At 57.0% G+C, this 44,006-nt stretch carries 35 protein-coding genes and 2 pseudogenes; 18 read left to right on the top strand and 19 right to left on the bottom strand.

All coding sequences use genetic code 11. The annotated features are described in order from the left end of the window. Window positions 1-155: 155 nt before the first annotated feature. The 6 genes from E1H13_RS18050 to E1H13_RS18025 form a co-directional block, all read right to left on the bottom strand. Window positions 156-392: an acetyltransferase gene (locus E1H13_RS18050; RefSeq protein WP_169615221.1), complete on the bottom strand. Its 237-nt coding sequence runs from the start codon at window positions 390-392 to the stop codon at window positions 156-158. A gap of 36 nt (window positions 393-428) precedes the next feature. Then, window positions 429-584 carry a hypothetical protein gene (locus E1H13_RS18045; protein ID WP_169615219.1) on the bottom strand — a complete coding sequence of 52 codons (156 nt, stop codon included), beginning with the start codon at window positions 582-584 and terminating at the stop codon, window positions 429-431. 184 nt (window positions 585-768) lie between these two features. After that, window positions 769-2,112 carry a spore maturation protein gene (locus E1H13_RS18040; RefSeq protein WP_169615217.1) on the bottom strand — a complete coding sequence of 448 codons (1,344 nt, stop codon included), beginning with the start codon at window positions 2,110-2,112 and terminating at the stop codon, window positions 769-771. A gap of 23 nt (window positions 2,113-2,135) precedes the next feature. Beyond that, window positions 2,136-3,203, bottom strand: a complete 1,068-nt coding sequence (locus E1H13_RS18035; protein WP_169615215.1) for a potassium channel protein — start codon at window positions 3,201-3,203, stop codon at window positions 2,136-2,138. 326 nt (window positions 3,204-3,529) lie between these two features. Next, a complete protein-coding gene (locus E1H13_RS18030) occupies window positions 3,530-4,174 on the bottom strand; it encodes a nucleotidyl transferase AbiEii/AbiGii toxin family protein (protein WP_347404184.1) in 645 nt (214 codons plus the stop codon). A gap of 18 nt (window positions 4,175-4,192) precedes the next feature. Beyond that, window positions 4,193-7,531 (bottom strand): alpha-mannosidase, encoded by a 3,339-nt coding sequence (locus E1H13_RS18025; RefSeq protein WP_169615213.1) that lies wholly within the window; start codon window positions 7,529-7,531, stop codon window positions 4,193-4,195. A 44-nt stretch (window positions 7,532-7,575) separates the two neighbouring features. Here E1H13_RS18025 and E1H13_RS18020 point away from each other — a divergent pair, with 44 nt between their 5' ends. Next, window positions 7,576-8,715 (top strand): hypothetical protein, encoded by a 1,140-nt coding sequence (locus E1H13_RS18020; RefSeq protein ID WP_169615211.1) that lies wholly within the window; start codon window positions 7,576-7,578, stop codon window positions 8,713-8,715. A gap of 233 nt (window positions 8,716-8,948) precedes the next feature. Next, a complete protein-coding gene (locus tag E1H13_RS18015) occupies window positions 8,949-10,727 on the top strand; it encodes a mechanosensitive ion channel family protein (RefSeq protein ID WP_206070668.1) in 1,779 nt (592 codons plus the stop codon). A 138-nt stretch (window positions 10,728-10,865) separates the two neighbouring features. Here E1H13_RS18015 and E1H13_RS18010 read toward each other — a convergent pair whose 3' ends face one another. Next, the gene (locus E1H13_RS18010; protein ID WP_206070666.1) at window positions 10,866-11,756 is read right to left on the bottom strand and encodes a hypothetical protein; all 891 of its coding nucleotides are present in this window, start codon (window positions 11,754-11,756) and stop codon (window positions 10,866-10,868) included. A gap of 623 nt (window positions 11,757-12,379) precedes the next feature. Between E1H13_RS18010 and E1H13_RS18005 the strand changes: the two genes are divergently transcribed. The 4 genes from E1H13_RS18005 to E1H13_RS17990 all read left to right on the top strand — a co-directional run bounded on the left by E1H13_RS18005 (window position 12,380) and on the right by E1H13_RS17990 (window position 18,130). Further along, complete coding sequence (locus E1H13_RS18005; RefSeq protein ID WP_169615207.1) at window positions 12,380-13,780, top strand: glutamate decarboxylase; 1,401 nt, start codon at window positions 12,380-12,382, stop codon at window positions 13,778-13,780. 297 nt (window positions 13,781-14,077) lie between these two features. Next, window positions 14,078-15,598 (top strand): amino acid permease, encoded by a 1,521-nt coding sequence (locus tag E1H13_RS18000; RefSeq protein ID WP_169615205.1) that lies wholly within the window; start codon window positions 14,078-14,080, stop codon window positions 15,596-15,598. A gap of 105 nt (window positions 15,599-15,703) precedes the next feature. Next, on the top strand, window positions 15,704-16,321 hold the full coding sequence (locus E1H13_RS17995) for a trimeric intracellular cation channel family protein (protein ID WP_169615203.1): 618 nt from the start codon (window positions 15,704-15,706) through the stop codon (window positions 16,319-16,321). A gap of 105 nt (window positions 16,322-16,426) precedes the next feature. Further along, window positions 16,427-18,130: an alpha/beta hydrolase gene (locus tag E1H13_RS17990; protein ID WP_169615201.1), complete on the top strand. Its 1,704-nt coding sequence runs from the start codon at window positions 16,427-16,429 to the stop codon at window positions 18,128-18,130. 322 nt (window positions 18,131-18,452) lie between these two features. On the opposite strand, the gene E1H13_RS17985 is transcribed toward E1H13_RS17990, so the two are convergent. Next, a complete protein-coding gene (locus E1H13_RS17985) occupies window positions 18,453-19,319 on the bottom strand; it encodes an alpha/beta hydrolase (protein WP_206070664.1) in 867 nt (288 codons plus the stop codon). Window positions 19,320-19,328: 9 nt separating this feature from the next. Further along, window positions 19,329-19,484, bottom strand: a pseudogene (locus E1H13_RS28055) (linear amide C-N hydrolase); the annotation flags it as partial. A 338-nt stretch (window positions 19,485-19,822) separates the two neighbouring features. Here E1H13_RS28055 and E1H13_RS17975 point away from each other — a divergent pair. Further along, window positions 19,823-20,974: a transporter substrate-binding domain-containing protein gene (locus E1H13_RS17975; RefSeq protein WP_169615197.1), complete on the top strand. Its 1,152-nt coding sequence runs from the start codon at window positions 19,823-19,825 to the stop codon at window positions 20,972-20,974. Window positions 20,975-21,051: 77 nt separating this feature from the next. Here E1H13_RS17975 and E1H13_RS17970 read toward each other — a convergent pair whose 3' ends face one another. Genes E1H13_RS17970 through E1H13_RS17955 form a run of 4 tightly spaced genes read right to left on the bottom strand, consistent with a single transcriptional unit; the run spans window position 21,052 to window position 26,171 of the window. Beyond that, complete coding sequence (locus E1H13_RS17970) at window positions 21,052-22,206, bottom strand: linear amide C-N hydrolase (RefSeq protein ID WP_169615196.1); 1,155 nt, start codon at window positions 22,204-22,206, stop codon at window positions 21,052-21,054. Between the two features lie 10 nt (window positions 22,207-22,216). Beyond that, window positions 22,217-24,481: an FUSC family protein gene (locus tag E1H13_RS17965; RefSeq protein ID WP_169615163.1), complete on the bottom strand. Its 2,265-nt coding sequence runs from the start codon at window positions 24,479-24,481 to the stop codon at window positions 22,217-22,219. A 5-nt stretch (window positions 24,482-24,486) separates the two neighbouring features. Beyond that, on the bottom strand, window positions 24,487-24,663 hold the full coding sequence (locus E1H13_RS17960; protein ID WP_169615194.1) for a hypothetical protein: 177 nt from the start codon (window positions 24,661-24,663) through the stop codon (window positions 24,487-24,489). A gap of 2 nt (window positions 24,664-24,665) precedes the next feature. After that, window positions 24,666-26,171 carry an NHLP bacteriocin system secretion protein gene (locus E1H13_RS17955; protein WP_169615192.1) on the bottom strand — a complete coding sequence of 502 codons (1,506 nt, stop codon included), beginning with the start codon at window positions 26,169-26,171 and terminating at the stop codon, window positions 24,666-24,668. Between the two features lie 470 nt (window positions 26,172-26,641). Here E1H13_RS17955 and E1H13_RS17950 point away from each other — a divergent pair, with 470 nt between their 5' ends. After that, window positions 26,642-28,165 (top strand): TolC family protein, encoded by a 1,524-nt coding sequence (locus E1H13_RS17950; RefSeq protein ID WP_169615190.1) that lies wholly within the window; start codon window positions 26,642-26,644, stop codon window positions 28,163-28,165. Between the two features lie 431 nt (window positions 28,166-28,596). On the opposite strand, the gene E1H13_RS17945 is transcribed toward E1H13_RS17950, so the two are convergent. From E1H13_RS17945 to E1H13_RS17935, 3 genes are all read right to left on the bottom strand, one after another. Then, window positions 28,597-28,941, bottom strand: a complete 345-nt coding sequence (locus tag E1H13_RS17945; RefSeq protein ID WP_169615189.1) for a type II toxin-antitoxin system PemK/MazF family toxin — start codon at window positions 28,939-28,941, stop codon at window positions 28,597-28,599. Continuing rightward, complete coding sequence (locus tag E1H13_RS17940) at window positions 28,941-29,162, bottom strand: DUF2281 domain-containing protein (protein WP_169615187.1); 222 nt, start codon at window positions 29,160-29,162, stop codon at window positions 28,941-28,943. Before E1H13_RS17940 ends, E1H13_RS17945 begins: the two co-directional genes overlap by 1 nt. A gap of 142 nt (window positions 29,163-29,304) precedes the next feature. Beyond that, window positions 29,305-30,342, bottom strand: a complete 1,038-nt coding sequence (locus E1H13_RS17935; protein ID WP_169615185.1) for a TOBE-like domain-containing protein — start codon at window positions 30,340-30,342, stop codon at window positions 29,305-29,307. 309 nt (window positions 30,343-30,651) lie between these two features. Between E1H13_RS17935 and E1H13_RS17930 the strand changes: the two genes are divergently transcribed. The 6 genes from E1H13_RS17930 (at window position 30,652) to E1H13_RS17905 (ending at window position 37,817) form a co-directional block, all read left to right on the top strand. Then, entirely contained in the window at window positions 30,652-31,719 is a 1,068-nt protein-coding gene (locus E1H13_RS17930; protein ID WP_169615223.1) for a sulfate ABC transporter substrate-binding protein, read from the top strand. A 123-nt stretch (window positions 31,720-31,842) separates the two neighbouring features. Continuing rightward, a complete protein-coding gene (cysT, locus tag E1H13_RS17925; RefSeq protein WP_169615183.1) occupies window positions 31,843-32,694 on the top strand; it encodes a sulfate ABC transporter permease subunit CysT in 852 nt (283 codons plus the stop codon). Beyond that, the gene (gene cysW, locus E1H13_RS17920) at window positions 32,684-33,556 is read left to right on the top strand and encodes a sulfate ABC transporter permease subunit CysW (protein ID WP_169615181.1); all 873 of its coding nucleotides are present in this window, start codon (window positions 32,684-32,686) and stop codon (window positions 33,554-33,556) included. Before cysT ends, cysW begins: the two co-directional genes overlap by 11 nt. Before the next feature lie 26 nt (window positions 33,557-33,582). Then, window positions 33,583-33,894 (top strand): NIL domain-containing protein, encoded by a 312-nt coding sequence (locus E1H13_RS17915; RefSeq protein ID WP_169615179.1) that lies wholly within the window; start codon window positions 33,583-33,585, stop codon window positions 33,892-33,894. Window positions 33,895-34,317: 423 nt separating this feature from the next. After that, complete coding sequence (locus E1H13_RS17910; protein WP_169615177.1) at window positions 34,318-34,989, top strand: YIP1 family protein; 672 nt, start codon at window positions 34,318-34,320, stop codon at window positions 34,987-34,989. Beyond that, the gene (locus E1H13_RS17905; RefSeq protein ID WP_169615175.1) at window positions 34,986-37,817 is read left to right on the top strand and encodes a CAAX protease; all 2,832 of its coding nucleotides are present in this window, start codon (window positions 34,986-34,988) and stop codon (window positions 37,815-37,817) included. Before E1H13_RS17910 ends, E1H13_RS17905 begins: the two co-directional genes overlap by 4 nt. A gap of 432 nt (window positions 37,818-38,249) precedes the next feature. Here the strand turns inward: E1H13_RS17905 and E1H13_RS28325 are convergent. Further along, window positions 38,250-38,345, bottom strand: a pseudogene (locus E1H13_RS28325) (MarC family protein); the annotation flags it as partial. 226 nt (window positions 38,346-38,571) lie between these two features. Between E1H13_RS28325 and E1H13_RS17895 the strand changes: the two are divergent. The 4 genes from E1H13_RS17895 (at window position 38,572) to E1H13_RS17880 (ending at window position 42,358) form a co-directional block, all read left to right on the top strand. Then, entirely contained in the window at window positions 38,572-38,688 is a 117-nt protein-coding gene (locus E1H13_RS17895) for a photosystem II reaction center protein I (protein ID WP_169615173.1), read from the top strand. 85 nt (window positions 38,689-38,773) lie between these two features. Continuing rightward, complete coding sequence (locus E1H13_RS17890; protein WP_169615171.1) at window positions 38,774-40,927, top strand: DUF3769 domain-containing protein; 2,154 nt, start codon at window positions 38,774-38,776, stop codon at window positions 40,925-40,927. A gap of 147 nt (window positions 40,928-41,074) precedes the next feature. Beyond that, window positions 41,075-41,758: a hypothetical protein gene (locus tag E1H13_RS17885; protein ID WP_169615169.1), complete on the top strand. Its 684-nt coding sequence runs from the start codon at window positions 41,075-41,077 to the stop codon at window positions 41,756-41,758. A 123-nt stretch (window positions 41,759-41,881) separates the two neighbouring features. After that, window positions 41,882-42,358 carry a hypothetical protein gene (locus tag E1H13_RS17880; protein ID WP_169615167.1) on the top strand — a complete coding sequence of 159 codons (477 nt, stop codon included), beginning with the start codon at window positions 41,882-41,884 and terminating at the stop codon, window positions 42,356-42,358. 31 nt (window positions 42,359-42,389) lie between these two features. Here the strand turns inward: E1H13_RS17880 and E1H13_RS17875 are convergent, their stop codons facing one another. After that, window positions 42,390-43,706 (bottom strand): glutamate-5-semialdehyde dehydrogenase, encoded by a 1,317-nt coding sequence (locus E1H13_RS17875; protein WP_169615165.1) that lies wholly within the window; start codon window positions 43,704-43,706, stop codon window positions 42,390-42,392. A gap of 105 nt (window positions 43,707-43,811) precedes the next feature. Further along, the coding region (locus tag E1H13_RS17870) for an IS1 family transposase (RefSeq protein WP_240966398.1) at window positions 43,812-44,006 on the bottom strand (195 nt) is incomplete at its 5' end.

The following is a 44,006-nucleotide window of genomic DNA, read 5'->3' as shown; positions in this document are numbered from 1 at the left end:
TCGGTTGTGAAACGCAGCTGCGGCGAAGATAGTGAGGGGGTTGCCCCTTGTTAAAATAGCGCGATGCCAGGGCTCTACTCAAAAGCCGTCACTGCTTAATTGTAGTGGCGGCCTTTTACTGCTTTCCGCCGCTTAAGCGTTGATTCAGGGAAGTTCTAAACTAGGCTAGGTAGCTTTTGCTGTGAGGATAGCTGGTAGGTTGGTTCCCACCAGCATCGGGGCAGGGTTTCTCCCGATGGAAAACCTAATTCGGCCTTGGAAAACATTTCGGCTTCTTGCAGTTCTTCCCCCGCATGGAAGCGCCCCAAAACTTCTGAATGGCAGGGATCCCAAATCTCTGGGACGTCCAAAATTTCCACTAGGTTGCCACTAGACATATGCTTTAAAAACATTGTCTTCCTCCTGAATTTCAATGATTGAACGGCTGTCTAAAAGACGCCAACTAAAACAACAAGGGTAAACAGGCAAAACAATCCTAGGATAATAGCCCCAATGGTGATGTAAGGGGCATGATTGATTTTTTCGAAGTAGGCGTTGTTCTTTTGATCCTTCTCGGGCTCTGGTTTCCAGGTCATGCTTTTCATGAAAATTACCTCCAATTCTGAGGACTACTTAAGATAGATCCTAAAACTTCAATAATGAATTGGGTCCAGAAGGATCCTATTCTTAACTTGGTAAATGAAGCTGTGACAGTTTAATTCATAGTTCGAAAAATGGTTTTTGAGAGAATAAGAGCCGGTAGAGTGAGGCTGAAGATAACTCAGTTGCTTAAAAGGTAAGGGAGCAGATAATGAGAGCGGCTACCATACCAGTAACATCAGCGGCTAGGGCAGCGGGCAAGGTATAACGAGTTCGGATAATGTTGACGCTACCAAAGTAAACGGCCATGACGTAGAAGGTGGTTTCGGTAGACCCTTGCATGGTAGACACGAGGTAAGCTAGAAAGCTGTCGGGGTCGTTGTCAACAATTTCAGACATCACCCCAAAGGCTCCACTGCCGGAGAGGGGACGAATCAGCGCCATCGGTAAAGCCTCGGCTGGAAAGCCGACCAAGCCCGTGATCGGGGCGATCGCGGTGGTCAGCAAATCTAGTGCTCCACTGGCCCGAAACATAGCGATCGCCACAAAGATAGCCACCAGAAAGGGGATAATCCGCACCGCAATCTGAAACCCCTCCTTGGCCCCCTCGGTTAGGGCTTCGTAGACTCTGACCCCCCGAAAATAGCCAAACAGCAACAGGGTACAAATCAGCAGCGGAATCAGCCAGTCGGAGATGGCGGCCATTACTTCGGTGCCAGCCAGGTCTGGGGTTCCTTGCACCGTTAGCCGATAGGTGACCACCCCTAAAAAAGCCAGAATCAGACCGCCAAACAATAGCTTGCCCCAGCGCCCAGGGGGGTTGAGCTCTGCTAGGGCTTCATTGATCGGCAACGAATCCGGGGCATCTTCCAGGGAAAATAGTGGCTCTGTATTATCCCCAGACAGCAAGGTAGACTCAGGGCTTTCCGGCTCCGGCTCCCGACGAGCCAGCAACTTCGCCACCAGGATGGCCACTGCCGTAGAGCAGAGAGTAGCGATAATCGACGGCAGAATAATCGCCCCCGGATTTGTGGCCCCGGCACTGGCCCGCACGGTGATGGCGCTGATCGGCAGCAGCGTCAGGGACGAGGTGTTGATGGCCAAGAACAGGCACATGGCGTTGGTGGCTGTACCGGGGGTGGGGTTGACTTTGTCCAACTCAGCCATGGCTTTCAGGCCCATGGGTGTGGCGGCATTGCCCAGTCCCAGGGCATTGGCCGCCATGTTGAGGATCATCGCTGACATGGCCGGGTGTTCGGCGGGAATTTCGGGGAACAGGCGCACCATCACTGGGCGAATGGCCCGGGCAATTAGCTGCATCAGCCCTGCAACTTCCACCACTTTAATCAGCCCTAGCCACAGGGCCAAGGCCCCAATCAAGCCAATGGCTAGGGTAATGGCACTTTCTGCGGCTTCAAAGGTGGCGGCGGTTAGTTCTGCCATCAAGCCGTTATAGGCCGCCACCAGGGTGGCAAACACAATCATGAATAACCAAATGCCATTCAGGGGAGAGGCGACGTTTTTGGAGGCCATAGGACAGTTCAGGACGTTCGGAGCTATCGCGGAATGGGGCTAAGAATTTGGCTGAGCCGCCGCAGTTGATCCATGGTGCCCATGCTAATCACCAGGTCGCCAGGGTACAGTCGGGTATCAGCGGTAGGGCCGACGATCAGGGTCTCATCTTCGCGACGAATGGCCAGCAACAGCGCCCCCGATTGCTTACCCAGTTGGGCTTCTCGCAGGGTTTGCCCAACCACCGGGCAGACCTTAGGGTCTAACAAGAACTCTTCCACATAGACGGTGCGATTGGCCCCAGTTAGCATACCATCCAGAAAGTCTACGACCTGGGGCCGCAGGGCCGCCGCCGCCATGCGTTTGCCACCCGTAATGTAGGGTGATACCACCACATCTGCTCCACCTCGCTTCAGCTTTTGAATCGCCTCTTCGGTGCTGGCCCGGGCTATGGTGCGGATGGTGGGAGCGAGACTTTTAGCGGATAGGACTGTGTAGAGATTTTCGGCATCGGAAGGCAGGGCGGCCACCAGACAGCGAGCCCGTTCAATGCCGACCTGCAACAGAACCTGGTCGTGGGTGGCATCCCCCTGGATGGTGGTATAACCCACCTGCTGGGCCGCCTGGATGGAGCCATCGTCCAGGTCCACCACCACAAAGGACACGGCTTCGGCGGCAAATTCGGCGGCAATCTGGCTGCCAGTGCGGCCATAGCCACAAATAATGTAATGTCCGGTTAAGGAGTCCATGAATCTACGTCGCTTTAACAGTCGAAAACCAGCCTGGAAATGACCCTGGACAATGGCTTCTGTGAAATTATTCAGGATATAGGCAATGACGCCGACGCCAGTCAAAATTAGCAGAATGGTAAACAGGCGACCCCGAGGACTCAGGGGGTTGATTTCCCCAAAGCCAACGGTGGACAGGGTAATGACTGACATGTAAGTGGCATCCAACCAGCTCCAGCCTTCAACAAACCGATACCACAGTACCCCCGAGAAGATGACGAAGCCTAGGGCGACTGCCCCCCGAACCAGGTGTCGTCGGGTGCGCCGGTAATTTTCTTCAACGATCGTTTCACGGTAGCGGGGACGGTTAGAGCGCGAGGGCATGACACCTCAACGGTTGACTAGAAAGCGTTAGGAACGCCAGCAAGAGACTGGTGGTCCCAAAATTGTCTTTGGTGATTTCCGAGAAAATGCAGATCCCCAGGTTCAATCAGCGATCGCGGCTTTTAGAGGGTGGACATTGCCCACCAGTCGATAGCCAGTTGTCTAACCGTTATCTTAATGGCGCGATCGCCTTAAATTGTAAGGGCTATAGCCAAAGGCAGAGGGCCAAAATCAGAAGGATGAATGGGGATACCTGCTGTAAATGCCCCAAAAATTATGGCCAATACCCCGATAACCCTGGAATCTTGACATACCGTACCGATACTCTAGAAATCTTCTTCTTCATCCAGAGGCTGAATATCTTGCTGCACCAGATCCTGCCAAACCGCCATCACTGGGGCTGAGGCCCTAAGCGCTTGCAAGGCCGTGGTGACTGGGCCAGAGTCGGCCTTTAACTCTGGAAAAGCCAGTAACAACATGGCAATATCGCGCCAGTCTGTCCCGGCTTTGGGTTTGCCCTGGCGCTGATGTAGGGCTACCACCTTATAGGCGATCAAGGCAGCTGGGGCGATCACAAGTAGATCTTCTATCGATTCAGCTGGGGGCAGGGTATCGACCTGTCGAATATCGACCAGATGACGATTGCCAGTTTTGCGCAGCTGGTAGACCCGATACCCCAACCCAGTTTTTACCGCTCTAATCCGCACTGCAATTTGGAACTGAGTCGCTAGGAGTTGGCGTACCGCTTCGGCCAACTCTGCTGCTTGCAGCGAAAGGAGATCAATGTCTTGGGTCATCCGGGGCTCGCTGACCCAGGCATTAACCGCCTGAGCCCCAAAAATTACCACATCGGGGCGATCGCGCAGAAACTCTAGCACGGCGGCTTGAATCACAGCCAGGGGTAACTCTTCGGCCATGGCAAATTCTTGCAGTGTCAGAACGCCAGCGTTCAGGGTGGAATCAGTGACCACAGTGTATGACCTCAATGATCACAATGTCTCAAGCTTAGCTTGCCAGGTGGCCGCCAGACTTACCACTTGCCAAGGCGCTATGGCACCTGTGGCCGTTTCAGGCTGGGTGTGCTGGGGCTGTTCTAGCAGGTTAACCGGCTGCCAGGTTTCTAGGGGGAAGGGACTGTGGAGAGCCAGTTCTGGCTGGTTACCCAGGCTTTCGTAACAGCGTAGAATCAGCTGCTGGTCGTTGTCCTCCGCCAGCTTCAGGGTGGCTAACACCAGGCTGTTATCCCCCAGGTCAAGGAAACTGGCGGTGGGCGGCGCCGGGGTTGCGGACGCGCCGACTAGGGGCGGGAACCAGGGCTGCAGCGGCTGGTTAAAGGCCCGAGCTTGGCGGACGGTGTGGGCCTGCTGCCAACTGTGGGGATGGGGGTAGATGGCATAGCGAAAGCTCTGCCAGCCGCGATCGCATCCAGGATCGGGCCAAACTGGAGCCTTCAATAGCGTCAGCCGCAGTTGGCTGGGGCTGGCATCAAACCCGTGCTTGTAGTCGGTCAGGATGCTAACGCCGCGATCGCCCTGGCTGAGGTCGGCCCAGCGTAGGGCTGGCACTTCCCACTTGGCCTGGTCTTGGGGGGTGGCCGGGGCTGTGGGGCGCTGGATGGCCCCAAAGGGAATCTCGTAGGTGGCCTGGTCTGCCGCCACCGTCAGCGGAAAAGCGGCTTTAACCAGCACCTGGGTTTCTTGCCAATCAACGCTGGTGTGGATGGTTAGGATAGGGGACTGGTAATCCAGATTGTAGTCTTGGATAAAGGTGGACTGGCGAAAGTGACGCACCACCCGAATCGTCTGACGAACGGGACCAGAGTCGATCCACTCAATCTGTTTTAGTTCAAACCGGTCTAGGCCATGATCCGAGTAGTCGGGGGCGATGTTCCAGGCGTCCCAGTATTGTCCCTGGTCTCGAAAGGCCTGCAGCTGATTTCCAGGAGCGGAGAAGGTTTCGGTGCCAGTGGGCTTGTGAATCAGGCTAGCGATGGAACCCGTGGTCGGGTCGACAGTAGCTTTTAAGACTGAATTTTCTAGAATCCAGTCCTGGGGGGCTGGGGCCTGTAGCGGGGAGTTAGTCGTGGGCACCAGCCAGATCAGTCGGTAGCCAATGCTAGGGATATCGGCCACATCCACCAGTACCGTTACTCCACTCTGCTGTGTCAGGGGTGTAGGGTGGGCATTGCCCACCACTGATGTCGATGGTGTAGATGGCAAACCGGGGGCTTGAGCCCGTTGGCTGGAAAGAGGATTGCCCCAGTGGTCCTGAGCTTGCCAGCCTGTGACATTGGCCTGCAGGTCAGGCACTGGTATCGTGATCACCTGGCGCCGCTCCCAGTTGAGGGGGTTGAACAGCAGTACCGGGATCGCACCGGAGCTGGGAGCCGCTGGCAGCGGCAGGGACTGAGCGATCGCCTCCAGAGCCTCTTGTAATAGCCGATTTCCTGTGTCCAACGCCGCCTGCCAGGTTTGGTTAGCGTCCTCAAACACCTCCGGGATAGAAGAACCGGGCAAAATGTCGTGGAACTGGTTAAATAGCACCTGCTTCCAGGCAGTTTCTAGCTCGGTCCTGGGGTAGGGGCGTAGTCCCTGGATGGTCGCCAGGGTGGCCCATAGCTCCGCTTGAAATAACGTATCTTCGCAGCGGCGGTTGTACCACTTTTGGTCCCCGTGGGTGGTGTAGCAGCCCCGGTGGAGTTCCAGGTAGAGTTCGTCGGGCCAGGTAGAGAGTGGATGGGTGGATGGGTGGATGGGTGGGTGGGTGGATGGGGAGGGGCGAACCTGGGTATCTGCCCTGGTGGGGAGTGGTGGGGTGGTGGGGTGGATGGGTGGGTGGGTAGGGGCGGACCTATGTGTCCGCCCTGGTGGGGAATGGGAGAGGATGTGATCCAGCAGTGGCACGGCGTGGCTAAACACTAGGCTGGGGAAAAAGGGAGAACTGGCCCAGCGGCGGGCTTTGAGCAGCATGTCGCGGGTGGGGCCGCCGCCATGGTCGCCGACGCCGGGCAGCCACAGGGCATCCATGCAGCCGGTGTTGGTTTCCCAGTCTGCGGCGTATTGGGCCATCTCCACAGGTTCAATGTCGGTGCCGATGGGGGGCAGGGTGACGCTAGGGATGGTGGTGCCGTCTAGCCCCTGCCAGCGGAATAGGTGATGGGGAAAGGGATTGGTGTCGTTCCAGCGCAGTTTTTGGGTGGCGAAGTAGCGAATTCCCCCCTGGGTGAGTAACTGGGGCAGTTGCCAGGAAAACCCGAAGCTGTCGGGCAGCCAGGCGATCGCGCTAATCTGACCAAATTTTGCCGCACAGTAGCGCTGGCCATAGAGAATCTGACGGGCGATCGCTTCTCCCCCGGGCAGGTTTAGATCGGGCTCTACCCAGAGACCGGCATCGATTGCCCAGCGGCCCGCCTGCACCTGCTGCTGGATGGCCTGAAACAACTGGGGGCGATGCTGTTCCAGCCAGTCAAACAGGGCCGGGGAGGAGTGGCTGAAGGTGAGTTCAGGGAAGTCTGCTTGCAAGGCCAGCACCGATGCAAAGGTGCGCTCGGCGGCCTCCCAGGTGTCGGCAATGGGCCAGAGCCAGGCCAGATCCAGATGGGCGTGGCCCAGGCAGTGGATGGTGCGCTGTTTCAGCCAGGGGGATAGATCCTGCAGGGAGGCGCGCAGGTGGGCCAGGGATTGGTCAAAGGCGACGCGATCGCTGACCTGTTCCCAGGCGATCGCCCCAACCGCCTGCTCTAGTCGGGGTAGGTGCTGGGGAGCGAATTGCCGCAAATAGGTAGCCAGGACCGTCAGTTCATCCGCCACGAAACTGGGTTCCGGGGTCTCCCAGTCGGGGGATTCAAACACCAGTTGAGCGGTGACCAGGGCGCCCTCGTCATGGCCTGGGCTCACCAACTTGAGGGAAACATCCACCCAGGCGCCTGGCACCACCTGTGCCGTCAACCCTAGACGAGTCCAGCAGTCGAAAATGTCCCCCGTATGCACCAGGTTGCCATTCACATAAACCTCGGCCTGGTCGGCCCACCAGCGCAGGGCTAAACGGGCACAGAGCCCCTGGAGGGGATAGCCGTGCAGATCGGTGGGCCAGGTAAACCGCTGGTGGAGCCACAGGGGAACCTGCCCCCGCGCCCAGGCCATGTGATCCCGATGATTCAGCTGGGCCAGGGGCCAGCCCTGCCAGGGGGAGTCGGTAGGGGGGCTGGCTGTGCTTGCAGGGGCCTGGTGCCAGGTGGCCTGGACGGGGCACTGACTGAGATGGCGCAAGCGGTTAAGGGTTTGGTGCAGAGCGGGATTGACAGCCTGGGCCTGATCTGAAAAGGGCATGGTTCCGGTATGATCGAAGCAGTTTCCCCAGTGTACGCAGAGTTATGGCCGCTTCACCCCGTCGGTTTCAGAGTCAGACCCTATCTCGCCTGGTGGCAGGGTATCGACAGTGGCGCCATGGCACTGGCCAACTGCTGCGCCGTGGCCGCACCGCCCTTGTGTGGGGGGTGCAGATGGTGGTTTACCCCGTCTATGCCGCGATGCAGGCGGTCAGAATGGCTCACCGGCAACTCGCAGCCTCCTCTGCCTGGCAACGGTGGACAGCGCGCTTACGGGGGACGGCATCGCCGCGATCGCTCACCAGCGATAGCCCGATTCGGGCCTTGCTCTCAGCTATTCAACCGCAACAGCCCAATCATCAACCGTCAGGGCGATCAGTCAAAGCTGATCGAGCCTTACTGCGTCAATCCAGGGCGGCTGGGCTGGGGCTGGCCCAGGTGAAGCGCACTTTGGCCAAGTTAGGTCAACCAATCCAAGGCATTGCTTCTGATCTGCAGACCCAGCAATTGGTTCTGGTGGCTCAGGATAACCAGATTTTGAGTGTTTTAACGACAGCCCAGCAAGATCGGCTACAACAGGCGATCGCCTTACTGCTGGATACCTACGGTCGCCTCAGTGCCGCTCAACCTCTGGGGCCAGCGGCTACATCATTGGGGTTACCGCTGCCGGAAGTCAAGCCATCCCAGTGGTGGCCAGTGCAGTGGGTTTACCAGTTCATCGCCTGGATGCAAACCAGTATCCTGGCGGTGGTCACAGACCTGTTTGGCGAATCCCAGGCCATGAAGCGGATGTGGCTGGCTTCAGGGGAGCAGGGATTTGTGCGGTTGCCTGGGGTAGCCCCTGTGACTTCGCATTCACTGCCCCTGGTGGGTAAGGCTGGTGCCGGGGAGGATCGCCTGATTGATCCCAGGCGGCAGACGCAGCTAGTCAACGACGGCGCTGAAGCCGATAGCCCGAACCGGGCGCTATCGACCCAGGGGGCATGGCAGCTTACTGCCCAGATGCAGAACCAACCCACACTGAACCTAGGGCAGGGGCAGGCAGCCGTGATCGAGGCCCAGGTGACTGGGGTCAACTATGTGGACCACCCCCTGGTCTGGGTGTTGCGCTGGCTCGATCGCGGTCTGTGCTGGCTGGAAACCCGACTACGACAGGTTTGGCAGTGGCTGCAGGATCGGTGCTAAGGATACAGTAGTATCCAGAAACTCAATCTTTACCGGGCGCTGAGCATCACTGAAGTGAGGGTGTCAGGCTTTAGGTGTCAGGTATCAGAGATGGCTGACCGACTGATGCTATAGCGTATTCGTGGAGGGTAATGAAGAAGGGATTTTTAAGGTTTTCAAAATTTGTTCTGGTGGGTCTGGGCGCACTACTGCTCATCCTTCTTAATCCTCCCCTAACCCTTGGCCAGGAACCGTTGCCGGTATTGGAAGACCTAAAAGATACGTTGGCGGACTCTGTCAGTCTGCTGCAACCGGGCGTTAGCGAGGTGGTGTACCATCCTGTGCGTCTGGATGGGGTCAGGCTGTTTAAAATCGCATCGGTGGCCGCCAGCCAGTCGGCCAATGGCAATGACGATCATCACTTGCCCCTGCAAGATCGAGCCAGACATATTGAAACTCAGTTGCAAAACCTGGTGAGAAGCGATTTTGAAGCCAATTCCTTACAGATTAGGGTCAGCAGGCTCAATAATCAGACCGTAATTGTAGCTTCTGATGATGCCGCTTTAGACGAAAAGGTGCTAGTGACGGTCACTGAGTTAGATAGTGTCCTGCATGGGGTCAACCCAGAGAACCTGGCTGGTCAGTGGGCCGGCATTATCGACCTTCGCCTGCAGCAGGCCCAGCAGGAGCGCCAGCCAGAGTATCTGCGGCGGCAGGGATGGCTGGCCGCAGGACTGACGTTGGTAGTTGTTGGCCTGAGCATAGCGACCTGGCACCTTCAACGGCGTTACCATCGACAGTGGCAGGCTCTAGAGCAACCTTTGGTACACACCGCTCATTCAGGGGTAACCGATGATCAGGGTACCGTTGCAGAGGACGAACACAACCAACCATCTCTGTCTACCCCAGTCAACGAAAGTCGTGAACTGGCTCAGGAACAGGATGTCTCTAATGGCACGGCGGCGGCGATCGCTCAGGAATCGACTGAGTCAGAGACTGCTGTCCTAACTGATACTGATCGGACCCAACAGGAGGCTCGACAGCATCGAATTGGGTTTCAAATTTTGCTGCTGCAATGGCTGCAAGTTGGCCTTTGGGTTGGGGGGCTTTCCACCGGTCTGATTTTGTTCCCCTTCACTAGAGCAGTGGGCTACTGGCTGCTGTTTAAGCCGCTATCCATTTTGCTGATTTGGCTGCTGGTGACGGTGGCCAACCGGCTGAGTGTCATTGCTATCGACTGGTATATCCAAATCTGGTCCAGGCGGCACTGGCTCCGAGCCTCGTCCCATCGTCTCAAATCTCTACGAATTCCAACCCTGGCCCGGGCACTGACGGGGTTAGTCACCTGCTTGTGGATCGCCCTGGGAATTGTGCTCACTATGGATGACCTCGGTATTCCCCTGGGACCCCTGCTGGCAGGGGCCAGTATTTTGGGGTTTGCGATCACCTGGAGTTTCCAAAACTTGATGCAAGATGTCAGCATGGGGGTCTTAATTCTTTTAGAAGACCAGTTTGCTGTCGGTGATGTCGTTGGCATTAACGACATCCTCGGTACCGTTGAAACGATGAACCTGCGCAGCACTCAACTACGCCATGAAAGCGGCGAGTTAATCACCATTTCTAACAGTATGATTACCTCGGTGCGGAATCTCTCGAAGGATTGGGCTCAGGTCATCCTGTCGGTGCCTATTGCTTACGACAGCGATCTGCCGAAAGCCATGCAGCTGATGCATCAGACGGCCACGGCCATGGGCAACGACCCGGCCTGGCGTGACCTGATTTTAGCTGCCCCCCTGTTACTGGGGGTAGATGGGTTCGACGCCAGCGGAGCATCGGTGCGTATGGTGATCAAAACCCAGCCCCTGAAGCAGGGTCCTGTGGAGCGAGAGTTACGCTGCCGTCTCAAGCTGGCCTTCGATCGGCAGGGCATTTCGATCGGGGTGCCCCACCAGAAAATCTGGGTACGGGAAGCCACCTTGCCCATGCTGACACCATTAGAGGTCGACCATCAGAGCGATCGCTTCCATACCTGAAGCACTGTGAGTGGCCATGCAAGCCTCGACTGACCCTGCCCCACCTCGGCCTATGCTGAGAAGAGCAGCCCAGGCCTGCCAATGAGCGGATTTTGAGACGGCTTGGCCCAAGGTTTTCCTGCCCCCGAACTAGGTGACCTACGGCTGGTTGGCTGACCTGGCGGCCTCTGGCAGCATCAGCAGTGAGCCCATGAAAAAGAAAACTGCGCCCAGCAGCGTAAACGTGGTGGCCAGGGTGACGGCATCGGCCACCAGTGGCCGGGGCAGCACCAGCGCATACACTGCCGCAATCATGAACCCGATACAGCCCAGCAAGTTTGCAAAGGTGATCCACCAGGATAGGCTAGAGGGCTTCCAGGCCCAGTAGGCATGACAGGTTTCGATAAATCCTAGATAGCCAGAGGCCAGAAACAGCACTGAACCAACAAAGTCTGGTGCCCAGATGATCAAATCTTGCTGCACCCAGGTTAGCCCCGGCACCATGGCATCCCAGGTGTTGAGGTTAAACAATAGCGTGCCAGGAAATTGCAATGCACAGCTCAGCCAGCCAATGTTGTGGGGAAACCAACCAAACCACACAGGCGATCGCCGTCGCCGCGATCGCGGTGCCGCATTGGCCGCTTGGAACAGTTGCAAATAGGCCGCTGTGGTAAACGGAATCGAGCCAGCAAAGTAAATGACATTGATGCTGTTGGACGATATCGCCCAGCGCTGGGCTAGATGGGGAGAGAGGCTGAGTACGCTGCCCAGGGCAAAGAGGAACGCTCCCAGAGCGAAGATTAGGCCAATCCACCAGTTCAGGGTTTGAGGTAGCCAAAGACCGCGCCGTAGCAGGGTAACGACACTGGCGATCCGGTCAGCGCGATCGGTGGCGAGGTGTTTGCGATCGTCGCGCGATCGCCACACCACGAGGGACTGGTCAATCTGCTGATAGACCCGCTGGGTGGTGAAGGGCCACGGCCCGGCGGTTCTAATTAGCTGATCCTTGAGGTGATGGTGGTGCCTGTTGGCAGGATGATCTTGATCCATGGTAAAGCCGGACTCTGACCCAACGACACAGTACCGTCTGAAATCTAGCAGGATATCTGGAGAAAATCCCTAAACATTATTTGAGGAATTGGAAACAAATTTAAGAGATCTCCAGGAAAGATTTTCCCTTTACGTAGGATGGGCAAAGGGTCTTGCCCGTGCCCATCCTACGGTGGTATTTTGTTATCCAAAAATTGCCTTAAGTGGGTAGGCCAATTCAACTGTAGGATGGGTTAGCGGTAGCGTAGCCCATGCGGGCGTTGGGTTTCGTGCCTCAACCCAACCTACATTAACTTATATTTAATTGCACCTACCGACTTAGGACAAGTCTACAGTTCTTTATTAGTTCTTTATTAGTTCCTTATTCTTTGCATGTAAGGTAAATCGCATGGTGAACCTAGTACGGGAAAAGCTGCCGTGAATCCATCTCATAGAAGAATATCTATGAGAGGCTGAAGTCTGTAACAGGTTGATTTTAGCTAAGTTGCCGATCATAATAGGCCTCAGATCAGCCCATTGCCCAGCTGGTTCAGTCTGTACAGTGCCCAGCTGTCTGTGCAGGTGGTCGGTGTAGCCTAGGGCACTCCCGCTGCCCCTGACTTGTTGTGCATTTCAGATTTAGTATGCCCCTACATATCCAACAAAATAATCCCGATAGCGAGCTCGACGAAGTCTTCGGCAGCTCCTATGGTTCGATGATTGCTCCCACTGCAGAGTTCCCTGATGGCGAAGCGCGCCATGATGCTATCTATCAGCTCGTGCATGATGAGTTGTTCCTAGATGGCAACGCCCGCCAAAATTTGGCCACCTTCTGTCAAACCTGGGAAAACGAAGACCTGCATAAGCTGATGGCCCTGTCGATCAACAAAAACATGGTCGACAAAGATGAGTATCCCCAGACGGCGGAAATCGAAAGCCGCTGCGTCAAGATGCTGGCCGACCTGTGGAACAGCCAACCCCACGAAAACCCCATCGGCACCTCCACTATTGGTTCTAGCGAAGCCTGCATGCTGGGGGGGATGGCGGCCCTACACCGCTGGCGGGCGCGACGGAAAGCCGAGGGCCAGCCCACTGATCAGCCTAACCTGGTGTGTGGTCCGGTGCAGGTCTGCTGGCATAAGTTTTGTCGCTATTGGGATGTGGAAATTCGCGAAGTGCCGATGGATCGGGGGCGGTATTTCATGGATGCCACCGAAATGCTGAAGCGAGTGGACGAAAACACCATCTGTGTGGTGCCCACCTTTGGCGTTACCCACTCTGGTAACTACGAGTTTGTGGAACCCCTGGCTGATGCTCTGGATGACCTCCAAGCCCGCACCGGACTGGATGTGGATATCCACGTGGACGGGGCCAGCGGCGCGTTTCTGGCTCCCTTCTGCGCCCCTGACATTAAGTTTGACTTTCGGGTGCCCCGGGTGAAGTCGATTAGTACCTCCGGCCACAAGTTTGGGCTGGCTCCCCTGGGTACCGGCTGGATTATCTGGCGCGATACCTCGGCCCTACCCGAAGAACTGATCTTCAAGGTGAACTACCTGGGCGGCGAAATGCCCACCTTTGCCATCAATTTCTCCCGACCGGCGGGGCAGATCATTTGCCAGTATTTCCTGTTTCTGCGTCTGGGTAAGGAGGGCTATCGTAAAATTCACCAGACCTGTTACGACACGGCCCAGTGGATTGGTCAAGAGGTGGTGAAGGCTGGCCCCTTTGAACTGATTTGCAACGGCGACCCTCGACAGAGCATTCCAGCGGTGACCTGGAAGATTAAGGATGGCGTAGAGCTGCCCTACACGCTGTTTGACCTGGGCGATCGCATGCGGCAGCGAGGCTGGCAGGTTCCGGCCTACACCCTACCCGCCAATGTCTCTGACGTGGCGGTGCAGCGGGTGCTGGTGAGGCAGGGCTTCTCGCGAGATATGGCCGCGCTGATGATCCAGGACTTCCGCCAGGCGATCGCCCACTTCGACAAACACCCCGTCAGCGTGCCGTTGACAGAGCAAGAAGCAGGGGGCTACAAGCACGCCTAATACTAGATCCGCTTTGGCTAGCCCCGGTTGGGCTGGAAAAACACCGTTTGCCCCTACGCAAGCCGCCTGCTTGGAATCGGGGTTATACGATTCGGATTTGGTATGAGCCAGGTTTCCCAGCTTGCTGCCTGCCTGAGACAGGCCCGAAATCCTAAAAATAGGTTGTCCGAGGTAACTAGCTAAGCCCATAACCTGGTGCTGACAGATTGCCTTCGAGAGATCTTCGAATACTGCCTCCCATGAGCGATATGCCAGGGAGGCAGCTTAGATGAACTTTTCACTTTGGGTTTTTATGTCATGACTGCAAAAACCGAAAAATCTATTGGTTGGCTGACCCTATCATTCATGATGGTGGCAGCGGTCGCCAGCATCCGCTCTTTACCGGCTATGGCTGTCTATGGCCTGGGCTCGGTATTCCTGTATCTTTTGCCCGCTGCAGTGTTCTTCGTTCCAGTTGCCCTAGTGGCCTCTGAACTGGCCACTGGATGGAATGGCGGCCTCTATGGCTGGGTAAAGCAAGCCTTTGGTAACAAATGGGGATTCTTCTCCATCTGGTACCTATGGATGAACGTAATGACCTGGTATCCGACTGTGCTGGCTTTCGCTGCTAGTACCGTAGCCTACTTATTTAATCCAGGGCTTGCCAACAATGGTTTTTTTATCGCTACGGTCATCATCGTTCTGTACTGGATCAGTACGTTAGTTGCCCTGGGCGGGCTCAGTGCCTTATCAAAACTATCCTCCTGGTTCATGATTTTAGGGACGCTATTCCCCGCCGCAGTGCTGATTGTCTTGGGCGCTACCTGGCTGCTGACAGGACGCCCCTCGGCAGCTCCGCTAACCCTAGGAGCCTTGGTCCCCGATATTTTCAGTTCGACGTCCACTGTGGTGGCTGGTCATCATCGCAATGCCGCAGAGTACTGGAAAGAGTTCTCGGGGATGCTGGGTGGTTTAGTTTTGGTTGTAGGTAATTTTCTGGCCTATGCCGGAATTGAGATGAACGCTATTCATGCCCGCTCGCTTGCGAATCCTCAAAAGCAGATGCCGCGGGCCATTAGCATTGCAGCCATTTTAATTGTTCTAATTTTTATTCCCCCCACCCTGGCCATCTCCTTTGTCGTTCCCTCCGATTCAACAAGTTTGACCGCTGGGGTAATGCAGGCCTACACGGAATTTTTCACTCGGTTCAATATTCTTTGGGCTGACAAAATCATGGCTGTGCTGCTCATTTTTGGGGCTCTGGGTGGCGTGTTGACTTGGACCGCTGGTCCATCCTCAGGTCTGCTGATGGTGGCCCGTTCTGGTGCGATGCCCCGCTGGTGGCAAGCAACCAATGCTAAGGGGGTGCAGCAGAACATTTTGATCGTTCAGGCTGTAATCGTAACCCTGTTGGCTTTGATATATGTAGTGGTGCCCGATGTGTCAACAGCCTTTTGGATACTGAGTGCGATCGCGGCCCAAATCTACCTAACCGTCTACATCTTCATGTTCCTAGCGGCTCTCAGACTCCGACAGACCCAGCCAAACATTCAGCGTGGATTCGTCTGCCCGGCCATCAAATTCTGGGCTATTCTAGGGTTGATTGCATCCGTCCTTGCCCTGTTGCTGGGGTTTGTGCCACCAAATCAGTTTAGGGCTATGTCTCCGATTCTGTATGAAAGCATTTTGTTTGGCGGCTTGATTCTGTTCGGGATTCCTCCTTTTATCTTCTATGCCAATCGTAAGCGTGAGTGGCAGGTGGTTTCATCTGATGAAATCGAGAAAAGCACGGCTTCGCTTAAGTATCTTGACAATGTGGATATTGCCGCCAATAGCTAATCTGAGGGCTACCAATAGCTAATTCATAGGATAAGCCAAGTCATTCCATTACCCCTGCAGCAGATATCAGACGGCCTTGGCCTATCCTATGAAACCCATGGAAATATGGAATATTTTCTGACTCAGCTTGGTATTGGCGTATTTGCCATTTCTGGAGTGCTGTCGGCGGCGCGCACTCGCCTTGACCTTATCAGTATTGTCTTCGTGGGTTTACTGACGGCCCTGGGAGGCGGTACCCTGCGGGACATGATCCTGGACTTGCCGGTGTTCTGGCTGTTTGATCTGACCTACTTCTGGGTTGCGGTGGGGGCTTCCTGCCTAGCGTTTGTGGGTATTCGGTTAATCCTGAGGCTACCTCCTCGTCTGATTTCCTACCTGGATGCCGCAGGAATTGCCTTGATTTCGGTACAGGTGATTGAGAAGACATTGGCATTTGGATATGTGCCGACAGTTGCCGTGGTGATGGGCATCGTGACCGGCATTTCGGGTGGCCTTTTTCGAGATATAGTCACTCAGCGCCCGACCCTACTGCTCTCGCGGGAACTGTACGCCACGCCTATTTTAGTGGGTTGTGTAGGTTATCTGGCGCTGATGTCGCTCATGCCCCAAGCCCAGGCACGGCTGCTGGCGATAGCGATCATTTTTGGGCTGCGCAGCGCCATCATTCGTTGGCAAATATCCATACCGTTGCGGTTAACCCTGGAAATCAAAGACAGACCTTAGTCAAGACAGGCCTTAGTGTATAGAAGAGCAGAAGTAAGACGGCAGTAGAGACCCCCCATTGGGCTAATCCTCCTATACTGTTTACAACAATAATTAAGCCATGTCATGGTCAGTCGCTTTTTCGCTCAATCCTTGGGCCGACCCCAGTTTGCTTGGCTGCGTCACTCAATCGCTCCGTTCAGCGCCCTGCTAACCACACTGACTACCCTAGCGCTGGCTGCCCCAGGGCTGGCTGTGGAAACCATCGTGATTGAGTATGGCCCCTTCAGTCGGTCAATTTCTACGGCTTCGCTAGAGCGTTTTGCCACCACCGGAGTAGCCGATGGCCACCTGGGGGGATTGCTCCAAAAGATCAATGCCGAGCAGCAGCAGGGCGTGCGAGCAGCGCTTCAGGCTAGCCGCAGCATTGATGTGGTGCCGCTGACCCAGTGGCTCTATAGCCCCATGGGCGAGGACATGCTTCGCTTCGCCGGTACTTTAATCAAAACTGAGGCCTCGCAGAATGGCCAACTGGCTCTACGGTCTGCTTTAATTACCACCGCCGCCGCTGGCGATATTTCCCTGCTGGCGGTGATTCGCAACTTTCCGACCGGGGGAATGCGGATTGATTTATCTCGCATCGTAGCCGCTGCCCAGGAGGTGATTGCTGAAGCTGACAACACTGCTATCCTCAGAGAGGCCGTCGCCCAGCAGTCTGCGGCTGATGCCGCTCTGCCGCCTCCCTTTGACCTAGCGGCCCTACCTGACATCACTCAGCCTGGCCCCTACTCCACTCGGCAGATTTCCTTAACGATTAACGATACAGAGCGGAACCGCGCTTACCCGGTGGAAGTCATTGTCCCCGACAATCTAGAGCAGCTGCCAGGGACACTGCCAATCGCGGTCATTTCCCATGGGTTAGGCGACACTCGCACCAACTTCCTCGATCTTGGTGTCCATTTGGCCTCCTATGGGGTTGTAGCGGCTTTGCCCGAGCACATTGGCAGCAACCTCGCCCAAAAGCAAGCGCTGTTTAGCGGCCTGTCAAATGAAGCCTTTAGGGCTCGAGAATTTATTGATCGCCCCCTCGATATTACCCGCCTGCTCGATGAACTGGCCCGCACCAACCAGGCCGACTACTGGGGCAAGCTTAACTTGGACCAGGTCGCCGTTATGGGTCACTCCTTTGGCGGCTATACTGCTTTGGCGCTGGCCGGGGCTACGGTCGATTTTGATCTGCTGCGGCAGCAGTGTATCCCTGTAACTAATGTGGTGCTGAATGTGGCTGAACTGCTGGAATGTCGTGCCCTAGAATTAGATGACGATCCCGCTGTGATCGAAACCCTGGGGCAAACGGGCCTGCGCGATCGCCGTGTTAAAGCTGTACTGGCCCATTCGCCGGTTACTCGCCTGTTTGGTCAATCAGGCATCAGCCGAATTCAGATTCCGACCATCCTGAAGGCAGGAGAATTTGACATCGCCACTCCGGCAGTGCCTGAGCAACTCAGCACTTTTCGTTGGTTAACCATCGAGGACAAATACTTTTACCTGGGGGAAAGGTCTTCTCATACCCCAGAGTTAACCCGTCTCATCAATCGTTTTTTGCATCTCGATCGCGATCTGACCCAGGGGATAGACGAGGCTATCGAGCTCAACCGTGGCATTATCAGTGCGGTGAGCCTGGCCTTTGTCAAGGTCTACCTGACAGGTGATCTGACCTACGAGCCGTTTTTGCGGTCGGCCTATGTGGAAGCCGTGAGCCAGGCTCCGTTTAATCGCTATCTAGTGCGCGAGTTGCTCGATAGCCTGCTAGACCTGCTAGACGAGTAAGGTGTTGTCTAAAAACGTCTGGCTCATGGGCAGGCTTACCCTACATTTTAGAAACATCCGACAGAGCTGTGACTACCGCATCCTATTTGAATACACCCGCTTTGTAGGGGCATACCCTGACAGCGCGTGACACATGCTACGCCCCTACGGGATTTCTGATGATGAATCGGGGTTTACCAAGGCGGATTCAGTATCTGTTATGCAATGCCTAGAGCATCGGTACAGTATGTCAAGATCCCAGGGTTCTTGGGCTGGTTAGCCAGGAATTTTGGGGTATCCCAGGGTTCTGCCCTGGGATCTGTACCGGCGTTCTAGAGAATCCCTACCCATTGGGAACCGGCGTGTCCTTGGCCGGGACAGCGCAACGCTGCCTGAAGTCTGCCAGGGCGTGATTGATCCGTTCAGGGTATTCTGCCATGATCAAATGCCCCGCCTCGGGCAGGTGCAGGTGTTGGCCGGGGGCAAAGTGCTGGGTCAGGGCGTCGCCCATGGCGCGGGTAAACGTGGGATCGCGCCCGCCGCTGATCACCAGGGCTGGAATATCGAGCTGCCAGGTTTGACGTTGGGCAAAGAAGTGGTAGCCCCAAAAGATTTGCAGCGACTTGTAGGGGGCCGCATCGACGGGGATGGGGCTTTCGGCCATAAATTGCTGGATGGTAGGGTGATCGAGGCGACTAATGGACTGGGTCACCAGCCGCTGTAGCGGTTCCCAGCGAAACAGGTGTCGTCCACCCCAGGCGAGGCTCTGTATGAGGGGAACTTCCCACCAGGGAGCGAGGTCGTGGGTGCCGCCCGCCACCAACACCAGCCCCACCACCGGATGACGCTGACACCACTCCAAGGCCAGGGGCACCCCATAGCTGTGGGCAAACAGGATGGGACGAGCAATCTGAAACCGATCCAGTAGGCGGGTTAGATCGCGGCAGTGACGACCCAGGGAGTAGCGGGGATAGGGGCTGGACTGGCCGTGGCCCGCCAGGTCGTAGGCGATCGCTTCCCAGCCCTGGGCCAGGGCAAACTCGTACTGTGCCCTGAGGTTAAAGCGATTGCCCAATCCCCCGTGGAGGTAAACTACCGCCGGAGCACTGCCGCCCCGGTGGCAGACCTGGAGCTGTACCCCCGGGCGCAAGGCTAGGAGTTCTCCCTGCATGGGGTCAGGGGAGTCACTGGAGTAGGGTGGCGGTGGCATCGGGAGCTAGGCCATCGAGGTGGCAATGCTGAAGTCGGGCTGGCTAACTTTCAGGGAACCAAAGGTGTTGGTGAGCTGATCGACATTGCTGAGGCAAGTATAGTGGCTCAGGTTGGTCAGATGCCAGTCAAAGCGGGGGCCGTTGGTTACGCTCCCGACCGGGTTGATTGACTTCTTTCCTGGCGGTGGGGGCCGGGCTGTTTGGCCTCTACGAACTGAGGCAGCGCCGCCAGGGTAGAGGGGCCAAACAGGATCCCGATGCCCCGAGTTGATCAACGCATTGAATTTACACGTTTTAGAGCATCAGTCAGTTGAGGTACACTCTGGTTGAATTGGGGGTAGGGCTACAAATCGTTGAACCCTTCGTAGCTATGCATTCTCGCTGGTTTTTGTGCCTGATTCATCTGTTCTTGTGAAATATCCGGGCCTACAGCGCCCCATAGCACTATTTACGTATGACCTTCTATCTAAGAACCAGACAGTACGTTTTATGTTTGATTAGTTTGGCAGTCTGGATCGGGGGGAATGGCGCTCTTTCCGGCAGGGCAGACACTATTCCAAGCCAGTCAGCCGCGATACTCTACGCTCAACGTTTGCCCAATGAGGGACGGCAGGTCAGGGTTGGGGTGGCTGGAGAACCGCCCAGCGTGATTGTCACCGCAGGTGAGCCCAGTGGCATCATCGTGGAATACTGGCAGGAACTCGCCCAGGAGATGATGCTCAGTTACGAACTGGTGGCTTACTCTACGGTAGAAACCAGCTTAGCGGCTCTGGATAAAGGGGAGGTTGATCTGGCCATAGGTAGCATCAGTATTACCAGCGATCGCATTGCCAAGTACGACTTTACTCAACCCATCAGCCAGGGCGACCTGACCGTCCTCCGACCCAGCGAGCCTCCCACCCTATGGAGGACTTTCCAACCCTTCCTCGGATGGACGTTTTTGTCCTCCGTAGGGGGAATTTTTCTGTCGTTTTTTGTAGTGGGAAATCTGCTCTGGTGGACAGAACACAAGGACAACGAGCAGTTCCCCAAGACCTACAGGGAAGGGATCCGCGAGGGCATATGGTGCGCGACCACAACCTTCACCACTGTCGGCTATGGCGATCGGGTGCCGATTACTCCCCTGGGACGCACCATTGCTGCCGTCTGGATGATTCTTTCTCTGGTGATCGTCACATCGCTAACAGCGGGGATCGCAACAACCCTGGCAGTGGCGTTTTCAAACCAACCTTCCCAGCGGCTCAGCCAGCCCCATGAACTGGCGGGTGTCCGCATTGCGGTCGTTGACGGGGGGGCGGCAGCCGAGCGATGGGCGCAGTTTTACCAGGCTAGGGTTAGTGTGACTGAGAGTCTCGAAGCTGCGATCGACCTGCTGGCTTTCCAGCAGGTCGATGGCGTGGTGTCCACTCGCCTATCCCTGGAGTACTACCTGCACCAGCATCCCAAGGTACCGTACCAAGTGGCCAGCTTCAGTCTAGGTTCCCAGCCCTACGGCATTGCCTTACCCCTCAATAGCCCCCTGACGCGGGAACTGAACCATTACATTTTGCAATTGCCTTCCCAAATAAGCATGCAAAGGATTCGCCAGACCTGGTTCCAGTCCCTGGAGGAAGCTTCGGACAACAGTTCCGAGGACCATAACGGCAGTCAGTGAGACATGAATGGCCGACAGCAAGGCCCAATTCAGCTCCTGCTAAAGATTTTCCAACACCGTGGTGGCAGTATTCCCAGTCACTGGAGGAGAGTCGCCGTGCCATCGGGGGCCAGCCCCTCTAGCTGGGCCAGGGGCATGACTTTTATGGCCTTGGTTTGGGCCATCTGCTTGAGGTCGAACAGGGTATAGTTTAGCCCGTTGTAGGTGCGCAAAAACACCCGCGCCCGGTTCAGATCCGCCAAGATGGTCCAGGGCGTATATTCGGTATCCCCCTCGGCGAGCACGCCCCCTTCGCCGCCGCCGTCAGTGCGGGGGTCGATGCTAACGCCCTTGGGCCGATCAAAATTATTCATGATGTGGGACAGGGCCAGCACTGCCGTATCGGGGTCGGTAGCTTTTTCGGTGTACTGGGTGTAGTAGACCGCTCGAATAAACCGCCCCACGGAGGTGCTGGAGCTGGGTAGGCCCACGGTGGCGATGCCGGAGTCGGGCTGGTGGACCTGCAGGGAGCCGAATGTGTTGGTGGATTGATCGATATTACTGAGATAGGTGTAGTTGTTCAGGTTGGTCAGGTGCCAGTCGAAGCGGGGGCCATTGGTCATGACCCCGACCGGGTTGTCGTAGACGGTCATGGTGCCCTCATGGAACTCGACCACAATGCTGGCCCCGGTGCGATCGCTCAACAGGTAGTGAAAGGGTGCGGCAGCCCCCTTGAGGATATCCAGCGGTGTTAGGGCCACCGGCTGCTCGGCCAGGGCCGCCTTCACCGCCGCAACGGTCTTAAAGTTGCCCAGCGCCCAGGAACCGAGATCAACCACCGAGAGCACCGCCTGGGTCAGGTCGAGCTGTTGCTGTGCTCCGCCCACGGAAGGATAGGCATTCAGGTTAAACGACAGGCCCGCTTCGTTAATCCCTTCTAGCACCTTCAGATCGGCAGGGGTGATGGGAGACTCCGCCGTGGGAATCCGATCTGGCATGGTCACCACAAACATGGCGTATTCGGTGGTGTAGGTCAGGGCCGGGGCATCGCCTGCCACAGACTTTAAGGTTTGCCCAGCCGGAAAGTAGGCGAGTTGGTAAGGAAAGTCTTGCCCCAACTCCATTGTCCGCCCGTGGTAGGCGTTGCCGTTGGCATCGAGGTAGGTCAGTGATGTGCAACCAAATCCTGGTCCGTTACTGAATCGCTCTAGGGCAGCAATATCGGCGGGGTTAAAGGGGATGGTAAACGTCATGGTGAGTAGCTTAGGGTTGGTCAAATAGGGATTGATCGAGGGCTTGAGCGATCGCCTTCAGGGTGGCAAAGGTAGCACTAAAGGCCACCATCGGCTCGATGGGATACCCCCGACTTTCAAGCCGCAACCCCAAAAGCTGTGTTTCCAGGGTTTCGAGCTGGGGCAGCAGGGGCGTCTGGGATGGCAGTCTCCCCCCTTCGACCTGGTCAGCAACTTGATAGAAGCGATCGGTCGTTTGTTGAGTAATCGTCTGCAGATTTGCCAAAAAACGCTGAGTAATCCAATCAGGAGGCGGCGTGCGAGTATATTCTCGCAGATTATTTAGCTGCGTCAAGAGCGGTTCTTCCTGGCCAATCCAGGTTTTCCACCGTCGCTTCTCCTGGTTGGCGGCGGCGCTAAAGCCGAGTTCCAGACCTGCCACCAGGCTCAGGAGAGAATGCTGCTCTAGGGACTTTGCCAGCTTGTTGGTCTGAATCGCCAGGGCCGGTTCGGTGGGCTGATCACGCCAATAGTCGGACAGGAGCGCTTGATAGATCTGCCCCATCTGGCGGTAAGTGTCTGCGAGGGTTTGGGTGAACTGGCCCACTTCTGACCCTTTGATAAAAAACAGGCTGATGATGAAGGCGGCACTGGTCGCCATTAACGTAGCCAGGGAGGCGGCATGGAGCGCCTGGTGAAAAAACGGCCCTACTCCCTCGGCATACAGCAGGGCCGCGATGATCGCCCCAATGCGTGACAGTTCAATGGAGTGGGGCGGCGTGCCAGGCAGAAAGCCAAAGGGGCCAGCGATCATTTCCGTTGCCTGAGCCAGAGGGGTAACAGTGGGTAGGGCAAAGCTCATGAACAAAATAAAGTACAGCAGAAAGCTGCCCACCGGGTTAAACCCAAACGAGTTGGCTACCAGGTAAATCCAAAATAGCAACAGGTGGATCACCCCGATGCCCCCCAATACCCCAGCGATTGCCCGCAGCAGGGTGGGCTGTACCAAAAACAACACCCCTGCCACGACCACCAGACTGGCGACCCGGGTGTAGAGCAAAGCAGGAAAGGGGTAGTCGACATGATAAATAACCGCCAGGAGCAGACCAATTGCCGTCCCCATGCCGACAATCTCAATGATCCGGTGGCGGGGCAGGGGCGTCCAGCGGGGCAGGCTAACGAGGGGTAGGCGGCGACGCTGGGCCATGATCTGCGCCCGTTTGTAGAGGCCGTCGCTCAGGGCTTCCAGGCTGTGTACCAGCTGGCGACAGAGTTCTAGCTGGTAAAATCCTTGCAAGACTTTTGGGGCGCTGTGTTGATCTAAGGCTCCAGATTCCCGCATCTGGTCCAGGGTGGCGGCGATCGCGGTGACATCCTGGTGCAGCCGCATCAGATCCTCAGGTGGTTCTAGATACCCCTGATCCAGGGACGCTTGTAGTTGATCACAGGTGGCGGTGCTGTGGATCAAAAACTGATCGAGCTGGTGCACAAAGCGGCTGGACAAATTAAGGGCATCCTGGGCAACCAGGTCATCCAGGGTATCTAGTTGCCGGATAATCTGCGCCTGGGCCGCCAGAATCGCCTCCCAGTTTTCTTGATAAATGCCCTCGCCCTGGAACTCATTTTCGGCATTTTCCAGGGCGACCTGGTTGGCTTCCACTAGGGTTTCAAGCTGGTGCTGCAGGTTGGCGGCATTTAGGTGAGCCAGGGCTGGATGAGGAGCCCAACGTTGCACAATCGCCCCCAGCTTCAGCGGCACCTGCTGCAAAAATTGCCGGGTTCCTGAGATTAACGCTGGACGACTGCCCCGGGGCCAAAATAACAGCACCACCCCAAAGCCCATGATGATGCCAATCCAGTTGTCAACCAGTCGCGCCTGAACATAGAGCCAGATGTTTTCTTGATCAGCGGTGCCCAAGGCCCGCATGGCGATGTAGGTCCCGATCAGCGTTGCCTGGGAATAGGCCGCCTCCCAGCGATAGGTTTCGCACAACAGGGCCGCCAGCATGAAGGTGAGGGCGGGTACCCCATAGAAGGCTGGGGTTTCTACCCCATAGGCTGAGATCAGGGTCGCTGCAATCACCCCGCCCAGTGCACTGCCGCCCAAGCGCCCTAGCCCCGCATTAATAGCTCCCCCCTGGCTGGGTTGATAGACCACCGACACAAAGCCAAAAATAGGATAGACAAAGTCATCGAGCAGATCGCCACGGTCTTTGAATAGGGCGGTCAGGATGGCCGCCCCCAGGGCAAAGCCCAGACCCTGCTTAATCAGTTGGGAAACCTCGCTATTGGCCACAGTCTTTAACCGTTGATAGCGCGTTCAGTGGAGTACAAAACCAGGGCCAGAAACATGACTAGCCAAAACCACAGCTGCGGCGGCTCGCTGAAGATCAGCACCAAAAACACCAGAACCGCCGCAATAATCCACCACTTTAACCACCAGGTCCACCAGGGCGATTTAGGTTTAGGCTCTCGCATAGTTAACCTCGATAAATGCCAGTGATGGCACGAAAGGCAGAGACGAGGTACTCAATCAACGCTCGTTCTTCCACCACCACATGGGCTTCGGCTGTGGTGCCATCGGTAACGGGTTGGGCGGGGCCGTCGCTGGCAGTCCACCGATAGCCGCTGGGGGTGTCGGGGTCAGGGTCAAGCCTGAGCTCCACCAGGATGTTAACAGCTGTAATCGCCTGGGGCATCTCAGGATCGCGTTCATCCTCACCCAGGAATAGCTTTAAGGCCAGCTCTCGGCTGCCTACTAAATTAGCTAACTCCGAGATGGTGACAGGCCGTTCCCCGACCGAGACCACCTCAGCCACCATGCTCCCATAGCGTTCGCGGGGGAAAGAGTCTGGCACCACGTCAATGGTCATACCGGCAGCCAGTTGTTTGGCCTCGCCCACCTCAAACAGGGCCACCACATTGGATTCAGCCTCTGGAGCCGTGCGGATGATTTGGCCAATTGAGCCCCCCGGCAGCACAATTTCCCCGGTGTTGATGGTAACTGTTTCTACTCGGCCATCGGTGGGGCTAACCACCTCGCTATTGGTCTGAATCAGGACTTCCATCTCGGCGATCGCTCGTCGCTGATCAGCAATCAAATTAGACCGGGTCGTGTTACTTAGGGTATCGACTAACTCGACATCACTACTTTCGGTGAGCAGGGCGCTGCTGGCGGCTTCCAGAGTACCCATCTGGGCCACAATGCTTTCGTCGATGCTGTCTAGCTCCTCCAGAGCGACCTGGACTTCATTGATCGCGTTGTTGACTGTTAGTTGGTTGGCATCTAAAAAGTAGGCCTGGAAGTTGATCGGGGGAACCACGCCTTCTGCCACCAATTCTCGAAAGGTGTCAATGCGCTGGTCAGTTTCTGCCTGAAAACTGCGCAAATAGCGGAGGTGATCTAAAAAAGCCACCCGCTGACTCTGGTTGGTAGACAGCTGATCTTGCAGGGCTTCAATTTGTTGTTGATTCGCCTGTCGCTGCTGGGTAACGGTGGCTGTGCCAAGGCGATTACGGTTGGATTCGGCAGCCGCAATTTGGCGATCCTGGGCCTCTAGATCTGCCAGGCGATCGCGCATATTTTGTAGTTCTTGAGTTTGCTCTGGCGACTCCATCAACGCCACTAATTGCCCGTTACTCACCTCATCACCCGGCTGGATATTGAGCTCCACCACCCGCCCACCTAGGCGAGGCTGAATCGCCACCGTCGATCGGGGTACTAAAATCACGGCTCGCCCACTGGCTCGCACCGGAAAGCGCCCGACAAAGGCCCAAACCACAAAAGCCACCAGCAGCAAACCGATGGGCACAAATCGAGGCCAGCGGTCTATAAATCCATCCGTTGAGGATTCCAACGTCATGTTAAAGCGATCGGCTCGCTCCGCCAGAGCTGGGCGCGAAGCATCTGAATCCATTGAATTAGAAATCAACGGCTCGCCATCTGAGGCGTTAGGCTGATCGTTGGGCGGGATAGGGGATGGCATGGCCCACACTAAACCATCAAAATACTATCAAAGCTGACCCGAAGTTAACACGTTCAACACTGAGACGTTGTCACAAATTCTGTCTATCAGAGCCTTAGCAGAGTCTCAGTCTTACCTGCCATAGGGGAGTAAGCTGCTAAACACGAATTAGGTGGCTAAACAATTGGCTCAAGGGACGACCAGAACTCGCCACTCATGGTAAGCTGATGCCTGCTCAGATGCAACATTAGCAGCACCGTTACGAATCTAGGATAGCCAGAGGTCAGCTAACGCTAGTTTGATTAGCGAGCTCGCTTGGGATCATGACCGTATTCCGCTGCCATTTCACCATGAATTCATCTTGCCAGCTTGCGACAGGTGTCGCTCTTGTTACAGTCCTTTCAGGCCTCCCCAGCTATGCCCAGTCACCTCTGCCCCTTTCGCAGCTGACGTCTGAACGGCTGACACCTGAGCGGCTGACGTCTGAGCAGTTGACCTCTGATGTTCTGCCCCTGAGTCCAGAGGCCCCGAGTCCAGAAGAACGTGATCTCCCAATTTCTCCTGAGGCCGCTGAACATGAAGCTGTTGAGGACCGATCGACTCAGTCCCTCACCCTAGACCAGGCTGTGGAGCTGGCGGAACAAAACAGTCGTCTGCTCCAGATTGCCCGCCTCCAGGTGGAGGTGCTCAAAACCATTCAACAGGAGGCCGAATCGACCCTCTTGCCCCGGGTGGTGCTGGGGGCCAACCTTACCTATGAACGGCAAGCCGTGGGCGAGTTTCTTGAGCGCCAGCTCGGCAATGCCCTGGGAGACCTTAGGAACACCATTGACCAGCGGGTAGAAGACCTGGTGCCGCCCCAGTTTCGTCCCCTGGCAGAGCGGGAAATTAACCTGCTCAACAGTTTTGCCGATCGCGCCCTAGCAGACATTATTAATAGGGCGGGGCTGAGCAGCATTGGTCGCTCCGCCAACCTGCCTTTTTCGGCGACGGCGGCGGTAGTCTACGACCCAGATATTTGGGGAGCAAGGGCGGCAGTTGTGCAGGCCGCAGAGCTAGAAGTGCAGACGGGCAAGCTGGAGCTGGAACGCCAGCGGGAGGATCTGCGCCTGTTGATCGCCACTGAATACTACAACCTGCAGGAGGCCGATGCCCTGGTGCGCATTACCGAGGCGGCCCTAGATAATGCTCTGTCGGTGTTGGCCGATGCCCAAGCTCTTCAGTCAGCTGGGGTCGGTACCCAACTGGATGTGCGGCGGACTCAGGTGTTAGTGGCTAATATTCGGCAGGGGCTAGAGGTCGCCCTGACGCTCCAAACTAACTCGCGGCGGCGACTGGTGCAGCGGCTAGGCTTACCGATCACGGCGGATGTGACCGCTGCAGATCCGGTGGCGGTCGCCGGTACCTGGGATCTCTCCCTGGACGAAAGCATCGAAGCCGCCCTGCAAAATCGCCGAGAACTGGATGAACTCCAGCTCCAGCAGGCAGTGAACCGCCGCCAGGAACATCTGGCGCGAGCCGGCAACCGCCCACAGCTCAGCCTATTTGCCAGCTATTCGGTGCTGAATGTGCTCAACGCCCCCTTTAATCCCGGCTTTGCCGATGGCTATGCCGTGGGAGGTACCCTACTGTGGGAATTGTATGACGGCGGGGCAACCCGCTCCAGAGTCGCCCGCACCCAGCTGAATCAAGAGATTTTGGCCAACCGACTCGCAGACGTTGAAAGCGAGATCTGGCTCCAGGTGGAAGAGATTTACAACGACTTACAGGCCACCGCCACCAACATTGAAACCGCAGCCGTTACCGTTTCCGAGGCCGAAGAGGTGTTACGGCAGTCGCGCCTGGGCTTTAATGCTGGGGTCGTCACCCAGCTTGAAGTGACCACCGCCCAAACTAACCTTACAGACGCCGAAACTAGGCTGGTCCGCAGCATTCTTGACTACAACCGTGCCTTGGCGGCTCTACAGCGATCGGTGAACCTGCCTGGGGAACAAGTTGGCAGAGCAGTTCGATAATACACGTCGAAATTCATTCAGCATTAACAGTAGCGATAACGATGGCGCAAGCCATCACAATCCCAGTGAGTTCCCCCAGGGAACCATTCGGCTGCCCTCAGCGGCTGTTTAGGTCAGGGATTGAGCAAAAGTCTTAGCGCTAGCATAATAGCAGTGGTGACATAGATGCGGCGCAGCCAGTGGTTGGGCAGGCGCAGCCCCACCCGCCTACCCAGAAATGCACTGGAGAACATGGCCACCCCCTGCAATAGGCCGAGGCCAAACAGGCACTGTGATTAGCGAGGTGCTGCCGGTCACCATGCTGACGACACTGGTGATTGCGCTGGCAACGCCTGCTAAACAGATCGGACGAGGGGCAGGCTGGTTTTTAGTGGCATCCTATCCAGTCTTTCTCCTGGCTATGGTTTGGCTGTAGCCAGGAGATATGCTATCTATGCCAATATCCAGGTTGCCAACTTCTGTTTGATTCGCGAGAATCGATTTCCTGAGACTTCTCCAGTAGAACCGAGAAAAATAGATCGATTGACCACAGCTAACCGAGTCACCCGAATGACGCTGGCTTGCCTCAATCCGCTAGCATTGAAGTCAGAGTCACTCTCTGCAATGATTTCATTTAGATTTGCAATACACTGCGCCAGGCGGGACGAGATCATGCAAATTAGCCAATCGTCATATTGGCTGGGGCACTGGCGCAACACGAGGGCAGGGCGTAGTTTCCCACGGGTTTGGTCAGTATTGGGAAATGGAAAAAGAACAATTTGCCCTTCTTGAACCATCAAAATGTTTCCTTTAAGTCTGCCGCTGTATATTCAATAGGATCATCTTCAATCCCTTGCATAGCCGACTCCAAGGAAAATGTTGACCAGCTTTCGTCTTCTGATCGCTGGCTCTGTTTACAATGGCGACTTTCCAGAAACTCAACGAAATCCAGCACCTCGCGCTGCTCTTTTGCAGAGAGTGCCGCTAGGTGTTGGAAAATTTGTTCGGCAATGGTCATAGGATTTGGCTGAAGGACTCTATTCCAAAAGTTTAGCCCGTGGAGAGTATTCGCGGCACCGCCATCCTTCGCCCATTCAGGATGGATCCCCTTGGCCACAATGCACTATCCCATCCATTGGCTATTCCACTGTGCCGAATCCTTACGCAGGGGTGGGTAGGGCTCTGGCGCTGTTGTCGAAGCTGCGGATCAGCTTGGCGCGCAGGCAAATGATCTGGCCCTGGTGAATGTCGAGGGCTTTGTACTGCTCGCGGTTGATGTGGGCGGTGATCTCCTGGCCATTATTCTCCAGGGTTAGCTCCAGGCGAATGGTCCAGCCCAGGTGAATGATGTAGTCGATTTTGGCGGGCAGGGTGCCGTCGGCAGGGGTGGCCAAGATGTCAATGTCGTGGGGTCGTAGGAAAACCTGACTGGCGTGGTGGGGCACGTCGCGGTGGTGGGCTTTCCAGGTGTCATCGGGGGAGAGCACGTTGACCGCCCCGATAAAGCTCATCACAAAGGGGGTGGCGGGGTTTTCGTAGATTTCCTCGGGAGTGCCCACCTGCTCAATCTTGCCGTTACTCATCACCACAATTTCGTCAGCAATTTCCATCGCTTCCTCCTGGTCGTGGGTGACGAACACCGTAGTGACATGGACATCATCGTGGAGACGACGCAGCCAGTCGCGCAGATCTTTACGCACCTTGGCGTCGAGGGCACCGAAGGGTTCATCCAGCAGCAACACCTGGGGCTCGATGGCCAGGGAGCGGGCTAGGGCCACCCGCTGGCGCTGGCCACCGGAGAGTTGGGAGGGATAGCGATCGCCCAAATGGCTCAACTGCACCAGCTCCAGCAGGGTATCCACCCGGTTTTTGATCCGTTCTTTGGGCCACTTTTGCAGATCTAGGGCAAAGGCAATGTTTTTGCGCACGGTCAGGTGCTTGAACAAAGCGTAGTGCTGGAACACAAAGCCAATTTGGCGATCTTGCACCGACTTGTAAGTCGCGTCCTGGGCGGAGATGTAGATCCGGCCCGTGTCGGCGTTCTCTAGCCCGGCGATCACCCGCAGCAGGGTGGACTTGCCCGACCCCGACGGCCCCAGCAGCGCCACCAGGGAGCCACTCTTCACCTCCAGGTTGATGGGCTCCAGGGCCTGAAATTCTCCATACCGCTTAGTTACGTTTTCGACTCGAATTCCCACGGGCGTTCTCCCAATACAACTGACACAGCCAGATCCATGCGTGAGACAAACCTACACCAGGCGCATGTGAAGCGCAAGCTTATCTAAATCAAGATTCAAAGTAAACTCCAAAATTGTGCAATTGAATTCAAATTCAATCTCAATTCAACCTGAGAATTTCGTGATACAGTCTGGATGCAAACCTCGAAAACCCTACCGGGATACCGGAGATTAAGGAGCGATACCGTTATGACGTCACCTCGTAAACCCCAGGGCCAGGGTGGCCAAAGCCAGGCCAGTATCCTGTCTCAGCTGCACCGTGGTCTGGGGATGAACGCTGTTTCGCGCCGGTCGGCGCTGCTGTTTGTGGCGGGCCTGGGCCTGGCGGGGGCGATCGCTGCCTGCGGTGGCAATGGCAATCAGGCCACCACGGGCGAAGACGGTCAGGCCGCCCGCTCCGATACCATCGATCTCACCCTGGTCAGCTACGCCGTCACCGAGGCGGCCTACAGCAACATCATTCCGCTGTTCGTGGAGCAGTGGGAAGCAGAAACCGGCCAGACGGTGCGCTTTGACCAGAGCTATGGCGGCTCCGGCAGCCAAACCCGGGCCGTAATCGATGGCCTGGAGGCCGACATCGTCGCCCTGGCGATCCCCGCCGACACCTACCAAATCCAAGATGCGGGCCTGATCGAACCCGGCTGGGAAGCTGAAACCCCCAACGGCGACGGCATTGTCACCTCCTCCGTCGGCGTCATTGTCACCCGGGAGGGCAACCCCAAAAATATTCAAGATTGGGATGACCTGACCCGCGACGACGTTACCTTCGTGACGGCTAACCCAAAGACCTCTGGCGGTGCCCGCTGGAACTACTTAGCCCTGTGGGGCCACATTTCTGAAACCGGCGGCACCGAGGAAGAGGCCAAGGCCTTTGTCACCGACGCCTTTACCAACGTACCAATTCTGCCCAGGGATGCCCGGGAGGCCACCGATGTGTTCTTCACCCAAAACCAGGGGGATGCCCTGATCAACTACGAAAACGAGGTGCTGTTGGCGGCCCAGCAGGGGGACGAGTTGCCCTACGTGATTCCTCAGAACAACATCTACATCGCCAACCCGATCGCGGTAGTAGACACCTACGTCGATCAGCGGGGTACCCGGGAAGCGGCGGAGGCCTTTGTCGCCTTTCTGTTTACCCCCGAAGCCCAGCGGGAGTTTGCCAAGGTGGGCTTCCGCCCGGTAATCCCTGAGGTGCAGCAGGAATTTGCCGATGCGTTTCCAGAGGTGGAGAACCTGTTCACCGCTGAGGACTTTGGCGGTTGGTCTCAAATTAATGCAGACTTCTTCGCCGATGGGGCCATTTTTGACCAGATCCAGGCCGAGGTTGCCCGTCGTTAATTCAGGCTACATCCCCTCCTGGGAGGGGCAGGGGTGGGTCAGCCCCAACTCTGCCAACCCACCTCGCCCTCCGGGCACGCCTCCCAGGAGGGGATCACCCTTGTTCTTACTTTCCCTCGAACCATGACCCTTGCCACCACAGAACTTCCAAGGCCAAACCGGCCCCAAAATGTAATGCAAAAGATCTCTATCCCCTGGATAGTGGTCTTTGCCCATATGTTCATCATTTTGCTGCTGCCGCTGGCGGCGCTCATGCTGCGGGCGATCGTGCTTAACCCGGCAGAGTTTTGGGCCCTGGCCACCACCCCCATCGCCCTCTCCACCTACAACATCACCTTTGGTACGGCTGCCATAGCAGGGCTTGTCAATATGCTGGCGGGCACCCTCACCGCCTGGGTATTGGTGCGCTACCAGTTTCCCGGTAAACGGTTTCTAGACGGCATTGTTGACCTGCCCTTCGCCCTGCCCACGGCGGTAGCGGGGGTCACCCTGGCCACCGTCTACAGCCAAAGCGGTTGGCTGGGGCAGTTTTTCACCCCCTTCGGCATTCAGATTGCCTTTAGCCGGGTTGGGGTGGCGATCGCCATGATTTTTGTCTCCCTGCCCTTTGTGGTCCGCACCGTACAGCCGGTGCTGCAAGAGGTGGAGCCCACCGTCGAAGAGGCGGCCTGGGCCCTGGGAGCCTCCCGGTTCCAGACCTTCTGGAAGGTGATTCTGCCGCCGATCATTCCGGCGATCTTGACCGGCACCGCTCAGGCCTTTGCCCGGGCCGTGGGTGAATTCGGCTCAGTGGTGCTGGTGGCCGCCAACGTTCCCTTCCAGGATTTGATTGCCCCGGTCCTGGTCTTTCAACGACTAGAGCAAGCCGATATTCCAGGGGCCACAGTAACGGGTCTGGTGCTACTGCTGATTTCGCTAATGTTGCTGTTGATCATTAACCTGCTGCAAGCCTGGGGTCGCCGCTATGACGCTTAACTTAGATACCCACGTTCCAGCCGTAGAGCCAGAAATCCGCCCCCAAGCACCCCAGGACTGGGTCAAAATTGGGTTGATTGTCCTGGTGTTTGCTTTCTTTGCCGTAATCTTGATTGTCCCTGTCATCTATGTATTTGTCGGGGCCTTTAGTAACGGCCTGCCGGGCTTTCTGCGCACCCTGTCCAGCCGTGAGTTTCTGAATGCTTTGAAGCTAACCCTGCTGGCGGTGGTGGTGGCGGTGCCATTGAACGTGATTTTTGGCCTCTGTGCCGCCCTGGTGATTGCCCGCAAAAGCTTTCGGGGCCGCACCTTTTTGCTCAGCATCATCGACCTGCCCTTTTCCATCTCCCCCGTCGTTGCCGGTCTGATGTTAGTTTCTCTCTACGGTCGCCAGGGGCTGCTCCACCCGGTGTTACAGACCCTGGATCTACGGATTATTTTCGCCTTTCCCGGCATCGTCCTAGCCACTATTCTGGGCGGCATGCCCTTTGTGGCTCGGGAAGTGATTCCAGTGCTAGAGGAAATTGGCGATGAGGAAGAGGAGGCTGCCCGCACCCTGGGGGCCAACGGTTGGCAGACCTTTTGGCGGGTCACCCTACCCTCCATTCGTTGGGCACTGACCTACGGCATTATTCTCACCACCGCCCGGGCCATGGGCGAGTTTGGCTCCATCGCCATCGTCTCCAGTAACCTGATTGGCCGCACCCAGACCCTCACCCTGTTTGTCGATAGCTCCTACCGCAACTACGACTCCCAGGGAGCCTTTGCTACGGCAGTGGTGCTGGCTGGCCTGGCCGCCCTCACCCTGGTGATCAAGCAGGTGCTGGAGCATTTCTACAGCCAGCGCTACAAGGCGAAATAGTCCTGTCAATTTGGAGATTTATCCCCATGGCGTCTGTATCCCCTGACTATGGCCTGGAGGCCCTGCACCGCGAAGACCCGGCCAGCCTGGTGCAAACCCAGGTCAAAATCCGCATTCCCAAGGCGAGGCACCCCGACCCGGTGATCTCTAACCTGATCAACCGCTACGGCCTCAAGGTGAACATTCTCGGTGCTCTGCTGGGGGCCAACGGCCAGGAGGACGGCTGGTTTGACCTGGCGATCGAGGGCCGCGCCGCCACTATTTACGAGGCGCTGCTGGACCTGGTGGAACTGGACGCCGACCTGTGGTTCAACATCGACGCCACAGACGGTTACTGAAGCACTCAAGTATGTTTTTAGCGGCAAGGAATACAAAATCCAGGGGTCAGAAGTCAGCAGTTGGCAGTTAGATTAAAAGCATTGGTCTAAGTTTTGCGATCGCGTATGTCTACCGTGGGTTGACCCCTGCCCCCGATTTCCAACAGGCAAAACCGTAGGGGCGAATTGCATTTGCCCAGGGGACTTGGGGGTAGCCAAGCAGGAGTTGGTATCAGGAGATCCCATGGACAGGGCAATCAGTGGCGTTGCGTTTGAATTTTCGTAATCGACAAATTGGTTGAATAGGCTTATCGTAAACTCTGACTTTATTGCCTGGGCCAGTTGACACTCGCCCTAAGCCTTACTCTATCGCCGCCAAAGCCTGGAAAATAAAGCCTGGAAAATCCAGCTATTGGTGTCCATTCCACGACGGAGATCGCTCCTATGCCTGAGCTCATGACAGCGGGGCTGGATCAGTTTTGGCCCCTGGTGCGGGGGGCCACTGCCCTCAACCCCGACGCCTTTCGGACGATTGAAGACCATGGCGGCGGCACCCTGTTAGCGATCACAGTGATGTTGCTGGCCGGGTTTTCCCAGAGCCTGGGCCAGGGAATTGTGCTGTTTTTGAACCAGGTGAAGCCGATTCGGTTTGTGCTCAGCCTGGGCATTGCGGCCATTTTGTTTGTGGTGAGCGCCGCCTTTTGGGTGTTGAGCGTGTGGGCAGTGAGTCGCCTGCTGTATGGGGCTGATGTTTCCTTTTTGAAGGTGCTCCGAGTGCTGGGGCTGGCCTATGCCCCCCTGCTGTGGAGCTTTTTGGTGGCCATTCCCTACCTGGGGGTGCCGATCCAGGTGGTGCTGTCGATCTGGAGTCTGCTGGCCTTTGTGCAGGGGTTTAACGTGGTGACGGAGCTCGATCGCTGGCAGGTGCTGGGCAGCGCCGTCCTCGGCTGGGTGGTCTTTCAAATCTTGCAGCGGACCATTGGCCGCCCGGCGATCGCCCTGGGGCAGCGGCTCTCCAACACCGTGGCTGGGGCCACCCTGGTGACCAACCTACGCCAGCTGGAGCAGACCGTGCAGAGCGGCTTTACCAAACCTGCTGAAGAGGAAACAAGATGATGCACGCGGTTTGGCAGAACGGGCTGGGGGCCGTGGGGGAGGGAGTCGGACGGCTGCTCCTGCTGGCCCTGGTCGGAGGGATAGAGCATGCCACCGAGCGAGTCGTTGTCGATCTGCTGCTGATCGGCCTGGGGGCGCTAGTGGTCGCCGCCCTGCTCAGTCCCCTGGAGACCCTGGGTTGGTGGGCCGGGTGGTACGGCGATCCGGTCGATCTCGAGGGGCCGCCGGGCACCACCGAGGAGCCCGTAACCGGAAAACAACCCAGCCGCTACGTCGTCTATCTCGACGGCATCGGCCAGGTTAAGTCCACCTATGCCCCGGAGGCGGAACAGTTTCTCAGCGAGCTGGGGCAGGCCCTGCCCGACATGGTGATCGTGCGGGGCATCATGTCCTACTCGGTGCTGAACAAAGCCCTGGTGGCCGACCGGCCCACGTCCGCTTTCTGGCGGCTGGTGGACTGGCTGCGCACGAAGCGCTTTTTTGCCATCCTGGGCATGTTGATCAACATTCGCAATCTGCTGATGGTGGTAGTGTCGGCGGACACCCGCTACGGCCCCGTCTACAACCGGGGCATGGCCCAGCTGATCTACAAAGGGCTGATCGACGAGGGCTATCGGCCCGGCAGTGGGGTGCCGGTCACCCTGCTGGGCTTTAGCGGCGGCGGCGAAATCTCCATGGGGGCGGCCCCGCTGCTGCAACCGGCCCTGGATGCGCCCCTTGACATCATTTCCCTGGCGGGAGTCTTCTGCGGGCACAACAACATTCTCAGCCTGGGCCACATCTACCACCTGGTGGGCGACAAAGACCCGGTGGAGCGCACCGGGCCGGTGCTGTTTCCCAAGCGCTGGCGGGTGATGGCCCTCTCCTACTGGAACCGGGCCAAAAAGCGGGGCCAGGTGACGTTTATTTCCCTGGGGCCGGTGGGGCACCAGACGCCGGGGGGTGTGCTCGACCCCAACCAGCGCCTGCCGGACGGGCGCACTCACCTGCAGCAGACGGTGGACTGGGTGACGGGCATTTTGCAGGAGCGGCTGCCGCTGCAACGGCCTAGCATCGCCCCCAGCCCCAGCAGCTACAGCCTGGCCCAGCAGGGGGCGGTCAATCGACCCGAGACCTATCCCCTGAATCAGGGATATCCCGAAGGCGACGCCGTCCACTATCGCCCCATCGCCCCCTGGATGGGGCGGCTGATCTTGCCCACCCCCGAGCAGCGACAACCCCAGGACGGGGTCTGGTTCGAGGTGCACCACGCCACCGATGATTACTCCCAACTGGTGGGGCAGCGGGTCTGGCTGAGCTGGCAGAATACCCCCTGGGTGCGTCAGTACCTGGGCCTGGTGACCCGGGATCTGCACTTCAGTGCCGACGCCGAGTACAGCCACCGCCAGGGCAAGGTGCTGCCCAAACGGCTGAATGGCTGGCGGCGGGTGGGGCCGCTGGAGTCGCTGGCCGGGGCCAGACCGACAGACAATGTAATTGCCATGCTGAACGGCCTGGTGCAGGTGGAGTCGCGGCCCGAGGGGGTGCAGATCTTGATCGACCAAGACCCGGCCCAAATCAGCGGTCGGTTCTATGCGATCGCCCAGTTCGTTGCCCCTAGCCAGACCACCCCCGAGGGCGCCCTCTACCGCATCCGCCACTTCAACCGTGCCAGTCGCCAGTTCGATGGCCCCGAGGCCGCCGTGTGGGTGCCCCAGGTGGTGCCCAACATCAACGGACTGCGCCCCTCCAGCGATCAAGACCTGGAGCGATCGCCCTGTAACCGCGAGGGCTGGTACCTCTACGGTGCCCCCGACTCCAGCGGGCGGTTTGTGGTGCAGGCCCTGGCCCCCCGCGCCCTGTTTGCCCTCACCCCCGATCGCGAGATCGTCGGCAAAACCGCCAGCCGCCGCTACCTCAAACAGAAGTCCTGGGCGGTGGAGGGCACCAAAGGCAAGATCAGTTCGGTGCTGTTGCGGGCTAGCGAAAAGGCAGCACCCACCTTTCACCGGGGCGATCGACTGCTGCTCAACCACGTCTACGGCGGCGTCGGCGGCCAAATGACCGAGCCAGCGGCGCGGGGGCCGGTCTACTTTGGCCACTTTGCCTACGGCCTGGCGGAGGTGGTGCAGGAGCCCCTGAGCGGCGACCTGCGACTGGAGATCCAGTACTTTCAGGTCTATACCCAAAACGGCGACGGGCTGATTGCCTGCCGCCACCACTGGTCAAACTACATGGGCGATCGCCAGTTTGGCTGGCTCAACCTGCGGCCGGTGCGCGACGTCATGATCAAGCTCGACGCCTTCACCATGTCGTACACCATCGACGGCGTCACTTTCCATCCCCTGGAGCGACTGCTGCACCAGCTCCAGATCATGATGGCCCGTTACCGCACCGGCGACGGCAGCGGCATCACCTACGTCGGCCCCGCCAACAACTGTGCCCAGGACTCCAACCAGGCGCTCTACGCTGCCCTCCAGCAGCTCAATCGGGCCGCCGCCACCATGGCCGACCCGGTTGCCTGGCTCCAGGCCCACCCCGACCAGGCGGCCCAGGCCCAGCAGCTGCGGCAGATTGGCCAATCGCTGAAGCGCGATTTGCTGCCCTGGGGCACCGCCCGCGCCGACTGGCAGCACCACGAGACCGTGTTGGGCAGCAGTCTTGAAGACGACCCCCTCAAGCAGCTGGCTACGGCCCTGGTGAGCTGGCGCACGGTGTTGCCCCGGGTCGCCAGCGATACGGTGATCACGTCCTTTCTCCAGCGGGGGGCTACTGTGCTGGTGCTGCGCACTACCCAGGTGGGCGGCACTGTCCCCGAGATTGAACCAATTGCCCCGCTGGGGTTCTAGAACGCCGGTTCAGATCCCAGCAGTTGACTAACGGCGGTGCCCTTCGATAGAGCAGGAAGAAACCCGGTGACGGCGGTTCCTGGGGTTGGTGGGCAAAGCCCACCCTACGATCGGAGCCCTGTTTCTTAGGAGGGTTCTCTGCCTGGATGCCCCAAAAGTCGTAACCAATCAGCCCAAGAACCCTGGGATCTTGACATACTGTACCGATGCTCTAGCCATGGCCCAGATCAACGCTCCCCTGTTCACCCGGCGGGTCATCCAGTGGCTGCCTGGCGCCTGGCCCCTGCCCCTGCTGCTGCTCACCTGGCTGCCGCCAGGCCTTAGGGCCAATGTGCGCACCGCCCTGCCCCGCAGTTTTCAAAACTACTTCATTGGTGAGGGGGCCTCAACCTGGGCCTGCGGGTGCTGCTGGTCGGCGGCACAATCGCCGGTGTGGAGAATGACATTGGCGATCGCTCCTGGGCCAACCAAAAGGGACATAGCCAGAGGAATCACGATCTTTTTGTAGATTGACTCCGCTTCCCGCAGGCTGCTTCCCTACGGGGGGGGCTGGCTACCCCTGATCCAGGGCTGCTTGCAGTATCGGGGATTTCTCAGATGGGAACCATTCGGCTGCCCTCAGCGACTGTATGGGTGGGGGTTAACGTCGGATTGACCGGGGTTGACCTGCTAGCAGCATTAGATCGGGGATCGTTTGACGATATGATGGACATTAACTTATACCCATGCTGGCTAGCAGTTCGGAGATATAACTATGCTGACTCTCAAAATCGTAGTTTACCTGGTGGTAACCTTCTTTGTGGCCCTCTTTATCTTTGGGTTCCTCAATGGTGACCCCTCTCGTAACCCCGGGCGGCAAGATATGGACTAAGCAATTGCTGTGGCAATTCGCTCTGCATCTGTAGCCTTAAAGCCCGCTTGTCGGGCTTTGTTTTTTGTGGTCGATTTTCTGACTTATGCCCTTGCTGCCTACCCCGCCGGAACTGCCCCCAGTTGTTCAAGCCACGGAGGTCTACCGCGATGGCACAGCCAATGGTGCAGTACCTCAGCCATTTGCCTTAGACGATCAGTCCTGGCAGCAGGGGGAGGCGACTGGGCATACCTATCCCCTACTCGACCAGCTCCTGAGGGGTGACGACGACGGGCTGCCCCTCGCCCAGGGGGTGAACGCAGCGCCTGAGGTGAGGTTAGACCAGACAGACACCGAGTTAGACGAGACAGACACCCTGCCCCTGGAGCACGAGGCTGACCAGGCCCCCCCCCTAGAGGTGGAAGCGGTGTCTGAGCTACTGCTCAGGGCCGACCGCCAGGTTTATGATCCAGAGCAGCAGACGGTGATTGCCACCGGCAACGTTCTGGTGCAGTTTGGTAATGCTCAGGTCCTTGCAGAACGCTTGTGGATTAATTTAATCGATCGTTATGCCCGGGCCGAAGGCAATGTCTTCTTTAGCCGCAATGACCAGGTGATTGAAGGGGATGTTGTCACCTATAACCTGTTGCAGGGGGCAGGCACTATCCACAATGCCCGGGGTGAACTGCAGCTCGCTACCTTGGCGGAAGATTTTTCTACCACCTTTCCCAATGATCTGGTATCCGGTACGGTGCCTGTGGATCCGCAACGGCCGACACCGGGGTCCATTTCTGGGGTGACCAGTCCTGGGGGCGTCGGGTTTGCCACCGATCCAGATCAGGACTTATTTGGGGCTGAAAGAGGAACTGTCCGACGTTTGCGGTTTGAAAGCGATCGCGTTACCTTCGACGCCAGTGGCTGGTATGCAGATAATCTACGCCTGACCAATGACCCCTTTTCGCCGCCCGAGATAGAGTGGCGCAGCAACCGGGTCAGCTTTGTGCCCTTGAATGAAGACGAAGACGAACTAGTGGCGGAAAATTCCAGGGTAGTTTTCGATCAGGGGTTGAGTCTTCCGCTCTGGCGTAATCGATTTATTTTGCAGCGCGGAGCCCTGCCGCCCGATGCCTTTAACCCGCTACCCACAGGAATTGGAATTGATGGACGCGATCGCGGTGGTCTGTTCATCGAGCGAGAATTTTCGCTCCCTGGCACTGGGCCTTTGCAGTTCACGGTAGCCCCCCAGGTTTACCTTTCTCGCTGGTTGGATGAGTCCAACTTTAATTTGACCGATCCTGCCAATTTTGGCGTCGTGGCCCGGCTCAACGGCCCCTTGGGGCCAAGAACATCCGTTAATGGCTTTTTTGGCCTGTCAGGCCTGGACCTGGCTAATTTTGATGACCGCCTGCGGGCCAGCTTTCGCACCCAACAGTTAATTGGTACCCATCGCCTAAGTTTGGAATATAGCTATCGCGATCGCCTGTTTAATGGCTCCCTAGGATTCCAGGACGTGCAAAACAGCGTTGGTCTGCTATTCGAGTCCCCTAACATTACCCTGGGCGATACTCAAATTAACCTGCGCTATCAACTATCTGGCCAGTATGTGACCGCAAATAGCGATCAACCTGATCTGATCGGTGCAGGGGGCTCTACCGGTCTGGCTAGTTTGTTCCGGTTTCAGGGGGCGGTTGACCTGAGCCGGAGCTTTCTGCTGTGGCAGGGACAACCCTTACCCAGTACCCCTACCGAAGGGCTACGCTACTCTCCCAGGCCCCTAACCCCTTCCCTAAGACTGTCGGCTGGCCTGAGGGGAGTAGCTACTTACTACACCAGCGACGACCTACAAGAGATTTTAGAAGCCAGGGTGTCTCTGTCTGGCCAGGTCGGGTATCTGCGGCGTAATACCTTTGACTATACGGCCTTCAATATCGGCTTTGCTAAGAGTATTATTGCGGGTGACACTTCCCCATTTCTGTTTGATCGAATTGTTGATCAAAACATCTTGTCTGGGGGAATTGTGCAGCAGATTTATGGTCCATTTTTAGCGGGTTTTCAAACCTCCCTTAATGTCGATAACGGCCGAATTATTGACACCAACTTGATTTTTGAATACCGGCGTCGAGCCTATGGGGTGCAATTGCGCTACAGTCCCCAGCAAAACACTGGTTTTATTGGATTTCGGATTAGCGACTTTAACTGGACAGGGCGGACAGCCCCCTTTGACGGTCCCTTCGATGCTGGTGATGCTGTGGTGCAGTAAGTTTAGCCTTACGTCTACGCCGAGTAACGCTGCCCCCATAATCGTAATGATCCTTACGGATGGCATCGCCTGTCTTGTCGTAGGATTAAACTGGAAGGTAGGCTATTTCTTTTCCTGGCTAATGTAGGTTGCAAAACCCAGTATGTTATGACGAATCCCACCCAATCTCCAGATGTGGCTCACTTCTATCAACTGCTGAGTGACTTTAGCTTTGATACTGAGACCTACCCCGCTGAAGCGATGGTTGCGGCTTGGCTGCAACAGTACGAAACTATCTGGATTAGCCATGCCATTACCGAGGCGCTCTATCAAGGGCGCTACAAACTGATTTCGGTCGACCAAATCTTGCAACTGTGGCAACGGCGAGGGCATCCTATTCGTCACTTTAATCGAGAATTTGAGTCAATTATCCTAGGCCAAACCCTGTTGTGTCCTTCTGGGTATGGGGAAATGCCTCCGCTTCAGGCACAGATGCCCACGACTGACGCTCCACAGGGAGACTCTCCGCCATCTAGAGAGCCGTCGCTAACCTCCGGTGCGGGTGCACCGCAGGGCGAGCAGGTGGCATCCCAGGCCGCTGCATCCGCTGGTGATGTAGCGGGTAACGTAGTCGATCAGGAGGGTGAAGAGCGTCATGGGGCTCCGAATCAGGCTACCGACATGACTAAGACGGCCTCGACCGATGCAACAGTGCCTAATTTTCGCCCGTTGAGCCCTGATTCGTCTGCGTGGACGCAGACTGAAGTGATTCAGCCATTCGTTCCTGCTTTGGAGGTGTCAGGGTTACATCAGCGGCTTAAGGCCGTGGTGCAGGGTGGCCTGCGATCTTAGGCCTGTGGTCTGAGGACATTGTTGAGATCATTATCCTGAGGTCAGCATCATTGCGATCGGTAACAACGGCTTGAGCCAGGGCAAATTTGCGGCTATGATACCTATAGTACACATGAACTAAAGATGGTTCAATATACGTTAGCTCAAAGCCCCGATGTGGTGCTGACTGTACCCGGCAAAGACTCTAAAAAAGCCCGTGAGCAGGCAATGGATCAACTCATCGCCATGCTAGACGACGGGCAATTGGCCACATCCCTGGCTGACGGCTTTAGCGGCGAGCAGTTGGTGGAAGTACAGCCGCCGCCATCCTCAGCCACGGTACAGCAGCAGGAGGATGCTGTGGTGCAGGCGATTCAAGTGTTGAATCAGCTCGCTACCCTGAAGCTGAAGGTGCAAACCTCCCGAGCAGAGGCTCTGCGAGTGCGATCGCTGGTGGACTTACTGTTTACCGATGACCCCATCAGCGACACTGAACTCACAGACCTGAAAGATGGCTTCAAGGTTCTGAAGTCCTTTGCCCAGAGCAATTTTCGCTTTCGGGAAGCCAGGAGCCAGGCAGAGTCGGCCCGGCGGGTGCTAGACGATGCCCTGGGAGAATGATGCCCTGGGGTTGAGCCATGTTTCGCCTGGCTCACAAGTCTTTGTGGGTAAAGGGCTTGGCATCGGGGCCGCTGTAGGTGGCGGAAATGTGGCCGTTGCCGACCACCTGGTATTTATAGGTGACCAGTCCCTCCAGACCCACAGGGCCACGGGGGGGCATTTTTTGGGTGCTGATGCCCACTTCGGCCCCAAAGCCATAGCGGAACCCATCGGCAAAACGAGTGGAGCAATTGTGATATACCCCGGCGGCATCCACCCGATCCATAAACAGAGCGGCGGTCGCCGGGTTCTCGGTGACGATCGCATCGGTGTGGCGCGACCCATAGGTGTTGATGTGGGCGATCGCTGCCTCCACTGACTCGACCACCTTGATGGCCAGGATCAGATCGCTATACTCCGTGGCCCAATCCTCAGCGGTGGTTGGTGCTATCTCTGGCAGCCACTGCCGTGTCTGCTCATCTCCTTTAAGCTGCACCTGGGCTGCCTGCAACGCCTGGGCCAATTGGGGTAAGCCTGGGGCGGCGATGTCCTGATGGATCAGTAAGGTCTCGATCGCATTGCAGGCAGATGGGTAGGCCGCCTTGGCGTCGACCGCAATAGTGGCGGCTTGGGCTAAGTTAGCCTCGACATCCACATACAAGTGACAAATACCATCGGCATGGCCCAGCACGGGAATGCGGGTATTTTCTTGCACAAACCGAACAAAGACGTTGGATCCTCGGGGAATAATCAAATCCACATAGTCGTCCAGGGCCAGCAGGGCCTGGGTTTCTTCCCGGGTGGTTAGTAGTTCCACAGCGGCGGGGTCCAGACCTGCTTGGGTCAACCCCTGCTTGATGGCGTTGACTAAGGCCGTGCAAGATCGAACCGCTTCTTTGCCCCCTTTGAGGATGACCCCGTTGCCCGATTTCACTGCCAGGGAGGAAATCTGCATCACCGCATCGGGGCGAGATTCAAAAATCACCCCCAATACCCCCAGCGGTACGGTCACCCGCTTTAGCACCAACCCCTTGTCGAGCTCCCGATGAATTTGTACCGTACCAACGGGGTCGGGCAGCTTGGCTACGTCACGGACTCCGGCGATCGCCCCTTGCAGCTTCACCGCATCCAGCTTTAGTCGACCGTATAGGGGTTTGGCTAGGTTATCGGCCAGGGCGGCGTCACAGTCTGCCTGGTTAGCGGCTAAAATCTCATCGGCATTAGCCGCTAAAGCGGCTGCGATCGCCTCAATGGCCTGGTTTTTGGCCGCAGTAGACAGGCTGGCCAGGGCCTGGGCGGCCCGTTGAGTGCCCTGGGCAACCGCCACCAGAGATTGTTGGCTAGCTGAGGGAGAAGAGGAAACGGTCATGGTAAAGTTCGACGAACCGGCATTGATCCAGTTTACCGCCTCCCCATCACCCACTCGGAAAAGGGAAGAACGAAGAGGGAAGAGTTCAAAATTCGGTAGTGAATTTTAGTGCAGGCCAGAGGAAAAGACCGGATGACCTTGCTTGGCCAACTTCTCTCTGATGCAGCGATTGTAGTCATGGATGAATAGCCAGATGGCCCCAATGTGGTTCTCGAGCTTTTTAGAGAACGACAGGGTCTTTCTCACCAGTCGCGCCACCCGCTGCCTCAACGTGTTGTTCAAACGCTCGATGTAACTGGT

Origin of the sequence: Nodosilinea sp. P-1105 (assembly GCF_012911975.1) — a bacterium.
Taxonomy (GTDB): domain Bacteria; phylum Cyanobacteriota; class Cyanobacteriia; order Phormidesmidales; family Phormidesmidaceae; genus Nodosilinea.
Note: the sequence above shows the minus strand (reverse complement) of the source record. Positions and strands in the feature narration are given on the sequence as shown.

Bases quoted from the DNA above. Each gene is read 5' to 3' on its own strand.
- E1H13_RS18050 (WP_169615221.1), bottom strand. From the start codon at position 392: ATGTTTTTAAAGCATATGTCTAGTGGCAACCTAGTGGAAATTTTGGAC.
- E1H13_RS18045 (WP_169615219.1), bottom strand. From the start codon at position 584: ATGAAAAGCATGACCTGGAAACCAGAGCCCGAGAAGGATCAAAAGAAC.
- E1H13_RS18040 (WP_169615217.1), bottom strand. From the start codon at position 2,112: ATGGCCTCCAAAAACGTCGCCTCTCCCCTGAATGGCATTTGGTTATTC.
- E1H13_RS18035 (WP_169615215.1), bottom strand. From the start codon at position 3,203: ATGCCCTCGCGCTCTAACCGTCCCCGCTACCGTGAAACGATCGTTGAA.
- E1H13_RS18025 (WP_169615213.1), bottom strand. From the start codon at position 7,531: ATGCCCTTTTCAGATCAGGCCCAGGCTGTCAATCCCGCTCTGCACCAA.
- E1H13_RS18020 (WP_169615211.1), top strand. From the start codon at position 7,576: ATGGCCGCTTCACCCCGTCGGTTTCAGAGTCAGACCCTATCTCGCCTG.
- E1H13_RS18010 (WP_206070666.1), bottom strand. From the start codon at position 11,756: ATGGATCAAGATCATCCTGCCAACAGGCACCACCATCACCTCAAGGAT.
- E1H13_RS18005 (WP_169615207.1), top strand. From the start codon at position 12,380: ATGCCCCTACATATCCAACAAAATAATCCCGATAGCGAGCTCGACGAA.
- E1H13_RS18000 (WP_169615205.1), top strand. From the start codon at position 14,078: ATGACTGCAAAAACCGAAAAATCTATTGGTTGGCTGACCCTATCATTC.
- E1H13_RS17995 (WP_169615203.1), top strand. From the start codon at position 15,704: ATGGAATATTTTCTGACTCAGCTTGGTATTGGCGTATTTGCCATTTCT.
- E1H13_RS17990 (WP_169615201.1), top strand. From the start codon at position 16,427: ATGGTCAGTCGCTTTTTCGCTCAATCCTTGGGCCGACCCCAGTTTGCT.
- E1H13_RS17985 (WP_206070664.1), bottom strand. From the start codon at position 19,319: ATGCCACCGCCACCCTACTCCAGTGACTCCCCTGACCCCATGCAGGGA.
- E1H13_RS17970 (WP_169615196.1), bottom strand. From the start codon at position 22,206: ATGACGTTTACCATCCCCTTTAACCCCGCCGATATTGCTGCCCTAGAG.
- E1H13_RS17960 (WP_169615194.1), bottom strand. From the start codon at position 24,663: ATGCGAGAGCCTAAACCTAAATCGCCCTGGTGGACCTGGTGGTTAAAG.
- E1H13_RS17955 (WP_169615192.1), bottom strand. From the start codon at position 26,171: ATGCCATCCCCTATCCCGCCCAACGATCAGCCTAACGCCTCAGATGGC.
- E1H13_RS17945 (WP_169615189.1), bottom strand. From the start codon at position 28,941: ATGGTTCAAGAAGGGCAAATTGTTCTTTTTCCATTTCCCAATACTGAC.
- E1H13_RS17940 (WP_169615187.1), bottom strand. From the start codon at position 29,162: ATGACCATTGCCGAACAAATTTTCCAACACCTAGCGGCACTCTCTGCA.
- E1H13_RS17930 (WP_169615223.1), top strand. From the start codon at position 30,652: ATGAACGCTGTTTCGCGCCGGTCGGCGCTGCTGTTTGTGGCGGGCCTG.
- cysT (WP_169615183.1), top strand. From the start codon at position 31,843: ATGACCCTTGCCACCACAGAACTTCCAAGGCCAAACCGGCCCCAAAAT.
- cysW (WP_169615181.1), top strand. From the start codon at position 32,684: ATGACGCTTAACTTAGATACCCACGTTCCAGCCGTAGAGCCAGAAATC.
- E1H13_RS17915 (WP_169615179.1), top strand. From the start codon at position 33,583: ATGGCGTCTGTATCCCCTGACTATGGCCTGGAGGCCCTGCACCGCGAA.
- E1H13_RS17910 (WP_169615177.1), top strand. From the start codon at position 34,318: ATGCCTGAGCTCATGACAGCGGGGCTGGATCAGTTTTGGCCCCTGGTG.
- E1H13_RS17905 (WP_169615175.1), top strand. From the start codon at position 34,986: ATGATGCACGCGGTTTGGCAGAACGGGCTGGGGGCCGTGGGGGAGGGA.
- E1H13_RS17895 (WP_169615173.1), top strand. From the start codon at position 38,572: ATGCTGACTCTCAAAATCGTAGTTTACCTGGTGGTAACCTTCTTTGTG.
- E1H13_RS17890 (WP_169615171.1), top strand. From the start codon at position 38,774: ATGCCCTTGCTGCCTACCCCGCCGGAACTGCCCCCAGTTGTTCAAGCC.
- E1H13_RS17885 (WP_169615169.1), top strand. From the start codon at position 41,075: ATGACGAATCCCACCCAATCTCCAGATGTGGCTCACTTCTATCAACTG.
- E1H13_RS17880 (WP_169615167.1), top strand. From the start codon at position 41,882: ATGGTTCAATATACGTTAGCTCAAAGCCCCGATGTGGTGCTGACTGTA.
- E1H13_RS17875 (WP_169615165.1), bottom strand. From the start codon at position 43,706: ATGACCGTTTCCTCTTCTCCCTCAGCTAGCCAACAATCTCTGGTGGCG.